This is a genomic window from Hydrogenophilus thiooxidans, from assembly GCF_019049855.1.
Classification (GTDB): Bacteria; Pseudomonadota; Gammaproteobacteria; order Burkholderiales; family Rhodocyclaceae; genus Hydrogenophilus; species Hydrogenophilus thiooxidans.
Genome location: NZ_JAHLSY010000007.1, coordinates 56351 through 106267 on the forward strand (window position 1 = coordinate 56351; position 49917 = coordinate 106267).

The following is a 49917-nucleotide window of genomic DNA, read 5'->3' on the forward strand; positions in this document are numbered from 1 at the left end:
CACCACGGCCCTTTCGGGGCCGCTCCTTGCGATCGAACAGCAATTCCTCGCCCACCAGCCGGCGATCGAACGCTGGTTTCGCCACTGGTTCACCGAGCACACCCCTCCGTTTTACGCTTCGACCGACCTCAGAAATGCCGGGTACAAACTCGCGCCGGTGGACTTGAACCTCTTTCCGGGTGGATTCAACAACCTGGCAGAACCCTTCACCCCGCTTGCCGTGCAGGCGCTGCAAGTCGCGATCGAACGAATCTGCCCCACGGCGCGGCAATTCCTTCTGATTCCGGAAAACCACACCCGCAACCGCTTCTACCTCAGCAACGTCTACCATCTGCAGCGGCTTTTGCGCCTCGCGGGGGTCGAGGTGCGCGTCGGGTCGCTCCTGCCTGAGATCGCGGAACCGACGCCGTTCGAAACGCCGGCGGGCACGCTCGTCCTGGAACCGATCGTCCGGCGTGGCAACCGCATCGGGCTCGCCGATTTCGACCCGTGCGCGATCCTCCTCAACAACGACCTCTCCGCTGGGATTCCGGTGATCCTCGCCGAACCGCTCGAGCAGATCGTGATCCCGCCGCCGCAAGCGGGCTGGCATCGTCGCCGCAAATCGCACCACGCGGCGTGTTACGCGCAGGTTGCGAACGAATTCGCCCAAGCTTTCGCGCTCGACCCCTGGTATTTCACCCCGGCGTACCGCACCGTGGGGGGCGTAGACTTCCGCCACAAACAGGGGGTGGAGGCGCTTGCCGACGCTGCAAGCGACCTTTTCGACGAAATCCGACGGGAATACGCCGCGCGCGGCATCACCGAAACACCGTTTTTGGTGATGAAAGCGGATGCGGGCACCTACGGCATGGGGGTGATGATCGTCAAAGACCCCGCGGAACTGCGGGAACTCTCGCGCCGCGACCGCAACAAAATGGCACGGGTCAAAGAGGGGCTCGAGGTCACCCAGGTGATTCTCCAAGAGGGGGTTCCCACCTTCGAACGGGTAGCGGGCGCCGCCGCCGAACCGGTCGTCTATTTCATCGACCACTACGTCGTGGGCGGGTTTTATCGCGTCCATACCGAACGGGGACCCGACGACAACCTCAACGCCCCTGGGATGCACTTCACGCCGCTTACCTTCGCGCGTCCCTGCTCGGTACCCGACTTTTCCGCTCAGCCCGACGCCGAACCGAACCGCTTCTACGCCTATGGCGTGGTGGCGCGGCTGGCGCTTGCAGCCGCCACCCTGGAGATCGAGGCGCTCATCACCCAAAGCGGAGAAACGCCGCCTGCGCCCCCCTGCTGAGGGAAGCCGACGATGGAACTCCTCTTTCTGATCGATCCACTCCCCGCGCTCAACCCGAAAAAAGACTCCTCGCTTTTTCTGATGCGGGAAGCGGCAGCGCGCGGCCACACCCTCTGGGTCGCTTATCCCGGCGCGATTGCCTGGCGTCACGACCGCGTCTGTGCCGAAGCGCTGCCGCTTGCCGTCGACCCCAACACCCCGCATACCGCGTGGGCAGAAGGTGTGACCCCACGCTGGCGGGCGCTCCGTGAATTTTCCGCGGTGCTGCTGCGCTTCGACCCGCCGTTCGATTTCGAATACCTGGCGCTCACCTGGCTGCTCGAGCGGGCGGAGCAGGAAGGCGCGCGCATCTTCAACGCCCCGCGCGCAGTGCGTGACCACTCCGAAAAACTGAGCATTCTCGAATTCGCCGAATTCATCCCGCCCACTCGAGTGGTGCGGCGCATGCCCGACGTCCAGGAGGCGATCGATGCGCTCGGCGGCGACGTCATCGTGAAACCGCTCGACGCGATGGGGGGAGCGGGTATTTTTCGCATCCGCCGCGACGACCCCAACCGCAACGCGATCGTCGAGACCGCCACCGCACAGGGCCAGCGCACGATCATGGTCCAGCAGTACCTCCCCGCGATCGCCGACGGCGACAAACGGGTCTTACTGATCGCCGGTACGGTGGTACCGTGGGCGCTCGCGCGGATCCCGAAAGCGGGCGAAACGCGCGGCAACCTCGCCGCTGGAGGCAAGGGGGTAGCGATGCCGCTCACCCCTGAGGAGCGGCGGGTCGCCGAAACGCTGGCGCCGATCCTGTGGCGGCGCGGCCTCTTTCTCGTCGGGCTCGATCTCATCGGGGGCAAACTCACCGAGATCAACGTCACGAGCCCCACCTGCTTCGTCGAGATCGCCGCGCAAAGTGGCGAGAACCCCGCGGCGACCGCGATCGAACGGCTCGAAGCGGTGATCGCGAACCACTGATCCATGCCTGTGCCTGCGCGCTCTGCCGCTCTTCGCCGTGTCGTCACGCCACTCGTCTGGCTGTCGCTGCTTTTTGCGCTTGCCGCGTGCTCGCGCGAACCCACCTTGGTCCGCGAAGAGCAGTTCGTCTTCGGCACCCGCGTCGAACTCACCGTGGTCGACGCCGACGCGGAACACGCCCACGGTGTCTTAGCGGAAATCAGCCGCGAACTCGCGCGCCTGCACCGCACCTACCACGCCTGGGAACCGTCGCCGCTCACCCGCTTGAACGCCGCGATCGCTGCCGGACACCCCGCTCGCGTGAGCGCTGAGCTCGCGGCGATCCTTAGCGACGCCCAACAGTTCGTCCGCGCCAGCGACGGGCTTTTCGACCCCGGAATTGGCGCACTCGTTGCCCTCTGGGGCTTTCACCGCAGCGACTTCAGCGCCAACCAACCGCCCGACCCCGCGGCGATCGCCGCACTGCGCAACCGCAAACCGACGCTTGCAGCGCTCACCATCACGCCGCTCACACCCGATCCGGCGTCGCCGTGCGCACAACCGGACGCGGTCGACGCCATCGCCGCCAACGAAACCCCAGCGGCGTGCGTTACCAGTTCTAACCCTGCGGTGGCGATCGACCTTGGCGGCTACCTCAAAGGGTACGCGCTCGACCGTGCCGCCGAAATCGTTCGCCGCCACGCGATTACGGCGGCGCTCATCAATATCGGCGGCAACATCCTCGCGTTGGGACAGCCCAACGCCACGCGCCCATGGCGCATCGCGCTGCAACACCCGCGCCGCGCCGAACCGCTTGCGGTGCTTCCGCTCTACGATGGGGAAGCGATCGGCACCTCTGGGGACTATCAGCGCTATTTCCTCGCGGACGGACAGCGCTACCACCACCTGATCGACCCGCGCACCGGGTGGCCCGCCCCGGTGAATCAGGCGTTTACGGTCGTGATCCCGTCACGCCCCGATCACCGAACGGGGCTTCTCTCCGACGTCGTCAGCAAGCCGCTCTTCCTGGCTGGTGACGATTGGCCGCGCTACGCCGCGCGTTTCGGGGTGAGGCTTGCGCTTCGCGTCGCCGCGGACGGCGCCCTCACGGTGACTGCACCGCTCAACCAACGCCTGCGCTGGATCGACCCGCCCGATGCGCTCATCGTGGTCGATCCGCCAGAACCGCTATATGAACTCAGCGATTGAGCAGATTGGCCAGCCGCATCCGGTACTCCCGCAGTAACGGATCCCCGGGTCGCATGAGATCGAAAATCTGCAGGAGCAATTTGCGCGCCGCGCCATCGTTCCAGTCACGGGCGTGCGCAACGATCGCCAGCAGCTCTTCCAACGCGGGTTGCCATTGCCCCTGCGCCGCGTACCGTTTCGCCAACCGGTAGCGGCTCTCCCAATCCTCAGGAAACGCTGCGACCCGCGCCGCGAGTGCTTCCAGCGATTCGGCGGTTCCCTCCACGAGCAACGCCAGCCGCGCCTCGAGCCGTTTCGCGTCGTCCGAGTCTGGCTCACGCAGCGCCTGAAAGAGTTCGCTCGCTTCCGCAACGCGTTGTTGATCCAAAAGGAGCGCGATCAGATCGAGCCGCGCTCGGTCAAACGCATGGTCTTCGGCAAGCGCCTCGCGCAGAAGCTGCTCGGCAGTTGCGGCGTCGCCCGCCTCGCGGGCGGCAACCGCTTGTCGCCACTTCGGTTCGGCAGCAGAAGGCAGCAACCGTTCGAGCCAGCGCCGCACCTCCCGCTCAGGCAGTGCACCGGTGAACTCATCGACCACCTGGCCGTCGCGCAGCGCCTTGACATTGGGAATGCCGCGAACCCCATAACGCGCGGCCAACGTCGGGTTCTCATCGGAGTTCACCTTCGCGAGCAGAAAACGGCCACTGAACTCGGCGGCAAGCCGCTCCAACACCGGCTTCAATACCCGGCACGGACCACACCAAGGCGCCCAAAAATCGACGACCACCAACCGACGATGCGATTCGGAAAGGACCGTCGACTCGAAATTCGCTTCATGGGCGTCGATCATCACGGATTGCGTCATCGTCGCCTCCTCTCACGTCGCCTTCTGTAACAGTATTTTCTGATATGGTTATCTTACCACGGTTGCGTATGGACAAGAACGGCTGAATCTGCAGCCACACGAGACCCAACGCCGGAAGCGCCGCAACGGGCGTGGTGGGGTCGACGGTCAACCACAGCGCGAGCGTCTCTGCGGCAATCCCCCAACGCCACTGTAGCCGCCGTTGCCAGCGCGCCATACGCCGCAACTCGCTGCGCACTTGCGCGCGCACCGCAGCAAACCGCGCCAAACCCCCCGCTATCCGCACATCTGGCAACGGGCCAAAGCCGAAGCGATCCGCATCGAGAAGTACCAAGATACTCGGAGCCGTTTCGTCTGGGTCCGCATTCCGTGGAACCCGAGGCGTCGTCGCAGGGCACAAAGCCCATGGTGCCCCCGGCGGCAAGCGCTGGACACGGGGATCCCAGGTCTTGGATTCGGCGGAACCCGGCCACCAGCCCCGTTCCCTCCACGCCGCGAGGGTGGTTGCTGGTACGTCGTCAGCAAACACCCGCCACGACCCCTCGGGTTCACTGGGTTTCGTCGACGCCACCGCAGCAAGCGACCCGGCAGGATCGGGCACCACCGCACACGCGCCTAGCCAGGCGAGCGGCTCCGTGTTCGCATCCGCGCGCTCGGGTGCGCCAACCCCATGCGCAACACCGATCACCCACGCCCCTTCACGCCGCGCCGCTTCGATGCGCGCAAACCATTGGTCGGAATCGAACGCCCCGCGCCACGCCGCGCGCGTCACCCCGGCTGCCCGCAGCGCTTCCGGTTCGCCGGTCGCCACGACCCAAACCCGCCCCCGCCGGTCCGCGCAGCGTGTCAGCCACCCGAATGGCCCCCATTCCGGTTTGCGTTCCCGCGCCACCACGCGCCACTGCGTCAAGGGATCTCGCGCCGAGTCGCCGACCAAAGCACACGTGCTCTGCAACAGGCTAGCGGCAACCGCATCGTTCCCGGTCGGCAGGAGCGTGACGCATCCTGGGCCTGGCGCCAACGTCACCCGCACCGCTTGGGCGAATGGCACCATACCCGTGACCGCCAACGGATTGAGTACCCGCCGCGCCCCGCGCCAGAATTGGAGTTCTGGGGTATGCGGTCCCACTGGCGCGTCGTGTTCGGGTGACGGTGCCGCTTTGTCACAGCGCACGGTATCGAACGGCAACAGTAATGCGGCGACGCGCCACTGCTCGAACCAAGCGGTGCGCGCCACCGTAATGTGCACCGCGCGACCGAGCGCCGTGACGGCGTGCGGCGTCCGAAACCAGACACCGCGCGTCGCAAAGCGCAACCGCGAAGCGATCGCCCAACCGGAGCGCACCTCGGAATCGAACCACGGGAAGAGAACGAGCGCCAGCACCGCCAGTTGGTGGAGCCAGATCGCAAGTGGCGCTTCACCCACCACCAACACCGCCGACCAACCGGCCACCGCAAGGGCTGGCCAAACCCAACCAGCGCTTTTGTCGGCTTCATCTTCCAGAGCGACCACACCACGGGGATCGATACGGCTGGGACGCACCACGACCGCCCATGCCTGTCCGGAAACCACCTGCGTACTGCGTTGCCACGGCTCGGTCTGCCAGTCAGGCGAGGTCGTCAAAAGGTGTAACTGTGCCGGATAAAGGGTTCCCGGTGTCAGCCAAAGGATATCACCGGGGACCAAATCCGGGGCAGGAACCCGGTGCCAAGCCCCTTCGCGTAACACCCAGAGATCCCAGGGAACGCGCGTCAGTCGGCGCGCCGCCTGTTGCCCCCAGCGTACCGCGCCCCATCCGGCAGCCAACAGGGTTCCCCCCACCAGCAACCAGGACCAGGCAACCGAAGTGGCTTCTTGTTCGATCGCTGTCGCCACCGCCAACACGACACACGCAACCGCCAGCGCGCACCGGAGCAGCGCGGTGCGATCCGCACGGGGCGTCACAGGAAGCCCTGCCGAAAGGTTGCGCCCATGGATGCGCTGACGGCGCCGAACCTCTTCCCAACTCAACCCGACCGTCGGGTCGGTGGCCAACCGTGCCAACAGCGCTTGGACTTCTGGCGACAACCGATCCGGATCGGGCACATGTTCCGAATCGGAACCGGGACCAAAATCAGAGAATGCCACGAACGTCCTGAGACAAATGGATCACGCTTTCTGGTTCGCTTGCCACGCAGCCAACAACTGATCGCGGTAGGGCGCGAGCTTTTCGATCGGGATTTCGACGACCGGGCCACCAAGGGTCGATCCCCGATAGACGCCAACCAATGGCGTTTCCACGTCGGGAAGGTAGATCTGAACTGGCGCATTGGCTTTGAAACGCAGGCTGCGCAACTCCTCGGGAAAGAAGAGCGCACCGTGGGTGATATTGAGCGCCGCTGCCCCTTCGAACCGCTCGCCGTTACTTTTTTCGGCAACCACTTTGACCGGCACCAACCGCACCTCGTTCACGCGCTTCAACGCGCGCGCCCGAATCCGCTTGTGCAGCTCCTCCTCGGCGAGGAACGGGAGATTGCCGATGCTTGCTTCGACGTCGGCCAGCTCCGCGTCGGTGAGATGGGGCGCCGCGGCGACGAGCCGCTCCTTAGGGACAACAGTACCCACAGCACGGCGCGGTAGCTCGAGCGCCACCTGGTGCTTCATCTGGGTGACGCGAACACCCGCACCGGCCAACCGCTTTCCCACTACCGCCCGTAACCCTTGATGAACGGCGTTCCCCAGAAGACCGTCGAGCGTTTTCGCCAGATCCGCCTCTGGGACCGTTTCGAGCGCCGCCGGAAGTTCCAGCGTCAAGGTATAGGTCAGTTGCAACGTCGCTTTGCTCATCGCGACCACCTTCTATTTTTCGTCATCTTACCACGGGGATGGTTGCCGCGGCCAAAAGCCGAAATAAAACGCTAAAGCAATCGGCAATTTTGCCGTTAGACAGAGCATGCCTTCGACTATACTGTGTTCACCTGTCCGCGCGGTTGGAGCGTCATCATGCGTCATTTGTCGATTTCCGCCAAACTCCTTTCGATCCTCATCGTCGGCGGGCTGCTGGTTGCGACCACCAATGGATTGACCTTGTGGAAAGATTGGCAAAGCGTGCAAACGGCGCAGCGGCAATTTGCCGGACTCGAGTTGCTCACGCGCCTGGGGGACGTCTACCGTCAGGTGCCCATCCTACGCACCTGGTCCGGGGTTACGCTCGCTGCGGACCCCAAGAGTGAACTCCACCAGCACGCAACCCAAAACGCGCAGACGCTCGTGACTGAAATCGACAGCCAATGGAACGCGTTTCGCACCCTTGCCACGCAAGCCCCGCTTTCGCCAACCTTGACCGAACAGATCGCAATGCTCGATCGTTCCTGGCAGGAGATCAAGACCCGCGATGCGGCCGATCGCTTCCAGATGCTGGCGCCGCTCGTCGACGGATTATTGGAAACGATGCGCCTCATCGCGGTCGAATCGCAACTCGCGTTCATTCCCGACCCGACGATCAGCAGTCTGACTCAGGCGTGGTTGAACGATATCCTTCCGCTCACCGACGCAAGCAACCGCTTGCGCGGGTTGCTCACGCTCGCGTTCGTCGAGCAACGCTTCGGCGAACCGGCACTGTTGGAATTCACCCGCCATCGCCATACCTTGGCAAAAAGCATCAAAGATCTGGCGTTCATCCACAACCGCTTGCGCAGTTTCGGCGTCACCGAACTGGTCGACCTCTTCGACGCGCAACTGAGCTATCTGCAAGAGCAAGGGGAGATGCTCGACACCACCCTCGACGCGATCAAATTCGGCTTCTTCGCGCGCGATCCGCTCGAAGTCTATGACGAAGCCAGTCAGTTGGTCGATGGGGTCTGGGGCTACGGCGCGTCGGTGCATGCGCTCTTTGCCGAACATGTCGAAAGCTACCGCGCGGCGAAATGGCGCAGCCTTGCGATGTTGTCCGCTGCGATCGCCGCGGCATCGCTCGTCGTCCTGCTCATGACCTTGGCCATTCGCCGCTCGTTGCTCGTGACCATCACGCGCATCGCCAACGGCGTGCAGCACCTCGCGCAAGGCGACCTGACCGTCCAGATCGCGGTTCGCGAGCACGACGAAACGCGCCGCATCGTCACCGCGCTGCACGAGATGATCGGCAAATGGCGCGAAAGCCTCTCCACCGTCCATGCCGCACTCGAAGCGCTGGCGCGCGCCGCGCAAGTGAGCGAAGCCAACGCACAGGCCATTGCCGACCGCGCTCGGCAGAGTGAAACCCACGTCACCGCGATCGTCGACGCCGCCGACGCGCTCGATGCCACCGCCCGCAATGTCCGCACCGAAGCACAAGCGGTCGTTGCCGACGCGCAAAAGACCCTCGACGAAGCGCGACAGATGGCCGGCGCGCTTGCTCAGGCGCTGGCTACGCTGGAAGCGATGAACACGCAACTTGACGGGGTCAATGACGCCAGCCGTCGCTTCATCGCCGAATCGGCGGCGATCCGGCGCATTACCGACAAAGTGCGGGAAATCGCCGAGCAGACCAACCTCTTGGCTTTGAACGCCGCGATCGAAGCCGCGCGCGCGGGCGAAGCAGGCAGAGGCTTTGCGGTGGTTGCCGACGAAGTGCGCAAGCTCTCTGAGCAGTCCGCAGTCGCTGCGGGAGAGATCGACACGATCACCACGAATCTGGCGCAGCAGGGCAAAACGATCGAAGCCCAGCTCGACGCGACCCTGGCCGAAACGCAGTCGAGCCGCGAACGGATCGGCGCGTTGCAAGCGTTCATGGCGCAGGTGGAGCACGCGACGCACGGCACGCTCGAGCGGGCGCGCTCCATTTTGCAGGTCGCGAGCGACGTCGAACGGTTGAGCGAAACGATCGACCAAGCGGCGCACAATGCCAAAACCGCCGCGCAGCAAACTTCGAATGCAGCGAACGAAATCACGACCGCAAGCAGCGAAGTCAATGGTTGGGTGACGAAACTCAAAGCGGCGTTTGCGCGCTTTCGGCTCTGAGCTACGTATCGAGCGGATCCACCTCCAAGCGCCACCGCAACCCTTGGCGTTGTGGCCACTGCAGCAACCGTTCCCGCCACGCCCGCAAAAAGGTGTGGAGCGCAGCGCGGTTTGACGATTCGACCACCAGCTGCGCCCGTTCGCGCCCGGCTAAACGGACGATCCTGAGCGGCACCACGTCCAGAAGGCGAACCGCGCGCCATTGCGCCTGCTGTCCAAGCATCGCCTCGCCAGTCGCTTTCGCTGCAGCGAGGAATTCGACCGCGACGTCGAGCCGTGACGCGTCGGCGCGCAACAACGCTTGATGCACGAAAGGCGGCAACGCTAGCCGTTTGCGTTCAGTCAGTAACGTATTGGCGAACGCCGCGTAGTCGTGCGCGACCAGTTGCTGGAAAAACGGGTGGTCCGGATAGCGGGTTTGCACCAAGACCCGACCCGGTTGCCCACGCCGCCCTGCCCGTCCTGCAACCTGCAACAACTGCTGCATCAACCGCTCCGTTGCCCGCGTCTCGGCCGCAAGCAGCCCCGCATCGGCGCCGACGACGATCACCAGCGAAAGCGCCGGGAAGTCGTGCCCTTTCGCGATCATCTGCGTGCCGATCAAGAGCTTCGCGTCGGCGCGCGCTACCGTCTTGCGCAGCGCAGCAAACGCCGCAGCGGTTTGGCACGCGTCGCGGTCGATCCGCACCACACCATGATCGGCGAACGCGGCGTGCAACTCCGCTTCGAGCCGTTGCGTTCCCTGCCCGGCAACCGACAACCCGCCGTTGCCGCACGTGGGGCAGACCTCGGGCACCGCGATACTCCAGCCGCAATGGTGGCAGCGCATCCGGCTGTCGACGCGGTGATAGACCATCCGCACCGAGCAGCGGCGGCACTCCTGGACCCAGCCACAATGGGCGCAATAGAGGGTCGGCGCAAAGCCGCGCCGGTTGAGGAAGAGCAGCGCCTGTTCCCCGCGCGCCAGGGTCTCCTTGAGCGCCTCCCATGCCTTGGGCACCAATCCCGCGGTGCGCGGTGCTTCCCGCGTCACGGGCAACAGTTCGATCGTCGGCAGCGGCACGCCAGTGGCGCGCTCCGCAAGCGTCACCCGGCGGATCCGCCCCCGTTCGCTGTCCCACCAGCGTTCGAGCGACGGCGTCGCCGACCCCAAGACGACGCGCACCTGCGCCGCTTTGCCGCGCCACAGTGCAAGATCGCGCGCCGAATAGGGCGCCCCTTCGAACTGTCGGTAACTGGCGTCGTGCTCTTCGTCGACCAAGATGAGCCCCAAGCGCGGCATCGGCGCAAAGATCGCCGAACGGGTGCCGATCAAACAGTCCACCGCGCCTTGCACCAACGCCGCGAAGAGGCGCTGCCGTTCGCGCGCGTTGAGGTCCGAATGCCAGACGCCGATCCTCGCTCCCGGAAAACGGGCGACCACCCGCGTTGTGGTCTGGGGAACGAGCCCGATTTCTGGCACCAATACGAGCGCTTGGCGCCCAGCCGCCAGCGTCTCCGCGATCAGACGGAGGTAGCACTCCGTTTTTCCGCTACCGGTGACACCGAAAAGCAGCACGGGGTCGAAACCCGTGGGACCGGCGGTGAGCTGTGCATACGCGCGCGCTTGCGCCGCGGTCAAACGTGGCCCCGGCGTCGTCACGACCGGCTCCGAACGGCGCTGGGAAGCGGTGTTTTCGCCGGTCGCGTGTTCGCCCACCGCTCCATCCGTTACCGCGGCGAGCGCCACTTGGCGTTTGCGCCGTCTGAGTGCGGGCGGCAGTACAAACGCCAGATATTCGCCCAGCGGGTTCAAATAGTAATCGCTCGCGAACGCGATCTGGTCCAACAAGACCGGATCGAGCGGCGGCCAATCGTCCCACCATTCGGCGATCGGCTTGAGCCGCTCTGGCGGCACCTCGGGTTCCGGGTCACACGCCCAAACCACACCCAAGACGCGCCGCCGCCCGAGCGGAACCCGGACGAGCTGCCCGCGGTACATCGGGTGCATGTCCGGTACGCGGTAATCGAAGAGGCATTTCCCCGCTTGCGGCACCAACACGCGGGCAACGCGTTCGCTCATCGTGCTGCCGCGCACCCGATCACGGTGATGCGGTTGGGTGGTACTGCGCACTCTCCTGTTGCACCGTCTCGACGAGCACCGCGACATGCTCCGGCGGCGTGTGTTGCGAGATCCCGTGGCCCAGATTGAAGACGTGCCCGGTGCCTTCGCCATACGCGGCGAGGATCGCGCGCGCCTCGCGACGCACCGCCTCGGGTGTAGCGAGCAACACCGCGGGATCCATGTTCCCTTGCAGCGCGACGCGGTCACCGACCAACTGCCGCGCTCGACCGATCTCGATCGTCCAATCGAGCCCAACCGCGTCGGCGCCGCAGGCGGCGATTCGTTCGAGCCACAACCCACCCCCTTTGACGAAGACGATCACCGGCACGCGCCGACCGCGCGCGGTGCGCGTAAGTCCCGCGCAGATCCGTTCCAGGTAGGCAAGCGAAAACTCGGCAAACGCGCGTTCGGAAAGCACGCCTCCCCACGAGTCGAAGAGCATCACCGCGTCCGCACCGGCGGCGATCTGCGCGTTGAGGTACTGCGTCACCGCTTCGGCGTTGACCACCAAAATCCGATGAAGCAGCTCCGGGCGCGCATAGAGCATTTTTTTGATGGTGTGGTAGTCGCTGCTTGCGCCCCCTTCGACCATGTAGCACGCGAGCGTCCACGGGCTTCCGGAAAAGCCGATCAGCGGAATCTCGTTGGCGAGCGCCGCTTTGATCTCCCGCACCGCGTCGAGCACGTACCGCAGCTCCACCTCGGGGTCGGGTACCGCCAGGTTGCGGATCTCCCACTCTTCCCGCAACGGTCGCTCGAATTTCGGTCCTTCCCCTTCGGCGAAATAGAGTCCCAACCCCATCGCGTCGGGGACCGTGAGGATATCGGAAAAGAGGATCGCGGCGTCGAGTCCGAACCGCGCGATCGGCTGTAACGTCACCTCGACGCACAACGCCGGATTGCGGCACAAATCGAGAAAACTCCCGGCACGTGCCCGAGTTTGTCGGTATTCCGGCAGATAGCGCCCCGCTTGGCGCATGAGCCAGATCGGGGTGCGGTCGACGGGTTCGCGCAGCAACGCGCGCAGCAAACGGTCGTTTTTCACGTCGTCTCTCGGCAATACGGTTCCGTGCGCGAGGATAACACAGCCAGCACCCCGTTACCGTCGCCAGAACGCTGGGGTGAGAACAACCAGAAAGGTGAAGATTTCAAGGCGCCCCAACACCATGGTAAAGGTCAAAAGCAACGTCTGCCCTTCGTTCAACCAGCCGTAATTCGCAGCCGGCCCCACAGCGCCCAAACCCGGCCCTGTGTTGTTGATGCACGCCACCACCGCCGAAAACGCCGTGACGATATCGAGGCCACTGGCACTGAGCACCAGCGTGAGCGAGACGATAGAGACCATGTAGAGAAAGGAAAAACCCAAAACCGCGAAAACGACACGGTTTTCGATGATCGTGTTGCGTAAGCGCACGGGAACGACGGCGTTGGGGTGGAGCGCGCGCACGATCTCGCGGTAGATCTGCTTGTAGAGGATGATCGCACGCATCATTTTGATCCCGCCGCCCGTCGACCCGGCACAGGCGGTGAAACTGCTCAGGAAAAGCAGCCACAATTGGGCGAAGAACGGCCAGAGGGTGTAGTCGGTCGTCGCCAAACCCAGCGACGTGGCGATCGAGACGACGTGAAACGCGGTGTCGCGCAGCGCCCGCCAGAAATCGGCGTACGCGCCGTTCACGGTCAAATAGGCGGCGAGCATGAGGCTACTGAACGCGAGCACACCCAAATAGTAGGGCAATTCAGGGTCGCGCCAATAGGGTTTCGTGGACCTTCGCACCAGCGCCAAATAGTGGGTCGCCCAGTTGAATCCGGCAAGCGTAGCGAACGCGATCGCGATCAGTTCGAGCGCAAGGCTATGGAAATAGCCAAACGACGCATCGTGACTGGAAAAGCCACCGAGCCCCATCACCGAAAAGGCGTGGATCACCGCATCCTCGATCGACATCCCACCGTACCAGAACGCACCCATGCACAGGAGCGTCATCCCCGCGTAGGTGAGCCACAGGCCCTTTGCAGTATCGGCAACGCGCGGCGTGAGCGACTCCTCTTTCAACGGCGTGGGGGATTCGGCCTGAAAAACCTGCCGCCCCCCGATCCCCAGCAAAGGGAGAATCGCTACCGCCAAAACGACCACCCCCATTCCGCCCACCCAATGGAGGAACGCGCGCCAGAGGTTGAGGGAAAAGGGGAAATCGTCGAGCCCGACATAGACGGTCGCGCCGGTTGTCGTCAGCCCCGAGACCGCTTCGAAATAGGCGCGCACGTAGCCGAGTTCGGGTCGGTACAGGTAGAGCGGGATCGCCGCGAAGAGCGGCGAAACCACCCAGGTGAGCGCGACGATCAGAAAGCCATCGGCGGGACGGAGCGCGCGCCGATACCGCCGCGTTGCAGCCCAGAGAAGTACTCCAGCAGCGAACGCCGCTGCCATCGCTTCTTCGTAGAGCGTGTGGCTGCCGTCGGCGCGCCACAGCGACGCCGCGGTGGGAACCAAAAAGAGCAGGGAAAAGAGCATCAGAATGTACGCGTACGCATGAAGCGCCGGAACCCAAGGTCGCATCGTCGCCGCTCCCCGGGTCAGAAAAAGCCGAATCCGACGGCGAACAGCTTTTCGACCTCGCGCACGCGCCGCCGTTGCGTACAAAAGAGGATCACGTGATCCTCCTCTTCGATCACCGTGTCGTGGTGGGCCATCACCACCCGTTTCTGTTTGCGCGCTGGGCTTGCCGCATCCTCGTCCGCTACCGTCTCTTCGCGAACGATCGCTGCGACCGTCACCCCTGGTGGCCAGCGAATTTGGTCGATCCGCCGCCCCACCACTTTCGACGTCTGCGCGTTGCCATGCACGACGATTTCGATCGCCTCCGCGGCACCGCGCCGTAAGCGGTGGACTGCGGCCACGTCACCGCGCCGCACGTGTTTCAAGAGGGCCCCGATCGTCACCAACGCCGGTGAAATCGCGATGTCGATCGTTTCCCCCTGCACCAAGTCGACGTACGCGGAGCGGTTGATGATCGCGAGCGTCTTTTTCGCCCCCAGCCGTTTGGCAAGCGCAGCCCCCATGATGTTGTTCTCGTCGTCGTTGGTCACCGCAAGGAAGTGATCGACCTCTTCGATCCCTTCGCGGTCGAGCAGATGTTCGTCGGTGGCGTCACCTGCGAGCACCAGGGTATCGGTGAGTTCGACAGCGAGCTGCTGCGCGCGCTGCTTGTTGTACTCGATCAACTTCACGCGATAGTCGCGCTCGAGCAGTTTCGCGAGCCGCATTCCGATATTGCCGCCCCCTGCGATCATCACGCGGGAACCGCGCCGCTCCGCAGGCCGTAATTCACGAAGCAGTGCCGGGATTTGTCCGGCGCTAGCCAGGAAAAAGAGTTCGTCGCCGGGGTAGATCACCGTATCCCCTTCCGGGATGATCGGCACCCCTTGGCGGTAGATCGCGGCGACCCGCATCTCGACGTTGGGGAGGTGGTAGCGCAACGCTTTGATCGGGTGGCCAACGAGCTTGCCGCCCCGTTCGGCTCGCACCGCGGCAAGCTGTACCGCGCCGTTCGCGAAATCCAGAAGTTGCAGCACGCCGGGGTGGTTCACCAAGCGGACGATCGATTCGCAGACGATCTGTTCTGGGCAGATCGCGAAATCGACCGCAAAGGCCTCTTCTCCCAGGAGTTCCTGGAATGCGGTGTAGTCCGCGGCGCGCACGCGCACGATACTGCGCGGGACGTTGAAGAGCCGTTTTGCGATCAGCGACGCACAGAGGTTGGTCTGATCCGATTGCGTCACCGCGACGAGCAGATCGCAATCGCGCGCGCCCGCCTGTTCCAGCAGACGGGGGGACGCGGCGTTCCCGACCAAAGTGCGCATCTCGATGCGGTTTGCGACCTCCGCCAAGCGGCTGGCGTCGACGTCGATCATCGTGATGTCGTTCTCTTCGCCCGCCAGATGCTCCGCCACCGAGCTGCCGACCTGACCGGCCCCCAAGATGATCACGTTCACGCGTCGTCCTCCTCTTTCCGGCGCAGCGAGAGGCCCAACTGGCGGAGCTTGCGGTAGAAGTGGGTGCGCTCCAATCCCGCCAGATCCGCGAGCCGCTGCACGGGGAGATCGGTGCGCGCCAACAACCGTTCCAGGTAGAGCCGCTCGAACGCTTCGCGGGCCTCCTTGAGCGGCAGTGCAAAGAGCGCACTCACGTTCTCCGGTTGGTTTCGCTGAAGCGCCCTTTCGATCGCTGCAGGATCGAGTCGATCTTCGGTGGCCAACGGCAAGAGCGCCTGGGTCCATGCGTCGAGTGTCCATTCGGCATCGAGCGCGATCCGTTCGATCGTCCGTTTCGCCTCCTCTGGCCATGCCAACGGTTGCCCCAGTTCGGCTTCCAAGGCCTCCTGGACGAGCGTACCGAGCGCGATCGACTCGTCCCGTTTGGGTACGACGATGGGGTCTTCCCATACCCGCGCCAATTTTTCACCGACCAAGGGACGCCACTGAGCGAAAGCGTCCCACGCGCGAATCGCCGCGATCAGCCGCACCTGATGGACCGCTGCGTACTGATAGAGGAACGACAGGTTTTTCGCGAGCATCCGGTTTGCGCGTTCACCCAAATTCGCGAAAACCAGATGGCTGCGCCACTGCTTCACCTGGTCCACCGAGAGCGGTGGGGTTTCCGTCGTCAACCATACGGTGTGCTGCCCTTCTCCGAGGTGGCGCAACAGCCACTGCTCGTAAAACGGTTCGGGAAAATAAAGGAGTCCTGCGTGGTCGTGCTGTAATTTCGCGTTGAGTGCGTCGATCACCGGAGCGAGCGGGCGCGGCACCCGCGTTACCGTGAGTGGGGTTTCTGCTTTCGGTTGCGCCCGAAAGCGGTCGATCGCTTTTTTCAGCACGTCGAGCAGCTTTTGCATCGAAATCGGTTTTTCCAGAAAGCCGAACGCACCGTGGTGTGTTGCCTCGACCGCGGTCTCGATCGTGGCATGTCCGGAGATCATGATCACGGGGGGCAGCGCGCTTCCCATTTCGCTCTGCCATTGTTTCAACAGGGTAATCCCGTCACAATCGGGCATCCAGATATCGAGCAATATCGCCTCAGGAGCGAATTCCGCCAGTTTCTGCCGCCCTTCCGAACCATTAGCGGCCGTTGCGACGCGATAGCCTTCGTCTTCCAGGATCTCGCTCAGCCATTCGCGGATCCCCACTTCGTCATCGACGATCAGAACTTTTGCCATCGTCTCCTTCCTCACGGTCGGCTGCGGCAAATGTCAGACGTACTTCTGCACCCTTGCCATCCGCCGGTGTCGTCAGCACGATCGCCGCATGGTGATCGTCGACGATCTTCTTGACTACTGCCAAGCCCAACCCAGTCCCTTTGCGCTTCGTGGTGTAGTAGGGTTCGAACGCTTTTTGCTGATACCCTTCGGGAAAACCGATCCCGTTGTCCTGAACGCTCAGTTCGATGCGATCATTCTGACGCACCAAGCGGACAACGATTCTCGGGTCGGCGATCCCCTCCAGAGCGTCTTGCGCGTTTTGCAGAAGGTTGTGCAGCACCTGCCGCAGCTGCCCGGGATCTCCTTCGATCGCCCACGGTCCTTCGCCTTCTACGACGCATTCGACGGGGATCCCGCCCTCTTCGTAGAACACCAAAAGCGACCGGATGAGTTCGGCAAGATCGACACGCGTTTTTTTTGCGTTCGGCATTTTCGCATAATCGCGAAACGCATTGACCATTTCGGTCATCGCTTCCACTTGGTCGATCACCGTTGTCGTGGCGCGCTCAAGGAGCTGTCGCTCTTTTTCCGGCAATTTCTCGGCCAATTTGTACTGCAGCCGTTCTGCCGCAAGACGAATCGGTGTCAGGGGATTTTTGATCTCGTGCGCAAGGCGCCGTGCGATCTCACCCCACGCCGCGAGGCGTTGCGCCAGGATCACATCACTCACATCATCGATCACCACGACCCATCCGCTCGTAGCCTCTCTGAGCGGCGCCACATGAACGACGAAGGTTTTTCCCTTCTCGTTGTCGACCCATTCGAAGGTAACGGGGCCACCCGCAACAGCCATCACCGCCTGTAAGCGATCGCGCAATTCCGGATTTCCCTGCCAAACGTTGCTGGCAACGAACGGGGTTGTGCTTTCGTCCCCAAGTAGCGCTTTCGCGGCTTCGTTTGCGAGCACCAACTGGTGGGCTTTGTCGAAGACCAGAACTGCGGTGGTCAAATGGGCAAGCACCGTCTCCAGATAGGCACGGGCGGCCTCCACCTCGGCGTGGGCCCGTGCTTGTTCGGCTTGCGCTTTTGCCAATTGCTCGCTCATGCGATCGAACGATCGGACGACCCAACCCAACTCGTCTTGGCTGGAGATGCGGTCCGCGAGCGGAAGATATCGCCCCTCTGCCAATGCCCGTGTACCCTCTTCCAGCGCGAGCAAGGGTGTGATGAAGCGGCGCGAGATCTGTAGCGCAATCATCGCGGCGGCAATCCACGCCGTGACCACCGCAACGGAGAGGATCACCAAATAGAGCCGTTGTAACGCTTCGCGCCCGTGCGCAATCTGCGCGTATTCGCTACGTGCCTCCGTGACTTCATCGATCGCAGCGCGGATCGACGTGGGTACCCGGCGCAGCAACACCATAAAGGCGCTCTCTTGGTCGATCGTTTGCGGGATCCACACCACCACCCGCACCCATGCACCTTCTTCGGTTTCGACGACGCGATGGCTGATTTTCTGCAGTTTCGCCAGTTGCCATTCGGCTGGCGTGCCCGCTTCTCGCTGCACCCATTGCGGCTCTTCGCCGGCAAAACCTTGGACGATCCCTTTACCCGTCAAAATCAGTAAACCATCGAGCCCCATCTTTTGCCGCCACTGCTCCAAAGTGGCGCCTGGGATACTGCGTGCGCTCGCAAGCCATTCGCTCTGAAGCCATTGCGCTTCTGCCAACAGACGCGCCACTTGGGTATCGATCGCGTGCCGGCCAAGCTGACCCGCGGCATCGAGCGCGCGCTCCACCCGGACGTCGAACCACGCGTCGATTGCACGCACGACGAAAAAGACTGTGACGCCGTACAAGACCATGGTTGGAAAAAGCGCCATCATGAGGAGGATGCCGGTCAGTTTCGCCCGCAGTCGTGAGCCAAAGCGACCTGCGCGCACCTGGCGCCACAAATGGACGCCCTGGCGGAGTGCGATCGTCAATAACGCAGCGACCGCAATCGCCGCTAGCCCGAGCAAATAGGGAAACGCTTGGGCAAACAGAACCGTTTCCAAGCTCGCCGAAGCGGCCAGCAGGATGACGAAGATTGCTGCGGCGAATCCAACCGCAACGCGCACACTATTTACGCCCACGGTCGCCATCGGTACGGTGTTCCCGCCCAATCGATGCGATCACGATCTTCCGCGCTGGGAAGGCGTAGCACTGGTCCAAGCCCCCGTTCGTCAACCGAAACGTTGATTTCGGCTTCGAGTTCCCGATTCGGTGTCAAGCGATTTTGTTCCAACAGGCGCCATCCGCGCACGGTTGTGACCGGCGCGATCGCATCATACCAACTCCCCTGCGCCACGACGCTGCCGTTGTGCTGTAGCCACCAGACGCGCGTTCCGGGTCGGTATTGCAGTTGAAACGACCACCGTTTCCCCCAAATGACCTGATCTGCCCACCACCATCGTACCTGAAGGAGGCGAAAGGTGATCGCAAAGGGAAGCTTTACCCCTTTCTCCAACAAAGAAAGCCAAATCGCGGGTAATTCGGCCCAGGTGAGTTTGGCGTCGAGCACCCACCAACCTTCGGCTGCGCGAAGCGCGGCATGGGTGATCGTCACGAATTTTTGCTCGTTTCCGGGTTGGGCAGCGTGCGTGCGCCTGCCGTTTTGCTGACACAAACTGCCGGCGCTCCCGATGAGCGCCGCAACGACTCGTCGTCGCTTACGATCGGGCGACCCTCTCGATCCGTGCATAGTAGAAGCCATCGTGCTGCTCGGTGGGCAAATAGTACCCGACAACCCCTTCGGTGGGTACCCGCTTGGCATCGTTCCGTTCTTGCAAGAATTGCGCAATGACCTTTTCGTTCTCTTCGGCAAAGACCGAACAGGTGACGTAGAGCAGTCGGCCTCCGGGCCGCAGCAAAGGCCAGAGCGCGGAGAGGAGTTCGCGCTGCACGCTACGGAACGTCTCGAGATCGCTTTCCCGCCGCAACCATTTGATATCTGGATGGCGGCGCACGACACCCGAGCCCGAACACGGCGCGTCGAGCAAAATCGCGTCGAACGGTCGCCCGTCCCACCATGCTTGCGGTGCGCGGGCATCGCCGACGATCGCTTGTGCACGCTGGGCTAATTCCGGAAAGCGCGCGATCATCGCGCGGTACCGGTTTTTCTCTTTTTCGACTAGGGTCAAATCGATCGCCGCGCTGTCGAGCAGGTGGAGCGCTTTACCGCCTGGCGCCGCGCACGCGTCCAACACCCGTTCCCCTGGGCGTACCGCCAATAACGGTGCCGCCCATTGCGCTCCGATATCCTGGATCACCACCTCGTTCCGCACCGGTTCGGGCAGTTTCGTTTCCGCAACGGGTTCTGGCAACCAAATCGCGCCGGGTAACGGATCAAACGGTTCCGCTGCGATCCCCGCTTCCCGCAGTCGTGCGACAACCTCCCCCCGTTTTTCGCTGCTACGGACGCGCAATCCCATCGGCGGATGGGTATTTCCCTGATGCAACACCGTCTGCCAGACACTTGGGTGGGCAAATTGGATTTTTTCGACCCACCATCGAGGGTGCCGCCAATGGGCCGCGATCGCCTGGTCACTTCGTGCGCGCCACGCCTCCGGCGCCCATTGCGCGCGCTCGCGATCATAGTGCCTGAGTAGTGCATTCACGAAGCCTGCGGCGGCGGTGCGTCGTTTTTTTGCAACCGCAACCGCTTCATGGATCAGCGCATGAACCGGCACACGACCTTTGCGCAATTCGGTGAGCGCAACCAAGAGAAGTGGCCGCACAGTGCGATCGATAGGTCTGCGACTCAATGCCGCCAGTACGGCATCGCCCCAGCCGTAATCACGCAAGGTACTCCATGCAAAATCCTGTACCCTCGCCCATCCTGGGGCCTGAGGGTTGTGCGCGACCATCTGTTGCCACGCCGCGGTGGCACTTTCCCCTCGGATCACGGCGGCGACGATCGCGCTTGCACAATCGAGCGCACCCGCGAGCGTTTCTGGTGCAGCATAATGGCCCGCTGAGTGCGCCTTGTGTTTCACGTGAAACCTTTCTAGGCGATCAAGTCACGAACATATCGGGGCAAAATTCCCCGCGCACGATAATTTTCCCCATCGAGATAGCGCAGGTCCGTAATCCCCCGTGTTGTGATCCGCTCATCGATCCGTTCCGGCGTCATCACCGCACAATCGGTTCCGTTCGATGCCGCGGCAATTCCCCAGAGCGCGCCGTAGAGCGGAATGTAGTGGAAATGGGGATAGACATAACGAAAGACCCGCCGCAAACGGGCCACCAAAGTTTTAATACGCTCTGGAAAATGATCGGGCGAACCGATGTGCAACGACAATAAGCCGTTCTCTCCCAAAAGTAGGGCGCACTGCTGGAAAAAGGGTTCCTGGTAAAGTGCTTCGGCCGGTCCCACCGGATCGGTGAGATCGAGCACGATCAGATCGTAATCGCGTCGGCCGGATTGGGCCGCTTCCGCAACAAACTGCAACCCATCTTCGATCCGAACCGATACTTTGGGATGATCGAGCGCGCCGCGATGGATTGCTTGGAAATATTTTTTCGCTAATTCGATGACTGTTTCATCGAGCTCGACCAGATCGATCGCTTCTATCGAGGGGTATTTCAAAAGCTCCTCGGCAGACCCGCCATCCCCACCACCGATGATCAATGCGCGACGCGGTTCCGGATGCGCCAATGCCGGTATGTGGATGAGGTTTTCGTGGTAGATGAACTCATCGGCTTCAGAGGTCATCGCACATCCGTCCAAGCGGAACATGCGGCCATAGAGCGGAGAGATGCCGACTTCAAAGGATTGGTAGCGACTTTGGCCCGATTCGATCAATTCCAGATCGTAATAGTAGCCGGTGACATCGGATAACTTTTCCCAAAACCGTTGCAATGCCATCTACACACCCTCCGTCGGCGGCATTTCGATGTGTCCCCGAACCACACGATGCCCAACGGTCTCAACCGGCGCAAAGAGTTCGATCAAGCGGTCATAAACCGCCTTCGCGAGCGCCGAATTGTCACGCGAGTAATTGCACACATAAACATCCAGGGTGACATTGCGATCTTCCGGCCAGGTATGAATCGCCAAATGGGATTCCGCAAGCACCACGGTTCCCGTCACGCCTGCTGGTTCACCATTGTCATAGGTAAACTGAAAGAAATAGTCGCCGAGCACTGTGAGGCCCGCTTCTTTGCAGGCGTTTACGCACAACGTTTGCAACTGCGACCGTTCTTTGAGCAACGTGCGATCACAACGGCAACCATAAAGATCGGCGATCAGATGAAGTCCATTCATCGCAAGTCCCCCATCCGGATAAAATGAAACTGGTTATTGTATCACCCAGTCGTACGATAAGCGCAGGATGGTCAAAGAAACAACCCCCAAAAAGAGCCGCCGCAACCACACGGAACCGAAACGAAACGCCCACCACGTTCCGAAGAGTGACCCAGCCACGTTACACACAGCCATCCAGAGGCCAAGAAGCCAAATCGGTTGCGCCTGCCAAGAGAAGAGCGCGATCGCGGCCAGGTTGGTCGAAACGTTCGCGACCTTGGCCAGTGCCGACGCTTGCAAGAAATCGAAACGCAGGAAGCGAATAAACGCAAAGATCAAAAAACTTCCCGTTCCTGGGCCAAGAAAACCATCGTACGCGCCAATTACCGCCGACCAGCCCAGCGCATGCCGAAGCTCTCGCCTCGTCAATGGATGGGCTCGCGCAACCAAGCCCATCTCTTTGCGCCGAAAGGTGTAGACGGCTACCGCGCACAGCAATAGGAGAACGATCGGCTTCACCCATGCCTGAGGGAGCAGCGTCACCGCGGAAGCCCCCATCGCAGACCCCACCGCCGCCGCGATCACGACACCGACAAGGAGCGTCAGAGAGAGCGAAACCCGTCGCACATAACGAAAAGCAGCTACCGAGGTCCCGAAAACCGACGCGATTTTGTTGGTACCGAAGAGATTGGGAAGGGGTTGATTGGGATACCCCAAAAGGAGCGCCGGAATCTGGATCAGGCCACCGCCGCCGACTGCGGCATCGACACTGCCGGCAGCAAACGCCGCGACGCCCATCGCAAGCCACGTGAGCCACTCCCACGCATCCAATTCGATCCCTCACTTCCCAATGCAGAATTGGGAAAAGATCACCCCAAGCAGCGCATCGGCATCGATCCGTCCGGTAATTTCCCCCAACGCATCGTGTGCCAAGCGAAGCTCTTCCGCCAATAACTCCCATTGGGCAAGGGCAGAAAGCGCCTGTTGCAAATGGTGATCGGCTCGACGCAACGCCTCCAAATGCCGTTCCCGGGCTAGCCAAACCGATTCGTCGACACCGCGAAATCCCACCCGCTCACGGATCGCCCCACGCAAGCGGTCTAGCCCCGATCCCGTTTTGGCCGAAATCGCCAGCGCCGACTCCGGTATCTCTTGCAGAAAGCGATCCGCTTTGTTCCACACCTCGAGGATCGCTTGCGGCGCAATGCCGCGTTCCTGCAACGCCTCGGCCAACGCGCGGTCGTCGATATCGGGTGCGCGAATCCATAAGATCAGATCGGCGCCTGCGATTGCCTGCCAACTGCGCTCGACCCCGATCCGTTCTACCGGATCGTCGGTTTCTCGGACGCCCGCGGTATCCAGGAGATGGACCAGAAGGCCGTCGAGATCGATCGATTCCCGGATCACATCCCGCGTCGTTCCCGGTATCTCCGTGACGATCGCCCGCTCCTCACCCACGAGCGCGTTGAGCAACGACGACTTGCCGACGTTCGGCGCTCCGACGACCGCCACCCGGACACCGTGACGCAGCAGCAAACCTTGGCGGCCTACTTCGAGCCAATGGGCGAGCGCTTGCCGTACCGCTGTGATCCGCGCCGCGACATCCCCTTCGGCGATGAAATCGATCGCTTCGTCGACGAAATCGATCGCCGCTTCCACCCAGACTCGGAGTTCGGTCAGTTGACGATCGAGCGCCGCGACCGCGTGCGAAAAAGCCCCCTGCAACCCTTGCGCAGCAGCACGCGCCGCTGCGCGATGCGTCGCGTCGATCAAATCGGCGATCGCTTCGGCTTGCGCCAGATCGATTTTGCCATTGAGAAAAGCGCGTTCGCTGAATTCGCCAGGCCGCGCCAACCGCGCACCCAACGACAAAACACGGGAAAGCACCGCATCGACGACGACCGGCCCCCCGTGACCGTGGATCTCCACCACCGATTCGCCGGTAAACGAATTCGGTTCGGGAAAAAAGAGCAGCAGCCCATCGTCGAGCAGCGACCCGTCCTGATCGGTGAGCCATGCGCGAACCGGGCGGCGCGCGGGCAATTCGGTCTTTCCTGCCAGCACACACCCGATGCGATGCGCGTCGGGCCCCGAGATGCGGATGATCGCCACCGCACCGCGGCCCGGTGGCGTCGCAACTGCTGCGATCGTATCGGAAACGGGTTTCACGTGAAACCTAATCGTTGGCCGCTTTGATCGCTTTGTGGCCTAACCCCATCCGCTCCAGCTGGCGGTTGATCCACCACTGTTGCGCAATCGAAAGCAGGTTGTTGGTCAACCAGTAGAGCACCAACCCGGACGGGAACCAGAGGAACATGAAAGTAAAGACGATCGGCATCCCCATCATCAATTTCGCCTGTAACGGATCTGCCGGTTGCGGGTTGAGCCGCATTTGGATGAACATCGTCGCTCCCATCAAGAGCGGCAGAATAAAGTAGGGGTCGCGCGAAGAGAGGTCGGTCACCCACCCGAGCCACGGCGCGTGACGCATCTCGACACTGGCGAGCAGCACCCAATAGAGCGCGATGAACACCGGAATCTGGACCAAGATCGGCAAGCAGCCACCCAATGGGTTGATTTTCTCCTCTTGATAGAGGCGCATCATCTCCTGCTGCAGCCGAACCTTGTCGTCCCCATACGCCTCCTTGATCTTCTGCAACCGCGGCATCACCAACCGCATCTTGGCCATCGACCGATAACTCGCTGCGGACAGGGGATAGAAGAGGGCTTTGATCAGTACCGTCACCAGGATGATCGCCCACCCCCAGTTGCCCGTAAGACCGTGTAGCCACGACAATACCCAGAAAAGGGGCGCAGCAATGAACGTCAACCAGCCGTAATCGACCACCAGATCGAAACCGGGCGCGATGCTGCCCAACACCTTCTGATCCTGCGGCCCGGCATAGAGCCGGGTCGAAGTGGTACCGTCCCCGGTCAAGAGCACACCGGCTTGATAGAGTCCATTCGATAGGCGGCGGAGATAGTATTCCCGTGCGACACCCTCGGGCGGTAACCAAGCGGCGACGAAATAGTGCTGGATCATCGCGAGCCACCCATCCTGCGCTTGGCTCGGATATTCCGCTTTGCCTTCCGCGATCGCTTTGAAATCGATCTTCCGGTACTTCGTCGCTTCGGTATAGATCGCGGGACCCGTATACGTATGTACGCCGAAAACTTGCTGCTCTTCGGCGGGTTTATCGTCACGCAAGAAGTGATAGTAGGTGGTCAGAGGGCCGCCACCGTCGATCTCGTGACGGACGTCGATCAAATAGGAGCCACGCGCAAAGCGCAAAATCTTCCGAACCGTGCGCCCGTCGGCAGTCGAAGCGGTCAATGTCACGGTCAAAGCCGATTGCCCCTCCTGCAAATGCATCGCTTCAGCGGGCAATTGCCAACGGCTGTGGTGGTTAGGCATCCCATCCCCCACCACGCCGGACTGCACCCGATAAGTATGCTTCAGACGGCCATCCTCGAAGAGGATGAACGGTTGATCTTGGCGTTCACGATCGCGGTGGTCTTTCAGCGCCAGAAAAACGATATCTCCACCTTGCTCCGAAATCTCGACCAGATAGCGATCGGTCTCCACCCGCAAGGTTTTGGCAGGGAGTGCATCAGAAGAACGTAGCGCTTTGGCATCGCTTGCGATCTGCTGCGACTCGGTAACCGGCACCTCGTCACGGGTCGCGGAAGGCGACGCTGCCGGTGACGCAGCAGGAGCAGGCGGGGGCACTGGGGTGTTTTGACGCACCCACCCTTCCCACAGCATGAACAGAGAAAAAAGAAACACCACCAACAAAATCAAACGCCGTTGTTCCATCGTGCAGCTTTCCTATCGTTACGGGACCGGATCCTCACCGCCGGGATGCCACGGGTGGCAGCGGCCCACACGTTTCACACCCAACCACAAACCGCGCACCACACCATGACGCTCGACCGCTTCGATGAGATATTGCGAACAGGTGGGTGTAAAGCGGCAATTTTGCCCCAACCAGGGGCTGATGAGGTACTGGTAACCACGCACCAACACGACCAACACCCGCGCAAGCGGATTCATCGACGCAAACCCTTATCCACGGGAATCGACCGTACAGGGGCGTGCCGCGGGTTCCGAGTGCAGCAACCGCATCAGCAAGCGCGCGAACAACACCTCGAGTTCCGCACGCAACATCCGCCGCGTCGCGTCATGGGTAGGCCGCGTCACACGAACCACCAGATCGACCCCGACCGATCGACCCGGCCACACACGGAAAATTTCCCGAATTTGCCGCTTCAACCAATTACGACGCACCGCTCGCTTCGCCACGCGCTTTGCCACCACCAAGCCCAGACGGGCATGTGGCAAACCGTTTTCCCGCCAATGCACACAAAAAAACCGTCCGCACAATTTCTGCCGCGCAGCGAAGACCGCGGCAAAGTGGGACGGTTTCGTCAGACGCGCGGCACGCGGAAAACGCGCGCCTGGCGCACTCATACGGCGAGGCGCTTACGCCCTTTGGCGCGGCGGGCGCGGATCACGGAACGACCGCCGCGGCTTCGCATCCGGACCAGAAAACCATGGGTCCGCTTACGGCGAACTTTGGAAGGTTGATAGGTGCGCTTCATTTTCTATCCCCGAGACCTGATCAAAATCGCGAATTATACCAGGAAAACAAAAACCAAGGAGCGCTACCGCACGCGAACCACGCTACACTACGCCAAGATCAACGATACGCGTGATAGACCTCTGCTTCGCCATTGCGCTGGATCAAAAGGACGTCGTAAGGGTCCTTGCGTCCCTCATACGCCGGACCATCCATCCCCGGAGAACCGATCACCATCCCCGGAACCGCCAAACCCAGCGCGTTCGGCTTCTCCGCAAGCAGCCGTTTGACGTCGGCAGCAGGAACATGGCCCTCGATCACATAACCCTGAACGACGGCGGTGTGACACGAACCATAACGCATGGGCATACCGAGACGACTCCGAACCTCACTATTGCCCACTTCGAACGTTTGAACCTGGAACCCGTTGGCCTGCATATGGGCAATCCACTCTTTGCAGCAACCGCAATACGGGCTTTTCCACACCTTGACGAGCGGCGACTCCTCAGCAAACTCTTTCCCAGAAGCGAAAGAAGAAGTAGCAAGAAAGGAAAGCGCCAAACCCATAAAGACACGCCGTATCATCATCGGTCTCCTTGACGACTGGTCAAAATTCGATATTGATTCTCATTGAGATCTGGCAACCGTTTGAGGAAAGCCACCATGTTCCAAATCCGTTCGTCATCGTGCGTTTTTCCCCACGCTGGCATACCAGATGCCTTGATTCCGTGTTTGATGATCCAAAAATCCCGTCGCGCTGCTGCTTCCTCGCTCAGACCCTGCAAGGTTGCTCGGGGTTCCGTCAATTTGGGAGGGGTTGGATAGAGTCCCAACGTGAAGTCGCTTTCCGCGATACCAGGCGCAAGGTGACAACCGACACACATCGCATCGTAATCGGCTCCCCCCGCCAGCAACCGCTGGGGTGCATCGAGATCCTTGGGTACCTCGATCGTACGTGAAGCCTGTGCGATCGAGCGTTCCCGCACCCACTCCAGCAGGTGGTAGAGCCACTGAGCATGGGGCTCATCGGCCGCCACCGATACCCTGCCAGAGTAGAGCACCCACACTACCACCGCGACCAAAACGACCAGAGCGGAACCAAACCCAAGCAAGCAACGCTTCATCGCCCTTTCCTTACTGATGGTGATTGGATTTCATTTCGCCGCTACCGTGGCCCATCATCCCATTTTGCGGCATCGCTCCTTGCATCCCATGCGGCATCATCATCTCCCTATGCTCCTCTTTCATCATCTCCGCACAACGTGCGATCATCGCCTGCACCACTGGGTCGTCACGGTCACTCCCGGAGTGCATTTGCTGCATCATCGAACAATCCGGCTTTTCCCGGTCGGTGACTGCGTGATGCTGGCTCGGATCATGCGCGTAAACAAGCGCAGCACTGAGGGACAAAACCGCAACGGTGACAAACTTTTTCATTACAAACATCATCGACTCCTTTTACCCACACTCAAAACCAAACACGAAGACCGGCAACGAAACGCGTCTGCCGCGTATCCAACCCTTCCCGACGTGCAAAACTGGCCGTCTTGCCATATTTCCCCGCCCATTCGATCCCAATATAGGGCGCGAATTGGCGATTGAACTCGTAACGGAGGCGAATCCCGACCACGAGATCGGACAATCCGCTCCCTATTCCCCGGTTTTCCTCCGTTTCGCCATAAAAGTTGGCTTCCAGCCGAGGTTGCACAATCCAACGTTGCGTCACAAGCAGTTCGTACTCACTCGAAAGCCGAAGTGAGGTCTGTCCCGAAGTACCTAGGTACGCAGTTGCGTCAACCTTGAACCAATAGGGCGCTAACCCTTGAAAACCGAAAGCGAGCCAAGTCCGGTCAGGCCCCGTGCCGCTGTCCTGCCGCACCCCGAGTTGGCTGTCCCAGTATGCTGAGATCGCATGACCCCAAAGGAGCTCTGTACGTGCCTCCTCCAATTTGCCTTTGGCGACGCCACCTTCGGCCTTGAGGACCAAGCGGTCGTAGGTGCCGCCGAACCAGGCTTGCGCGTCATAGGTGGTCGCGTTCCCCTCCTTCGTGTGAACGCGTTCCAGGCGATCGACGAGCACGGCGCCGAAGCGGTGTTCATCGGACAGCCGAAGTTGCCGTGGACCGGGGCGTGCGTAAGGGCCCGACTCTAAAGTCAAGCCATCGGAATAGGCGTGCGGATCACGGGCATCGGCGGGGGCGGGGCCCCCCTGCATGTTCATGCTGCCGTGGTCCATGGTGGCGCTCGCGGGCGATTCGGCTCGCGTTGGGGCTGGAGCCGTGCCCGGGTGCCCGGCATGGCCGCCGCCTTCCATCGGTGTTTGCGCCCAGACGGGTGCCGCACCGAGCAACACCAGCGCCGCAGTGAAGAGAGAACAGGGTTTCATGGCGAATCTTCCTTTGATCAGTTTCATGACACGACCACCACGCGGAACATGCCCATGTCCATGTGCAACATCAGGTGGCAGTGCCAGGCCCAGCGACCCAGGGCGTCGGCGGTCACGAGGAAGCTGACGCGCTGCGCAGGCTGGACGGGCACGGTGTGACGACGCACCAGGAACTGCCCGTCGGGCGTTTCCACCTCGCTCCACATCCCGTGCAAATGCATCGGGTGCGTCATCATCGTGTCGTTGTGCAGGATGACGCGCACCCGCTCGCCGTACTTCAGATGAACCGGGGTACTCTTCCCGAATTCGAGGCCGTCGAGCGACCAGGTATAGCGCTCCATGTTGCCGGTAAGATGCAGCTCGATCTCGCGCTCGGCCCCGCGAGGATCGAGCGGACCACCGATCGTTTTGAGGTCGGCCAGCGTCAGCACGCGCCGGCCGTTGTTGCGCAGGCCAATGCCCGGATCGTCGAGATTCGTCCGGGGCATGTCCACACGCATGTCCGTGCTTGGGCCGTATTCCGTGCGCGCGTGACGGACCGTGGCGCTGGGCTTGGCCAATGCGCCATCGGCCATGCCATGCATCGCGTGGTGACCGTGATCCATAGCCATCGCGCCATGGTTCATGCCGGACATGTTGTGTTTCATGCCAGACATGTCGTGGCCCATCGCCGCATGGTCCATCACGCCCATGGTCGAACCGCCATGCTTCATCGCGCTGTGATCCATCGCGCCCATCATGTCGGCCATGGTGAGCCATTCGACAGGGTCGAGTGCAGGAACCGGGGCTTCGAGTCCTTCGCGAACTGCGAGCGTGCCACGGGCAAATCCAGAACGATCCATCGCTTGCGCGAAGATCGTGTAGGCCTCTTCCTTTGGTGTAACCACCACGTCGTAGGTTTCGCCCGGCCCGAAGCGGAACTCATCGACGGTGACAGGTTCGACGTTCTGCCCGTCGCTTTGCACCACCGTCATCTTGAGCCCCGGGATGCGCACGTCGTAGAAGGTGTTGGCCGCACCGTTGATGAAGCGAAGACGGACGCGTTCGCCAGGACGGAACAGTCCAGTCCAATTGCCGGCAGGAGTGACGCCATTCATCAAGTAGGTCAATGTCGCCCCCGAGAGATCGGCGAGATCGGTCGGGTTCATCCGCATCTGGTTCCACATCGCACGCTTGTCGAGTGCACGAGAAAGCCCCATCTTGGCGACGTCGCGGAAGAAATCAATGACCGTCGGCTGATGGTAGTTGTAGAGATCACTCTGAATCCGCAGTTTGGTCAGCACCCGCATCGGGTCTTCGTCGGTCCAATCGGAGAGCACAACTACGTAGTCGCGGTCGGCCCGGATGGGATCGCCTGCGCGCGGCTCGACGATCAGTGCCCCATACATACCGGTTTGCTCCTGCATACCGGAATGCGAGTGGTACCAGTAGGTACCCGATTGTTTCAGTTGAAATTGGTAAACAAATGTCTCACCCGGTGCGATACCAGGAAAACTGATTCCCGGTACGCCATCCATCTCATACGGTAGGATCATTCCGTGCCAATGGATCGAAGTCACTTCGCGCAGGCGGTTGGTGACACGGATGGTGACCGTGTCGCCTTCTCGAAGTTTGAGCGTCGGTGCTGGAATAGAGCCGTTGATCGTGGTCGCCATCCTGGGTGTTCCGGTGAAATTGACTGGTGATTCGCCAACCACCAGGTCGATGTTCGTGCCGCTGAGCACGGGCGCCAAACCCGTGCGCGTCTCGGTCACTCCTTGCACCGCGGCTCGCCCCCACGGTGACAGGCTTGCGATCACGCCCCCTGCGACCAAACCTCGGACGAAACGGCGCCGCCCCGCGTTCGGCAATGCGATCGCGACTTGCGGGAACCGATCTCGATCGTTTCTCATCCAATCCTCCACTTTATGGCAAAAGGGAAAAGGCAACGCGATCGTAATCGTTCGCTCCTTGCGCGCACGTGACAGGAAGATGACAAAATGGTCAGAAAACTCCTTTTGATCGAAGACGAACCCAAAACCGGCGCCTATCTCAAAAAAGGGCTGCACGAAGCTGGCTACAATGTGGAATGGGTACAAGACGGCATCGATGGCCTTCATTTGGCTCGCGAAATCCCTTTCGATCTCATCATCCTCGACGTGATGCTCCCTGGCCTCGACGGTTGGCAAGTGCTGGCCAGACTTCGGTCAGAAGGGATCACCACCCCAACGCTCTACCTCACGGCACGAGACCGGGTCGAAGATCGGGTCAAAGGGTTGGAAATGGGCGCTGACGACTACCTCGTCAAACCTTTTTCGTTCGCCGAATTGCTCGCCCGTGTCCGAACGATCCTCAGACGGGGCGGTCAGAGCCTTTCCTCCACGATTTTGCGCGCTGCGGACCTGGAACTCGATCTGTTGCGCCGTCGCGTGTGCCGCGGAGGGGAGACCATCGCGCTCACCGCAAAGGAGTTCGCTTTGCTCGAACTGCTCCTGCGTCGGCAGGGAGAGGTTCTACCGCGCTCACTGATCGCGTCGCAAGTTTGGGAAATCGACTTTGAATGCGACAGCAACGTGATCGAAGTTGCGATCCGACGGCTGCGTCAAAAGATCGACGAGGGGCGCACGCCGAAATTGATTCACACCGTTCGCGGGATGGGTTACGTCTTGGAAGCGCGATAGGCGAGACAGATCGTGAAAATTCGCCGATCGCTCACCGCCAAACTCGTCTTGCTCTTTGCACTCATCACGATCAGCGCGATTTTCGGACTGGCGGGTTTGGTCACGCTTCTGAGCGACGAACATTTCGTCCGTCTCGATCAACAAACCCTCAACGACAAACGGGCGTTGATCTTGGAGCTCTTGCAGCGCGCCAACTCGACCGACGACGCGCTGTGGTTACTCCAAGAGGCACTGAATCACCACCCTGGACTGGTGGTCGCAGTCAGAACCGAAAACGGCAGACTCCTCTTCGCCAACAACCGCCAGTTCTCATGGGATCAAACCGTGACCAAAGACAGGAAAGGGTGGGAAGAGTGGCACAGCGCGGGAAAAATTTATCGCGCTTTCTCATTCACCGTTTCGCCCCACTTTGCACCGAACACCGCATGGACCATCCAGATCGCGGTCGATACCGAGACCCACACCCGGTTTTTGCAGACGTTTCATCAGCAAATCCTCTTCTATGCGTTGCTCGCCAGCGCCCTTTCCGTCGGAATCGGTTGGTGGGTCGTCTATCGCGGTTTGGCTTCGTTACGGACGATTCGCCAGCACGCCACGATGATCTCCCAAAACCATCTCGATCGGCGGCTCGATGATTCTGCGATGCCTGATGAGATCGCAACGGTTGCCCAAGAGCTCAATCGCATGCTCGATCGGCTGCAAACTGCGTTCGTTCGCCTCGAAACGTTCTCTGCCCATTTGGCGCACGAAATGCGCACCCCGCTCAGCAACCTCCTCACCCAAACACAGGTTGCGCTGCACAGTGAGCGCGATCCCGAAACCTACCGCGAGATCTTGGCCTCGAATGTCGAAGAGATCGACCGATTGAGCCGAATGGTCAGCCAGATGCTCTATTTGGCCAAACTGGGTTATTCCGAAACGACCCTCGCCAAGGAGCGCTTGCTGCTCGAAATCGAACTGGGCAATTTGGTCGAATTTTTCGAACCCCTTGCCGAAGAGAAAGGAATCAGCTTGATCGTAGCGGGAAAGGGAGCGATCGTGGCCGACCGAATGCAGCTTCGCCGCGCTGTCAGCAACCTGCTCTCCAACGCGATTCGCCACGCCGATCCGGGAACATCGGTTACGCTGGAAATCGGCGAAACGAATGGGCAACGAACCTTGTCCGTCACCAATGTCGGGGAACCGATCGCGCCTGAGCACCTTCCTTATCTTTTCGATCCCTTCTACCGCGTCGCCTCAGAAACCCCGTCCGAATCGATCACCGGATTGGGTTTGGGGTTGGCGATCGTCCGAGCGATCGTCGTCGCACATGGTGGGTCGATTTCGGTTACGTCGCGAGAGGGCCTGACCCGTTTTCTCCTCACCTTCCCACACTCCGACCCGGACAGGCCGTCACTGCACAACCGCTGTGGATAACTTCTCGCTCATCCCCTTTCACGCTACAATTCGCAACGATGAGCGAAACGAACCCTTCCCCATCCGACGACCTCTGGCACACCTGCTGCGCGCGCTTGCAGAGCAAGATCCCGGTACAACAATACAAAACCTGGATTCGACCGCTTGCAGGCGTCGCAGTGGACGGTGCGGGTGCCGAACTGCGCGTCTTTGCGCCCAACCGCTTCATTTTGCAGTGGGTACGCGAACGCTACTGGGGCATCATCACCGACGAACTCGCGGCACTCGGCATCGAACGCGCGGAATTGACATTGGGAGAACCGCCGCGTCGTGACAATGCAGCTGCTGCCCCCCAAACCGGCGCAACCGAACCGCAAACGGCGCCAACCGCGCATGCGGTTGCTTCGTCGCGCCCGCACGCCGAACCAGAAGCCCTTTCAGTGGAACCCGCACCGGTTTCGGCTGGAGAAGATTCCGCTGGAGAAGAAGAGAAGACCACCAGCCCTGCGGCGCCTGCCGCCGTCCCATCTGCCGACACCGCAGTTGCGAACACCGCCGCTGTTTCCCCACCCCCCACTGCGCGGTTACGGGCTCGGCGCAAGCCGCCTGCGGTAAATGACGCCGACCCGACCCACGCGCCGACGATCGAAGCGCTCTACGAACGAACCCGGCTCAACCCCAACGCCACTTTCGAGACGCTGGTCACTGGTCGCGCGAACGATCTGGCGCGCGCCGCTGCGATGCAAGTCGCGCACCACCCCGGTAACTCCTACAACCCCCTCTTCATCTATGGGGGTGTCGGTCTGGGCAAAACCCACCTCATCCACGCAATCGGCAACGCGATCTTCCAAAACAACCCACGCGCGGTGATTCGGTACGTCCACGCCGAAGACTATTACGCCGACGTGGTACGCGCCTATCAACAGAAGAGCTTCGACGCGTTCAAACGGTTCTACCGCTCGCTCGACGTGCTGTTGATCGACGACATCCAGTTCTTCCAGAACAAAACCCGCACGCAAGAGGAGTTCTTCCACGCGTTCAACGCGCTCACCGAAGCGCGCAAACAGATCGTGATCACCTGTGACACCTACCCCAAAGACATCCAAGGGTTGGAAGACCGCTTGATCTCGCGCTTCGACTGGGGCCTCACCGTCCAGATCGAACCCCCAGAGCTCGAAATGCGGGTGGCGATCCTCAAGAAAAAAGCGGAACTGATGGCGATCGACCTCGCTGACGACGTCGCGTTCCTCATTGCCAAGCACCTCAAATCGAACGTGCGTGAACTCGAAGGGGCGCTCAACAAAGTGGTTGCGTACGCCAATTTCCTGGCCCGCCCGATCACGTTGGAACTGGCGAAAGAGGCGCTCAAGGACCTGCTCAACGCCTTCAACCGGCAACTTACCGTCGAGCAGATCCAAAAAACGGTGGCCGACTACTACAAAATCAAAGTGGCCGAGATGCACTCTAAGAAACGCACCCGCGCGGTCGCGCGCCCCCGGCAGGTCGCGATGTATCTCGCCAAAGAGCTCACGCCATTGTCCTTGCCCGCGATCGGCGAAGCCTTCGGCGGCCGCGACCACACCACGGTGATCCACGCCTGCCGAACGATCACCGAACTGCGCACCCAAGACCCACAGCTCAACCACGACGTTCATGTCCTACTGCAAGTGCTACGCGGATAACAAGGAGACGCCATGCTGATTCGAGCCCCCCGTGATACGCTGCTCACACCGCTCGCTGCCGCGGCCGGTATCGTGGAAAAGCGGCAAACCAAGCCGATCCTCGGCTGTTTCCTGCTGGAGCGCAGCGACGACGGTCTTACCGTCACCGCTACCGACCTCGAAGCGCAAATCGTCGTTCGGCAACCGCTTGGCGAATTGGCTGGGGAAAACGGCGCCTGCGCGGTGCCAGCGAAGAAGCTCCTCGATATTCTGAAGAGCTTGCCCGACGGGGCCGAAGTGCAGCTCCTTGCCGAAGAGAACACCCTCAAGGTAACGAGCGGACGGTCACGCTTCACGTTGCACACGCTGCCGGCGCACGACTTCCCGCGCCTTACCCCCCCCAGCGAAGGCGACCAACTGACGCTCACGCAACACACCTTGCGCCGCTTGGTGGCGCTCACAGCGTTTGCGATGGCCCAACAAGACGTCCGCTACTATCTGAACGGGCTCTTTTTCCACCTCCACGACCAGAATTTGCACGTGGTCGCTACCGACGGGCATCGTCTCGCCCACGTCGAAGAGGCGATGCCGGAATTTCGCGACGAACGGGAAGCGATCCTGCCGCGCAAAACGGTCCTCGAACTGCAGCGTCTGCTCTCCGACAGCGACCAGCCGGTGGCGATCACCATCGCCGAACGGCAAGTGGTCTTCACCACCGGTGCGGTGCAATTCACCAGCAAGATCATCGAAGGGAAGTTCCCCGATTACCGTCGGGTGATCCCCATGAACCACCCCGTGCGGATCGTCTTCGACCGGGTTGAACTCCTGCGCGCACTGCAACGGGTTGCGGTGCTTGCCGAAGACAAATTGCGGCCGATCAAACTCACGTTCGAAACGGGGCTCGTGCGCATCTCCGGGCACAACGTCGAACGCGAAGAAGCGGTCGAAGAGATCGAGATCCACTACGAAGGGGCGCCACTCGAGATCGGCTTCAACGTCAGCTACCTCATCGACGTGCTCACTGCGCTCACCAACGAAGTGATCCACATCCAACTCAAAGACAGCATGGCCGCAGCGCTCATCACCACACCGGACGACGAACACTTCCATTACGTCGTGATGCCGATGCGGCTGTGAAACAACGCACACCACCGAACGAACGCAGCGAATCAAACCGATGGTCCAGGAAAACGCAATGACCCAAACCTACGACGAAAGCGCGATTCAACAACTCGAAGGGCTCGAAGCGGTCCGCAAACGCCCCGGCATGTACATCGGCGATACCTCCGATGGAACGGGGCTCCACCATATGATCTTCGAAGTGGTCGACAACGCGATCGACGAAGCGCTGGCTGGCTACTGCGACGACATCGTCGTGACGGTCCACGCCGACAACTCGGTTTCGGTGCGCGACAACGGCCGCGGGATCCCCACTGGCATCAAATGGGACGACAAAAACGAACCGAAACGCTCCGCCGCAGAGATCGTGATGTGCGTGCTGCACGCCGGTGGCAAATTCAACCAGAACAGTTACAAAGTCTCCGGCGGGCTTCACGGTGTCGGCGTCTCGTGTGTGAACGCACTCTCCAAATGGCTCAAACTCACCATCTGGCGTGACGGGTACAAACACGTCCTCGAATTTTCTCGTGGCGTGCCCACCCTCTTCGACGAAACCTGGGAAACCCCACCCGGCGGCGGGGAACCGGTGCACGTGCGCAAGATGAAGGTGGTGGGTGCGACGCAAAAGCGCGGCACCGAAGTCCATTGGCTTGCGGACGAAGAGATCTTCGGCACGATCGAATACCATGCCGACCAGATCACGAAACGCCTGCGCGAACTTTCGTTTCTCAACAACGGCGTCAAGATCCGCTTCATCGACCAACGCACCGGCAAAGAAGAGGACTTCGCCTTCTCGGGCGGCGTCAAGGGCTTCGTCCAATACCTCAACCGCAACAAGCAGCCGCTCCACCCCACCATCTTCCACGCGAGCGGCGCGGTCACCGTCCCGCAAGACGTCGGGCACGAAGCGGAAATCAGCATCGAAGTGGCGATGCAGTGGAACGACAGCTTCGCCGAACAGGTGCTTTGCTACACCAACAACATTCCGCAACCCGACGGCGGCACCCACCTCACCGGGTTGCGCAGCGCGATGACGCGGGTGATCAATAAATACCTGGAAGCGAACGAAATCGCAAAAAAAGCGAAAGTCGAGATCACCGGCGACGACATGCGTGAAGGGCTCACCTGCGTCCTATCCGTGAAGATGCCCGACCCGAAATTCGCCAGCCAAACCAAAATGAAACTGGTGAGTTCGGAAGCGCGCACCGCGGTGGAAGAGGTAGTGGGCAAAGCGCTCGAAACCTTCCTGCTCGAACATCCCAACGAAGCGAAAGCGATCGTCGGCAAAATCGTCGAAGCAGCACGCGCCCGCGAAGCGGCGCGCAAAGCGCGCGAAATCACGCGCCGCAAAGGGGTACTCGACGGCGTGGGGCTGCCGGGAAAACTTGCCGACTGCCAAGAGAAAGACCCGGCAAAATCGGAACTCTTCATTGTCGAGGGCGACTCCGCCGGTGGCTCCGCGAAGCAAGGGCGCGACCGCCGCTTCCAAGCGATCTTGCCGCTCAAAGGCAAAATCCTCAACGTCGAAAAAGCGCGTTTCGACAAACTCCTGCAAAGCCAGGAGATCGCCACGCTGATCACCGCGCTCGGCACCGGGATCGGCAAAGCGGACTACAAACCGGAGAAGCTGCGCTACCACCGCATCATCCTGATGAGCGACGCCGACGTCGACGGCGCCCATATCCGGACACTGCTGCTCACCTTCTTCTACCGCCAGATGCCGGAGCTGATCGAACGCGGCCACGTCTATATCGCGCAACCCCCGCTCTACAAGGTGAAACTGGGTAAGACCGAGCGCTACCTCAAAGACGACGCGGAATTACAGCAATTTCTCATCGAACTGGCGGCGCAAGAGGCCGAACTCCTCCCGGCGCCAGACGCCGCACCGATTCGCGACGAAACGCTCTTGGGGCTGTTGCGCCAATGGCAACGCGCGCAACGGATCATCGACCGCCATAGCGCCCTCATCGACCCCACCATTCTGCAAACGATTCTGAACCACGCGATTGCGATCGACCTCAGCAACCAAGAAAACGCCGTCGCAAGCGCCCAACGGTTGCAGGCGGTGCTGGGCGACCAACTCCGCGTCCTCGCCGCATTCGACGAAGAGCGCGATCAATGGAGCTTACGCATCGAACGCACCGAACACGGGCTCATCAAGCGCAGCCTGCTCGATGCCGAACTCCTGGAATCTGGGGATTGGCAAACCGTGATGCACGTTGCCGAAGCCACTGCGACGCTCGTACAAGGTGAAGGGGAAGTGCGGCGCGGCGAAAAACGGCAGACGGTCCGCCATTTCGCCGATGCGGTCGCTTGGCTGATGGCCGAAGTAGAACGCCAGATCGTCAAACAACGCTACAAAGGGTTGGGCGAAATGAACCCGGAACAGCTCTGGGAGACGACGATGGATCCGGCAACCCGGCGGCTGCTCAAAGTGCAGATCGAAGACGCGATCGCCGCCGACGAAATCTTCTCGACCCTGATGGGCGATGCGGTCGAACCGCGGCGCGAGTTCATCGAGGCGAACGCGCTCTTCGTGCGTAATTTGGATGTGTGAATGATGCCAGTACTGGCAATGTTTTATGGCATCATTATTCGAATGTACCTGATGGAAGGTAGCCAACACCATCGCCCGCATATCCACGCACGGTATGGCGAATTCGAAGCAGCGATTGATATCGAAGAGGGGGAATTGTTGGCAGGTGAGTTACCGCGCAAACAACTTCGACTCGTCCAAGCGTGGATCGAGTTACGGCGGGACGAACTGCTCGCCAACTGGGAACTCGCCCAACAAGGTATTCCTCCGTATCGGATCGACCCTCTGTAACCACGAGGAACCACAGATGGATTGGGACGTTGTCAAAGTGAAACCGTTGGACGGCTACCGACTTCACTTGAAGCTTGCCGACGGAAAAGAAGGAATCGTGGACCTGACCCCGCTCCTCAGCAAGAAGGGGTTTCAAGAGCTACAAGATCGCGACTATTTCTGCCGAGTCTTTCCTTTTCTGGGCGCTTTGACTTGGCCTAACGGTCAGGACATTTCACCGGAGTGGGTTCTCGAACATCTCACACCGAACACTGAGGAAGTGCCTGTGTAACCGGCGCAGCACGAAAGCCGCTTCACATCCTGGGTAAAAGTCTGCGCGGCAAGCTTCACCCCCCCACGCGAGCGAACGCGTCGCGCAGCAATTTCGTACTGAACACCAGAAAAGCGCTGCCGGTAGCCGCTAGCCCCCACGCCTGGACCCGCGGCCGGGTTTGGCTCCAGCGGTGGAGCCGCGCGCCAACCAGGATCAGAACGGTGAGATAGGTAGCGCTGATCCCCTGCAACGTCGCGCCCAACAAGACGAACGCCCAATAGGGGTGGGGCGCATCCGCATCGACGAAGAGCACGAAAAACGAGAAGAAAAAGAGGATCGCTTTCGGGTTCAACAGGCTGATCACCAACGCCCGCCGAAACGGGTGGATCGCTACCCGGCGCGGTTCCGGTTCGGGGGCGGCTGCCCGATCGTCCTCGTTCGCGGTGGCCGTTTGCTTACCCCACCCGTGCCGCACTGCTTCCCAGACGAGTTTGCCGCCCATCCACGCCAGGTACGCGGCTCCTGCGAATTGCAACAGGGCAAAGAGCGTCGGTAGATAGCGCAGTAGCGACGCCGCGCCCAACACCGCGGCGCTCATCAGGATCGCGTCCCCGGTCAAAATCCCGAGTGCCGCGCGAAACCCCGCAGCGGGGCCCTGGCGCGACGCGGTGACGAACGCATAGAGCGAATTGGGTCCTGGCAACAAAACCACCAAAACCGTTCCCAAAACGAACGCGCCGTAGTCGTGAATCCCCAATGCGTGCCACAAACTCATCGTCTCTCTTGCTCCGCTTGTAACGCTCGCGCAAGCGCAACGACATACGCTTCGTCTGCGCTGCGGTAAGCCGCCGCCAACCAGGCGGAGAGGTCAGATCCGTCCGGCAATGTGGCGTCACCGTCCCGCACGAACCGCCGATAGAAAAAGGTCAAAGACCAGCGCATCGCGTCGCGTTCCACCAAGGTGATGGTCAAAAGACTCCCGGGGTATTCCGGGGTTGCCTGAGTGACGAACCGCAGCCATTCCCCCGTTTGCCACGTCACACGCTCTTCGAACGTCCGGTCACCGAACGCGATCCGCCGCGTCAGCGCTGCTTCTTTGGGCGCGTGCCAAAGCACATCACACGCCGTCACCCCGTCGATCCACCGCTGTGGGAACGTGACGCGCTCCCACAAACGCTGCCACACCGTGTCCCGTGATAGCGGCACCGATACCGCAAGCGGCAGGGTATGACAAACCTCCAACAACATGGTACCTCACCCACGCGTCGCGCACACGTTACCCATCGCCACTGTAGCGAACGAACCCCTTCGCCGTCAAACGGGCGCGAAGCCGCGCGGCATCCCCCTCAGAGGGCAGTTCTGTTTTTATGGTTTGGTTTTTCTATAAATATCTTTAAAATAAGTCTACACTCTGCCCAATCGTGGGGATAACCCTCTGAAAGCCGCCAAGACATGCGCCAAAACCCTGGGGATACTCCTGTACACAACGCCGGTACGGCGGTTGGAACGTTGACGTACCGTTTGCGGTGCATGCTGAGAAAGAGACGATGGTTCGTCAACCGTTCCCGCGCCATCCCCAGCTTGTCCACTGTGGTGTTTCTGCTACACCTGCTACTGGGTATCGCATTCGCACCCACCGCTTGGCCGACGGCCGCGTCAGCGAAATCCACGGGTTGGTCCACGACGTCACCAAAGAGATGCACTTGACCGAAGCGCTCGAACGGATCGCGTACCACGAACCGCTCACCGGATTGGCCAACCGCAACAGGCTTGTCGCTGGGCCGAGCAAGCGATCGCACGCTGCGTCGCAGAAAAAAAACCAAGCTTCGTCGTGTTGGGGGTGCTCGACCTCGACGAATTCGCGGCGGTCAATCTCCACTACGGGATTGTGCGCACGGATACGGGATCGCCAAGCCGATGCCTGCGCAGGAAGCCGCGGCGTGGGCGGCTTCGTGCACGTTCATTCACAAAATTATCCACAAGCCGAAACCTGCATTACAGGTAACCATCCTGCAACCGATCGGAGTGGGTCGCATTGGGGAAAAGTCAACGCACAGATCATGCAATGATTTGTCGATAAAAGAAAAATGGCACAGTGACTGCTTTTTCGCCCCCAAACGATCCCCGCCAAAATCCAAGTCGATCCCCAAGATTACCGACAGCACATTGCTAGACGAAGTCTATTGTTAACAGAGTTATCCACAGAACAACGGCGCGCATTGTTTACAGAATCTCTTACAAGAAAAATCAAAGTCAACAATTCCATCGACCCCGAACCCACTGCAAAGAGTGCGTGGTACGGATCACGAACGCGCCCGTTGCGGTACAATGCGTGTCATCAAATTGTCACATTCGCTCGGTAGACTGCGCCCCGTCATCCTCAGCAACCCAAAGGAGCAGTCCGATGAAACTTCGCAACACCCTTTCCCTGGTCGCCACGCTTGCCGTAGCGGGTGTCGTCACAACCCCGGCGGTGACCTTCGCGGCGGAAGAAATAGTGAAGATCGACGGTTCGAGCACCGTCTATCCCGTCACCGAAGCCGTTGCGGAGGAGTTCCAGACCGCGCAGCGCGGTAAGGTGAAAGTCACCGTCGGCATTTCGGGAACCGGTGGCGGTTTCAAGAAGTTCTGCCGTGGCGAGACCGATATTTCCAACGCGTCGCGCCCGATTCTCGAAAAAGAGATGAAGTTGTGTGCCGAAAACGGCATCCAGTACATCGAACTCCCTGTGGCGTTCGACGCGCTCACCGTGGTGATCCACCCGAAAAACACCTGGGCCGAAGAGATGACGGTTGCCGAACTCAATAAGATGTGGGCGCCCGAAGCGCAAGGGGTGATCACCAACTGGAAGCAGGTCTCTCCCCGTTTTCCGGATCGGCCGCTCAAACTCGCGGGTGCTGGGTCGGATTCGGGAACGTTCGACTATTTCACCGAAGCGATCGTGGGTAAAGCCAAGTCGAGCCGTGGCGACTACCTGGCGTCTGAGGACGACAACGTGGTCGTGCAGTTCGTGAGCTCGGATGAGAACGCGCTCGGTTACTTCGGCCTGGCGTACTATCTTGAGAACCAAGACAAACTGAAAGCGGTGAAGATCAAGAAGGACGAAAATTCGCCAGCGGTCGCGCCCAGCGTCGAAACGGTGAATAACGGTACCTATCAACCGCTTTCGCGCCCGATCTTCATCTACGTCAATGCCAAAGCGGCCAAAGAGAAACCGGAAGTGCGTGAATTCGTTGCGTTCTACCTCAAGCATGCTGGCAAATTGGCCAAAGAGGTGGGGTACGTCAATTTGCCCGACCAGGCGTATGAGTTGGCGATGAAAAACTTCCAAGCGATGAAGACGGGCACCGTTTTTGGCGGCCATGCCGAAGTGGGTGTGCGCGTCGAAGAACTGCTTGCGCGCGAAGCCAAGCAGTAAATGGTTCCAGAAAAACGGCTGTGGGCAAGAGTGGGTACAGCCGTTTTTTTTGTCTACCCTGCATCACCGACAAGGAAACCCTGTCGTGACCGCTGAGCCAAGCCATTGCGCATCGCTTCCTGAAGGGCATGTCACCCATACCCGTGCCCGCAACGTCAAAGAGCGGCTGATCGAAACGGCGCTGTTCCTTGCCGCATTTTCTGCGGTGGCGACAACCGTGGCGATCGTCGCGATCCTCCTCTATGAAGGGTGGAGCTTTTTCCAGCACGTCTCACTCGTGGAATTCCTCACCCATACGCAATGGACACCGCTCTTCGAAAAAGCGGAGTATGGGGTCTTGCCGCTTATTGCCGGCACATTCACCATTTCGGCAATCGCGGTGCTGGTCGCGATTCCGCTTGGGCTGATGGTTGCGATCTACCTCTCTGAGTTTGCGTCGCATCGTGTTCGCGAAACCGTCAAACCCTTTCTTGAGCTTTTGGAAGGGGTACCGACCATCGTCTACGGTTACTTTGCGCTGCTTTTCGTCACGCCGCTCTTGCAGAAGATCATTCCTGGATTGCCCGGTTTCAACATGCTGAGCCCTGGGATCGTGATCGGGATCATGATCACGCCGTATGTGGCGTCGGTATCCGAAGACGCGATGCGCGCGGTGCCGATGGCGATGCGCGAGGCCTCGTACGCGATGGGGGCGACACGCTTCCAAACGGCGATGAAAGTGGTGTTGCCCGCCGCGATCTCCGGTGTGGTCGCCGCGTTCATCCTGGGTATTTCCCGAGCGGTCGGGGAGACGATGGTGGTTGCGATCGCTGCGGGGCAACAGCCCAATTTCACCTTCGATCCGCGTGAGCACGCCGCGACGATCACTGCCTACATCGTGCAGGTGGCGATGGGGGATCTGCCGCACGGGTCGATCGGTTATCAGAGTATCTTCGCAGTCGGGTTGGTGCTCGTGGTGATCACCCTCTTTTTCAACGTGATCGGCCAATACGTGCGCCGGCGCTGGCGGGAGGCCTACTGATCATGCAGCAGAGCGAAAAAAACGAACTTACCGCGCTGCGGCGCGATATTGCGAAGCGCCGCCGCTGGGACGTGATTTTCGGATTGATCGGCTTGGGGGCGACGCTCATCGGAGTGATCGTGCTGTTCGCGCTCTTTACGGACCTGGTGCTCGATGGGTACCGCCACGTGGTGCAGGAAGAGTTCTATTTCAACTTCCCGTCGCGGCGGCCGGAGCGCGCCGGGATCTATTCCGCGTGGGTGGGAACGGCGTTGGTGATGATCGTGACCTTCCTGGCCGCAGCACCGCTGGGGGTTGCCGCTGCAGTCTATCTCGAAGAGTACGCGCCGAAGAACTGGCTCACGGAGCTCATCGAGATCAACGTCACCAATTTGGCCGCGGTGCCGTCGATCGTCTATGGGTTGCTCGCGCTGGGTCTCTTCGTCTATATCCTCGACTTCGGGCAAAGCATTCTCACCGCGGGGCTGACGCTCGCGTTGATGATCCTGCCGGTGGTAATCGTCGCGACGCGTGAAGCGTTGCGCGCGATTCCCCAGCACATCAAAGAGGCGGCGTACGCGTTGGGCGCTACCCGGTGGCAGGTGGTTTCCGACCATCTGGTTCCGTATGCGTCGGGCGGGATCCTGACCGGGGTGATCATCGGAATGGCGCGCGCGATCGGCGAAACGGCGCCGGTGATCACGATCGGGGCACTCACCTTCATCGCGTTCCTGCCGCCGATGCCTTTCGCTGGCGATCCTCCCGCAGGGCCTTTCGACTGGCTCTTTTCCCCATTTACTGTACTGCCCATCCAGATGTTCAACTGGCTTTCCCGACCACAGTCGGAGTTCCATTCGCTTGCGGCTGGGGTGGGGATCGTGATCATCGTCGCCACGCTCCTGATGAATGGTCTGGCGATCTGGCTCCGGTACCGTATTCGTCGCAATCTCACTTGGTAAAGCACCATGGATCAACCACAACGCATCGTTCATGAAGCCACCGGGGTAACACTCGACGCGCCGGTGAAAGCGCAAGCCAAAGGGTTCCACTTCTACTACGGCGCGCACCATGCGCTCAAAGACCTCAACATGCCCGTTGCGGAAAAACGGGTGACGGCGCTGATCGGCCCTTCGGGGTGCGGGAAATCGACTTTCCTGCGCAGCTTCAACCGCATGCACGACCTCTACCCGGGCAACCGCTATGTTGGTGAAATCCGTCTCTATCCGGACGACATCAACCTGGTTTCGCCCGAAGTCGACCCGATCGAGATCCGCATGCGGGTGGCGATGGTGTTTCAGAAGCCCAACCCGTTTCCGAAATCGATCTTCGACAACGTCGCGTATGGTTTGACGGTCCGTGGCATGAAAAACCGCACCGAAATCGCGGACCGGGTGGAAGCGGCGCTCAAAGCGGCGGCGTTGTGGGACGAAGTGAAAGACCGGTTGGATGCGTTGGGCACGTCGCTTTCCGGCGGACAGCAGCAGCGGCTCTGCATCGCGCGGGCGCTTGCGGCGGAACCGGAGATTTTGCTGCTCGACGAGCCCACGTCGGCGCTCGATCCGATTGCGACCGCGTCGATCGAAGAGCTGGTGACCGAACTGCGCGACCGGGTGACGATTCTGATCGTGACCCACAACATGCAACAAGCGGCACGGATCTCCGATTACACCGCGTTCATGTATTTGGGGGAACTGGTCGAGTTCGGCCCGACGGACGAGATCTTCGTCCGCCCGAAAAAGAAACAGACCGAAGACTACCTCACCGGCCGTTTCGGTTGAGCCGTCTCGGGTCGCGTGACAGGGGGTGTGCGGTGTCGCACCCCCTACCGCTGGTTTGTGGCCAGAGCTGGCGCGGCTTATGGTTGGCGGGCGGCCACGACCCGGTTCTTGCCCGCGCGCTTCGCGGCGTAGAGCGCTTCGTCGGCGCGGGCGACCAGCTGTTCGAGCGTTTCGCCGTCACCTAGCCATTCGGCGACGCCAGCGCTGAAGGTGATCACGTGGTGGCGATCGTCGTAGAAGAAGAGCGATTTGGTCAGTTCGCGCTGGAGGCGCTGGATCACCCGCTCAGCCTCCGCAAGCGCGCTGTCGGGCAGGACGATCACGAACTCCTCCCCGCCCCAACGGGCGATGCCGTCCTGCGGGCGCAGATAGCGCTTGGCGATCGCGGCCAGATGCTGTAACGCGCGGTCTCCGGCCGGATGACCGAAGGTATCGTTGAATTTCTTGAAATTGTCGAGGTCGAGCACCGCGAGCGAGAGCGGCGTCTGTAAGCGGAGCGCACGCGCTTTTTCGCGGTGCCAGAAATTTTCCAAACCGCGGCGGTTCATCAGGCCCGTGAGCGGGTCGCTCACCGTCTGCTGGGAGAGCTCCCGGAGCTCTTGTTCGAGTTTCTCCATCCGTTCGCGCGTCGCCAACAGCTCTTGCTGGATGCGCTGTGCCGTTTGCGAAATCTGCGCAGAAGAGTGGTGCATGAACTGAGCGCGTTCAACCGTTTGCACCAATACGTCGCGCAGTTCGGTGAGGGTTTTTGCCTGCTGAACTTTGGCAACCGTTTGCTTGAGTTCGTCGGCGTACTGACCGCTGTCGCTCGAAAACGACGCCAGCCGATCGATCACGACGGAGAGGAGTTCGCGGATCTCTGCTTCGGCTTTGCGCCGTTCGTCGATCACCTGGCGTTGCGCGTCGATCAGCTGTTCGAGCCGTTCGCTCGCCTCTTCCAAAATGCCCGCTTCGTGCATCCGCGTGAGCGCGTCGCGGATGAATTTGACCTGTTGCCGCGCCAATTCCGCTTCGAGCACGAAGTTGTCGAGGTGCCGCAGCATCAGTTCGACCAACCGCGTCAGGTCGCGCGCGTGGTCGCTCACTGCGAGCGCGATCGGTGCGGCGGCTTCGATGAAGAGTCGCAATTCGTGCGCCAGTTCCGCCGTCATGGGTTCCGTATCGAGGCGCTGCAACAGCGAAACCGCGATCTCGTGCAGGTCGGCTTCTGGGTTGAGGAACGGGAGAAAGAGCTCGCGGATCACCGCAGCAAAGAGTTCGTTGAACTCGCGGTCGAACGCGGCAGGCTGTGGCGCTGGAGCCGCGGTCGCGGAAACGGAATGGGGATGTTCCGGCTCGTTGGCCAGAAACCATTCGGCCGCCCGTTCGAGCGCGGGTTGTGCGGCGGTGTAGTTGCGTTTGGCGAGCGCGTCGTGGGCGATTTTCAGGTGGCGCGCGATCTCGGGGGGATCGCCAGGCAGGAGCTTTGCCAGCGCGTGGAGGAGTACCGGGGTTGCCGGCGTTGGCGGTACAGGCAAGCCCCGCGCGTCGTAGTAGGCTTCGCGCAGCGCATCGCCACTCAAACGGGCACCGAAGCGCTCGATCAGCCGGGCGATGATCGGCCGCAACTCCTCCTCAGTCGCCCCGTTTTTGTTATGCTTCGTGCTCAAGCCGTTACCCTCTTTTTTTTTGCAAAAGTATATAACAAAGGTTGAAATCGCGTGCGCGAACGTCGTGATCCGTTACCCGAAGTTTCGCTGGAGCAGTTGCGCCCGGGGGTGCATATCGAGCTCGATCTTCCGTGGCTCGACCATCCCTTCTGGTTCAACGCATTCACGATCAAAGACGAGGCGCAGTTGGCCGAACTCAAAGCGTTGGGGTTGACGAAGGTGCGGTGGAACCCCAAAAAGAGCCGGGTACCGCCGCTGCCGCCCCCAGCAAAGGGAACCGCGCAGCCGGCTGCCGAATCGCAGCAAGCGGTAGCCAATGTCGAGAAGGTTCGAGCGCAGATCGCGGCGCAACGGGCCGCCAAACGCAAACAGCACGAAGCGGTGGTGGCGATGCGCCGAACGTTGGCCCGCTGCCAAGAGGCCTACCAGGCAACCACGGAACGCACCCGAGCGGCGCTTGCCGCGATCGACCGCGGACAACCCGACGGCGCGCGGTTGGCGCGCGATGTCGCTGCAGAGGCGGCGAGCCGTTTCACCCCGCAGGCGGAGGTGGTATTGCAGCTCATCGCCGAGCATGCGCACGACGAGGGGGCAACAGGCCATGCGCTCAACACGATGGTGGTGGCGCAGATGCTCGCGCATCGCATGGGGTTCGATCAGGCACAGATCGAGGCGGTGGGCACCGCAGCGCTGCTGCACGATATCGGCAAAGCGCGCATTCCCACGAGCGTCCTCTACAATACCCAGCGCAGCCGCGCCGAAGAGCAGCTCTATCGCCTCCATCCGGTCTATGGGGCGGAATGGTTGGCCGAAATCCTGGGAATAGCCGACGAGATCCGTCTTTGGGTTCGCGCGCACCACGAGCGCATCGACGGGAAAGGGTTTCCCGATGGCTTGGCGGGCGATGCGGTGCCGCTTGCGGCGCAGATCGTCGGGTTGGCGAACCGCTTCGACAATCTCTGTAACCCGATTCCTGGAATTCGCCCATTGCCGCCCGCGAAAGCGGTGGCGTGGCTCTTCCGCCACGAAAAGGGGGCATGGGACGAGGCGCTCTTCGCCGTCTTCGTGAAGATGATCGGCGTCTATCCACCCGGTACCTTCGTTCGTCTCTCCAACGACGCGGTGGGGTTGGTGTTGCGCAATAGCCCCCGGGATCCGTTGCGCCCGTGGGTGCTGCTCTATGAGCCCGAAACGCCGCGCAGCGAACTGGTTGCGATCGACCTCACCACGGTTCCCGACGTGACCATCGCCGAAGCGGTGCCACCGGAACGCTTGCCGCCGGAGGTGGTCGAAACGCTCGACCCTCGGTGCAAAGTGCGCTATTTTCATGACGTGGCGCGCTGATCCTGGCGTACGGTTCGAGAGGGGTTGGGTCCATTGGTCGAAAGCAGTTGAGGGCAAAGGGAAGAAATGCGTTTTTTCATTACCGGAACAGCCGGTTTCATCGGTTTTCACTTGGCGCAGCAGTTGCTCGAAGCGGGCCATACGGTCACCGGCTTCGACGGGCTGACCGACTATTACGACGTAACCCTCAAACGCCGCCGCCACGCACGCCTTACCGCATACCCGGCGTTCACCGCGGTGGAAGCGCTGCTTGAGGATCAGACGGCGTTGGATCGCGCAGTGGATGCGGCGCAGCCGGAGGTGATCGTCCATTTGGCCGCGCAGGCCGGGGTGCGTTACAGCTTGGAAAATCCGCGTGCGTATATCGACGCGAACCTGGTGGGCACGTTTCACCTTTTGGAAGCGGCGAAACGGGTGCAGCCCAAGCACCTGTTGCTGGCGTCTACAAGCAGCGTCTATGGCGCGAACCGCGAGATGCCGTTCGTCGAAACCCAGCCGACCGAAACGCCGCTCACCCTCTACGCCGCGACCAAAAAGGCGAACGAAGCGATGGCGCACGCCTACGCCCACCTGTGGCAGCTTCCCACCACCCTTTTTCGCTTCTTCACCGTCTATGGTCCGTGGGGTCGGCCCGATATGGCGCTCTTCAAATTCACCCGCGGCATTCTCGACGGCACGCCGATCGAGATCTACAACCACGGTGAGATGTACCGCGATTTTACCTATATCGACGACCTGGTGCGCGCGATCCGCTTGCTGGTCGACGTGCCGCCACCCCCTCCTTCGGCGCGTACCGAAGAACACGGCTGGCAGCCGATTCCTGGCGACACGCTGAGCCCGGTCGCGCCGTGGCGCGTCGTCAATATTGGCAATTCCCAGCCGGTGCAGCTGTTGGATTTCGTCGATGCCCTCGAAAAAGCGCTCGGGAAAAAGGCGGTTCGCCGCTACCTCCCCATGCAAAAGGGCGATGTCCCGGCAACGTGGGCCGACTGTTCGCTGCTCGAGCGGCTCACGGGGTACACGCCGCAAACGCCGGTTGCCGAAGGGGTGGCGCGGTTCGTGGCGTGGTATCGCGACTATACCGGGAGATGAGGATGGATAAGAAACTGCCGATCGGCATCCAGAGTTTCACGCAGATCCGCCGGGAAGGGTACTACTACGTCGATAAGACCCCATTTTTGGCACGCATGGTGGAAAGCGGCGGCAAGTACTATTTTCTTTCCCGTCCGCGGCGCTTTGGCAAGTCGTTGCTGCTCGACACGATCGCATGCGCCTTTTCCGGGCAGCGCGAACTCTTCGCGGCGCATGATGGGCGAGACGGCAGCGCGCCGCGCGAAGCGCTCTACCTTGCGGATCATTGGGAGTGGAGCCAACGCTACCCGGTGGTTCGGCTCTCGTTCGTTGAGGGCCCTTTGAACGACGAAGCGGAGCTGGTCGAAGCGATCACCCTGCAACTGAGCGAAAACGCGCGGCGATTGCAGGTGCCGTTCGAGCCCACTTCCAATCACTTCCGCAGCCAATTCGATCAGCTCCTGTGCCGCATTGCGGAGCACTACGGGCAACCGGTGGTAGTGCTGGTGGATGAATACGACAAACCGATCCTTGACCACCTCACCAACCCCGAAGTGGCCACCGTGATGCGCAACGCGCTGCGCAACCTCTACAGTGTCCTCAAAGCGCGCAGCGACTGTCTGCGCTTTGTTTTTCTCACCGGCGTTTCCAAATTCAGCCAAGTGTCGCTCTTTTCCGGGCTCAACAACCTCAACGACATCACGCTCGATGACGACTATGCAGCGATCTGTGGCTATACCGACGCCGACCTCGACACGGTCTTTGCGCCGGAGTTTGCCGCGGCGGCGGCAGAAGGCAGGCCGCTTGATCGCGAGCGGGTGCGCTTTTGGTACAACGGCTACTGGTGGGGCGGCGCGGATCGGGTCTATAACCCGTTTGACGTGCTCCTTTGTTTGGCCAAACGCGAATACCGCCCGT

The 49917-nt window shown here is 61.1% G+C and carries 46 protein-coding genes (1 of these 46 running past the window's edge); 19 read left to right on the forward strand and 27 right to left on the reverse strand.

The genetic code is table 11. The annotated features are described in order from the left end of the window. The 3 genes in view from gshA to KUL93_RS05065 are tightly spaced (at most 12 nt apart) and all read left to right on the forward strand, a layout consistent with a single transcriptional unit that may run on beyond the window. A protein-coding gene (gshA, locus tag KUL93_RS05055) for a glutamate--cysteine ligase (RefSeq protein ID WP_217126005.1) crosses the window boundary here: on the forward strand, window positions 1-1291 show its 3' portion. 14 nt of this gene lie to the left of the window's left edge; the window shows 1291 of its 1305 coding nt (coding positions 15-1305); its start codon lies beyond the left edge, outside the window; its stop codon occupies window positions 1289-1291. Between the two features lie 12 nt (window positions 1292-1303). After that, a complete protein-coding gene (gshB, locus tag KUL93_RS05060) occupies window positions 1304-2260 on the forward strand; it encodes a glutathione synthase (RefSeq protein ID WP_217126006.1) in 957 nt (318 codons plus the stop codon). A 3-nt stretch (window positions 2261-2263) separates the two neighbouring features. Then, on the forward strand, window positions 2264-3448 hold the full coding sequence (locus tag KUL93_RS05065) for an FAD:protein FMN transferase (RefSeq protein ID WP_217126007.1): 1185 nt from the start codon (window positions 2264-2266) through the stop codon (window positions 3446-3448). Here the strand turns inward: KUL93_RS05065 and KUL93_RS05070 are convergent. From KUL93_RS05070 to KUL93_RS05080, 3 genes are read right to left on the reverse strand one after another with little or no spacing between them, the layout of a single operon-like run. Beyond that, window positions 3438-4292, reverse strand: coding sequence for a tetratricopeptide repeat protein (locus KUL93_RS05070; protein ID WP_217126008.1), 855 nt, complete (start codon window positions 4290-4292; stop codon window positions 3438-3440). The genes KUL93_RS05065 and KUL93_RS05070 overlap by 11 nt on opposite strands. After that, complete coding sequence (locus tag KUL93_RS05075) at window positions 4261-6420, reverse strand: cation-transporting P-type ATPase (protein ID WP_217126009.1); 2160 nt, start codon at window positions 6418-6420, stop codon at window positions 4261-4263. Before KUL93_RS05075 ends, KUL93_RS05070 begins: the two co-directional genes overlap by 32 nt. 21 nt (window positions 6421-6441) lie before the next feature. Beyond that, complete coding sequence (locus tag KUL93_RS05080) at window positions 6442-7119, reverse strand: hypothetical protein (protein WP_217126010.1); 678 nt, start codon at window positions 7117-7119, stop codon at window positions 6442-6444. A 156-nt stretch (window positions 7120-7275) separates the two neighbouring features. On the opposite strand from KUL93_RS05080, the gene KUL93_RS05085 reads away from it, so the two are divergent. Then, window positions 7276-9270 carry a methyl-accepting chemotaxis protein gene (locus KUL93_RS05085; protein ID WP_217126011.1) on the forward strand — a complete coding sequence of 665 codons (1995 nt, stop codon included), beginning with the start codon at window positions 7276-7278 and terminating at the stop codon, window positions 9268-9270. Window position 9271: 1 nt separating this feature from the next. On the opposite strand, the gene priA is transcribed toward KUL93_RS05085, so the two are convergent. From priA to KUL93_RS05190, 21 genes are all read right to left on the reverse strand, one after another. Beyond that, entirely contained in the window at window positions 9272-11383 is a 2112-nt protein-coding gene (gene priA, locus KUL93_RS05090; RefSeq protein WP_217126012.1) for a replication restart helicase PriA, read from the reverse strand. Continuing rightward, entirely contained in the window at window positions 11352-12419 is a 1068-nt protein-coding gene (gene hemE / locus KUL93_RS05095) for a uroporphyrinogen decarboxylase (protein WP_217126013.1), read from the reverse strand. The genes priA and hemE overlap by 32 nt, the downstream gene beginning before the upstream one ends. A gap of 54 nt (window positions 12420-12473) precedes the next feature. Then, window positions 12474-13931, reverse strand: coding sequence for a TrkH family potassium uptake protein (locus KUL93_RS05100; RefSeq protein ID WP_217126014.1), 1458 nt, complete (start codon window positions 13929-13931; stop codon window positions 12474-12476). A 17-nt stretch (window positions 13932-13948) separates the two neighbouring features. Next, the gene (trkA, locus tag KUL93_RS05105; RefSeq protein ID WP_217126015.1) at window positions 13949-15367 is read right to left on the reverse strand and encodes a Trk system potassium transporter TrkA; all 1419 of its coding nucleotides are present in this window, start codon (window positions 15365-15367) and stop codon (window positions 13949-13951) included. Next, window positions 15364-16590: a sigma-54-dependent Fis family transcriptional regulator gene (locus tag KUL93_RS11590; protein ID WP_217126016.1), complete on the reverse strand. Its 1227-nt coding sequence runs from the start codon at window positions 16588-16590 to the stop codon at window positions 15364-15366. The genes trkA and KUL93_RS11590 overlap by 4 nt, the downstream gene beginning before the upstream one ends. Then, the gene (locus KUL93_RS05115; RefSeq protein WP_217126017.1) at window positions 16565-18715 is read right to left on the reverse strand and encodes a sensor histidine kinase; all 2151 of its coding nucleotides are present in this window, start codon (window positions 18713-18715) and stop codon (window positions 16565-16567) included. Before KUL93_RS05115 ends, KUL93_RS11590 begins: the two co-directional genes overlap by 26 nt. Continuing rightward, window positions 18697-19179: a DUF4390 domain-containing protein gene (locus tag KUL93_RS05120; protein ID WP_217126018.1), complete on the reverse strand. Its 483-nt coding sequence runs from the start codon at window positions 19177-19179 to the stop codon at window positions 18697-18699. Before KUL93_RS05120 ends, KUL93_RS05115 begins: the two co-directional genes overlap by 19 nt. A 103-nt stretch (window positions 19180-19282) precedes the next feature. After that, window positions 19283-20608 (reverse strand): 16S rRNA (cytosine(967)-C(5))-methyltransferase RsmB, encoded by a 1326-nt coding sequence (gene rsmB, locus KUL93_RS05125; RefSeq protein WP_217126019.1) that lies wholly within the window; start codon window positions 20606-20608, stop codon window positions 19283-19285. A gap of 11 nt (window positions 20609-20619) precedes the next feature. Further along, a complete protein-coding gene (gene speE / locus KUL93_RS05130) occupies window positions 20620-21480 on the reverse strand; it encodes a polyamine aminopropyltransferase (RefSeq protein ID WP_217126020.1) in 861 nt (286 codons plus the stop codon). After that, entirely contained in the window at window positions 21481-21879 is a 399-nt protein-coding gene (gene speD / locus KUL93_RS05135; protein WP_217126021.1) for an adenosylmethionine decarboxylase, read from the reverse strand. A gap of 33 nt (window positions 21880-21912) precedes the next feature. After that, entirely contained in the window at window positions 21913-22656 is a 744-nt protein-coding gene (locus KUL93_RS05140; RefSeq protein ID WP_346731652.1) for a sulfite exporter TauE/SafE family protein, read from the reverse strand. Between the two features lie 42 nt (window positions 22657-22698). Then, a complete protein-coding gene (mnmE, locus tag KUL93_RS05145; protein ID WP_217126023.1) occupies window positions 22699-24027 on the reverse strand; it encodes a tRNA uridine-5-carboxymethylaminomethyl(34) synthesis GTPase MnmE in 1329 nt (442 codons plus the stop codon). A 7-nt stretch (window positions 24028-24034) separates the two neighbouring features. Continuing rightward, the gene (gene yidC / locus KUL93_RS05150; protein ID WP_217126024.1) at window positions 24035-25675 is read right to left on the reverse strand and encodes a membrane protein insertase YidC; all 1641 of its coding nucleotides are present in this window, start codon (window positions 25673-25675) and stop codon (window positions 24035-24037) included. Between the two features lie 18 nt (window positions 25676-25693). Beyond that, the gene (gene yidD / locus KUL93_RS05155) at window positions 25694-25912 is read right to left on the reverse strand and encodes a membrane protein insertion efficiency factor YidD (RefSeq protein WP_119335977.1); all 219 of its coding nucleotides are present in this window, start codon (window positions 25910-25912) and stop codon (window positions 25694-25696) included. 12 nt (window positions 25913-25924) lie between these two features. Continuing rightward, window positions 25925-26329, reverse strand: coding sequence for a ribonuclease P protein component (rnpA, locus tag KUL93_RS05160; protein ID WP_119335978.1), 405 nt, complete (start codon window positions 26327-26329; stop codon window positions 25925-25927). Next, complete coding sequence (gene rpmH, locus KUL93_RS05165) at window positions 26326-26460, reverse strand: 50S ribosomal protein L34 (protein WP_119335979.1); 135 nt, start codon at window positions 26458-26460, stop codon at window positions 26326-26328. The genes rnpA and rpmH overlap by 4 nt, the downstream gene beginning before the upstream one ends. Window positions 26461-26558: 98 nt before the next feature. Beyond that, window positions 26559-27005 (reverse strand): DUF411 domain-containing protein, encoded by a 447-nt coding sequence (locus KUL93_RS05170; protein WP_346731653.1) that lies wholly within the window; start codon window positions 27003-27005, stop codon window positions 26559-26561. A 17-nt stretch (window positions 27006-27022) separates the two neighbouring features. Beyond that, window positions 27023-27562 carry a c-type cytochrome gene (locus KUL93_RS05175; protein WP_119335981.1) on the reverse strand — a complete coding sequence of 180 codons (540 nt, stop codon included), beginning with the start codon at window positions 27560-27562 and terminating at the stop codon, window positions 27023-27025. Between the two features lie 10 nt (window positions 27563-27572). Next, window positions 27573-27887 (reverse strand): hypothetical protein, encoded by a 315-nt coding sequence (locus KUL93_RS05180; protein WP_145981817.1) that lies wholly within the window; start codon window positions 27885-27887, stop codon window positions 27573-27575. A 19-nt stretch (window positions 27888-27906) separates the two neighbouring features. Continuing rightward, a complete protein-coding gene (locus KUL93_RS05185; RefSeq protein WP_249419270.1) occupies window positions 27907-28824 on the reverse strand; it encodes a copper resistance protein B in 918 nt (305 codons plus the stop codon). A 23-nt stretch (window positions 28825-28847) separates the two neighbouring features. Further along, complete coding sequence (locus tag KUL93_RS05190) at window positions 28848-30716, reverse strand: copper resistance system multicopper oxidase (protein WP_217126025.1); 1869 nt, start codon at window positions 30714-30716, stop codon at window positions 28848-28850. Between the two features lie 87 nt (window positions 30717-30803). Between KUL93_RS05190 and KUL93_RS05195 the strand changes: the two genes are divergently transcribed. Genes KUL93_RS05195 through KUL93_RS05225 form a run of 7 tightly spaced genes read left to right on the forward strand, consistent with a single transcriptional unit; the run spans window position 30804 to window position 38757 of the window. Beyond that, window positions 30804-31484, forward strand: a complete 681-nt coding sequence (locus KUL93_RS05195) for a heavy metal response regulator transcription factor (protein WP_119335985.1) — start codon at window positions 30804-30806, stop codon at window positions 31482-31484. 12 nt (window positions 31485-31496) lie between these two features. Further along, on the forward strand, window positions 31497-32900 hold the full coding sequence (locus KUL93_RS05200; RefSeq protein ID WP_217126026.1) for a heavy metal sensor histidine kinase: 1404 nt from the start codon (window positions 31497-31499) through the stop codon (window positions 32898-32900). 38 nt (window positions 32901-32938) lie between these two features. Further along, window positions 32939-34561 carry a chromosomal replication initiator protein DnaA gene (dnaA, locus tag KUL93_RS05205; protein ID WP_217126027.1) on the forward strand — a complete coding sequence of 541 codons (1623 nt, stop codon included), beginning with the start codon at window positions 32939-32941 and terminating at the stop codon, window positions 34559-34561. 12 nt (window positions 34562-34573) lie between these two features. Next, entirely contained in the window at window positions 34574-35677 is a 1104-nt protein-coding gene (gene dnaN / locus KUL93_RS05210) for a DNA polymerase III subunit beta (RefSeq protein ID WP_217126028.1), read from the forward strand. Window positions 35678-35717: 40 nt separating this feature from the next. Further along, window positions 35718-38216: a DNA topoisomerase (ATP-hydrolyzing) subunit B gene (gene gyrB / locus KUL93_RS05215; RefSeq protein WP_430408201.1), complete on the forward strand. Its 2499-nt coding sequence runs from the start codon at window positions 35718-35720 to the stop codon at window positions 38214-38216. Beyond that, window positions 38217-38486 carry a DUF4160 domain-containing protein gene (locus tag KUL93_RS05220; RefSeq protein ID WP_197713700.1) on the forward strand — a complete coding sequence of 90 codons (270 nt, stop codon included), beginning with the start codon at window positions 38217-38219 and terminating at the stop codon, window positions 38484-38486. Between the two features lie 16 nt (window positions 38487-38502). After that, window positions 38503-38757, forward strand: coding sequence for a DUF2442 domain-containing protein (locus tag KUL93_RS05225; protein ID WP_119334138.1), 255 nt, complete (start codon window positions 38503-38505; stop codon window positions 38755-38757). A gap of 55 nt (window positions 38758-38812) precedes the next feature. On the opposite strand, the gene leuE is transcribed toward KUL93_RS05225, so the two are convergent. Together leuE and KUL93_RS05235 are read right to left on the reverse strand one after the other, a co-directional pair. Further along, window positions 38813-39514, reverse strand: a complete 702-nt coding sequence (leuE, locus tag KUL93_RS05230) for a leucine efflux protein LeuE (RefSeq protein ID WP_217126030.1) — start codon at window positions 39512-39514, stop codon at window positions 38813-38815. After that, window positions 39511-39987: an AtaL-like protein gene (locus KUL93_RS05235; RefSeq protein WP_217126031.1), complete on the reverse strand. Its 477-nt coding sequence runs from the start codon at window positions 39985-39987 to the stop codon at window positions 39511-39513. Before KUL93_RS05235 ends, leuE begins: the two co-directional genes overlap by 4 nt. A gap of 299 nt (window positions 39988-40286) precedes the next feature. On the opposite strand from KUL93_RS05235, the gene KUL93_RS05240 reads away from it, so the two are divergent. The 5 genes from KUL93_RS05240 to pstB all read left to right on the forward strand — a co-directional run bounded on the left by KUL93_RS05240 (window position 40287) and on the right by pstB (window position 44935). Beyond that, on the forward strand, window positions 40287-40808 hold the full coding sequence (locus KUL93_RS05240; protein ID WP_217126032.1) for a hypothetical protein: 522 nt from the start codon (window positions 40287-40289) through the stop codon (window positions 40806-40808). 335 nt (window positions 40809-41143) lie between these two features. Next, window positions 41144-42157 carry a PstS family phosphate ABC transporter substrate-binding protein gene (locus KUL93_RS05245; protein ID WP_217126033.1) on the forward strand — a complete coding sequence of 338 codons (1014 nt, stop codon included), beginning with the start codon at window positions 41144-41146 and terminating at the stop codon, window positions 42155-42157. Between the two features lie 85 nt (window positions 42158-42242). Then, a complete protein-coding gene (gene pstC / locus KUL93_RS05250) occupies window positions 42243-43178 on the forward strand; it encodes a phosphate ABC transporter permease subunit PstC (RefSeq protein ID WP_217126034.1) in 936 nt (311 codons plus the stop codon). Between the two features lie 2 nt (window positions 43179-43180). Further along, entirely contained in the window at window positions 43181-44116 is a 936-nt protein-coding gene (gene pstA, locus KUL93_RS05255) for a phosphate ABC transporter permease PstA (protein ID WP_119334144.1), read from the forward strand. A gap of 6 nt (window positions 44117-44122) precedes the next feature. Continuing rightward, window positions 44123-44935, forward strand: coding sequence for a phosphate ABC transporter ATP-binding protein PstB (gene pstB / locus KUL93_RS05260; protein WP_119334145.1), 813 nt, complete (start codon window positions 44123-44125; stop codon window positions 44933-44935). A gap of 77 nt (window positions 44936-45012) precedes the next feature. On the opposite strand, the gene KUL93_RS05265 is transcribed toward pstB, so the two are convergent. Then, complete coding sequence (locus KUL93_RS05265; protein WP_217126035.1) at window positions 45013-46584, reverse strand: GGDEF domain-containing protein; 1572 nt, start codon at window positions 46582-46584, stop codon at window positions 45013-45015. Between the two features lie 51 nt (window positions 46585-46635). Between KUL93_RS05265 and KUL93_RS05270 the strand changes: the two genes are divergently transcribed. The 3 genes from KUL93_RS05270 to KUL93_RS05280 form a co-directional block, all read left to right on the forward strand. Next, window positions 46636-47928: an HD-GYP domain-containing protein gene (locus KUL93_RS05270; protein WP_217126036.1), complete on the forward strand. Its 1293-nt coding sequence runs from the start codon at window positions 46636-46638 to the stop codon at window positions 47926-47928. 66 nt (window positions 47929-47994) lie between these two features. Next, entirely contained in the window at window positions 47995-49020 is a 1026-nt protein-coding gene (locus KUL93_RS05275) for an NAD-dependent epimerase (protein ID WP_217126037.1), read from the forward strand. A gap of 2 nt (window positions 49021-49022) precedes the next feature. Further along, window positions 49023-49917 (forward strand): ATP-binding protein (locus KUL93_RS05280; RefSeq protein ID WP_217126038.1); only part of this gene is annotated, 895 nt, incomplete at its 3' end.

Excerpts from the sequence above, each read along its gene's own strand:
- KUL93_RS05240 (WP_217126032.1), top strand. The coding sequence starts at position 40,287 with ATGGTTCGTCAACCGTTCCCGCGCCATCCCCAGCTTGTCCACTGTGGT.
- KUL93_RS05185 (WP_249419270.1), bottom strand. The coding sequence starts at position 28,824 with ATGAAACCCTGTTCTCTCTTCACTGCGGCGCTGGTGTTGCTCGGTGCG.
- rnpA (WP_119335978.1), bottom strand. The coding sequence starts at position 26,329 with ATGAGTGCGCCAGGCGCGCGTTTTCCGCGTGCCGCGCGTCTGACGAAA.
- KUL93_RS05235 (WP_217126031.1), bottom strand. The coding sequence starts at position 39,987 with ATGTTGTTGGAGGTTTGTCATACCCTGCCGCTTGCGGTATCGGTGCCG.
- yidD (WP_119335977.1), bottom strand. The coding sequence starts at position 25,912 with ATGAATCCGCTTGCGCGGGTGTTGGTCGTGTTGGTGCGTGGTTACCAG.
- yidC (WP_217126024.1), bottom strand. The coding sequence starts at position 25,675 with ATGGAACAACGGCGTTTGATTTTGTTGGTGGTGTTTCTTTTTTCTCTG.
- KUL93_RS11590 (WP_217126016.1), bottom strand. The coding sequence starts at position 16,590 with ATGGCAAAAGTTCTGATCGTCGATGACGAAGTGGGGATCCGCGAATGG.
- KUL93_RS05195 (WP_119335985.1), top strand. The coding sequence starts at position 30,804 with ATGGTCAGAAAACTCCTTTTGATCGAAGACGAACCCAAAACCGGCGCC.
- KUL93_RS05220 (WP_197713700.1), top strand. The coding sequence starts at position 38,217 with ATGATGCCAGTACTGGCAATGTTTTATGGCATCATTATTCGAATGTAC.
- speE (WP_217126020.1), bottom strand. The coding sequence starts at position 21,480 with ATGGCATTGCAACGGTTTTGGGAAAAGTTATCCGATGTCACCGGCTAC.
- KUL93_RS05080 (WP_217126010.1), bottom strand. The coding sequence starts at position 7,119 with ATGAGCAAAGCGACGTTGCAACTGACCTATACCTTGACGCTGGAACTT.
- gyrB (WP_430408201.1), top strand. The coding sequence starts at position 35,718 with ATGGTCCAGGAAAACGCAATGACCCAAACCTACGACGAAAGCGCGATT.
- leuE (WP_217126030.1), bottom strand. The coding sequence starts at position 39,514 with ATGAGTTTGTGGCACGCATTGGGGATTCACGACTACGGCGCGTTCGTT.
- speD (WP_217126021.1), bottom strand. The coding sequence starts at position 21,879 with ATGAATGGACTTCATCTGATCGCCGATCTTTATGGTTGCCGTTGTGAT.
- pstA (WP_119334144.1), top strand. The coding sequence starts at position 43,181 with ATGCAGCAGAGCGAAAAAAACGAACTTACCGCGCTGCGGCGCGATATT.
- KUL93_RS05275 (WP_217126037.1), top strand. The coding sequence starts at position 47,995 with ATGCGTTTTTTCATTACCGGAACAGCCGGTTTCATCGGTTTTCACTTG.
- gshB (WP_217126006.1), top strand. The coding sequence starts at position 1,304 with ATGGAACTCCTCTTTCTGATCGATCCACTCCCCGCGCTCAACCCGAAA.
- KUL93_RS05070 (WP_217126008.1), bottom strand. The coding sequence starts at position 4,292 with ATGACGCAATCCGTGATGATCGACGCCCATGAAGCGAATTTCGAGTCG.
- KUL93_RS05245 (WP_217126033.1), top strand. The coding sequence starts at position 41,144 with ATGAAACTTCGCAACACCCTTTCCCTGGTCGCCACGCTTGCCGTAGCG.
- dnaN (WP_217126028.1), top strand. The coding sequence starts at position 34,574 with ATGCTGATTCGAGCCCCCCGTGATACGCTGCTCACACCGCTCGCTGCC.
- KUL93_RS05085 (WP_217126011.1), top strand. The coding sequence starts at position 7,276 with ATGCGTCATTTGTCGATTTCCGCCAAACTCCTTTCGATCCTCATCGTC.
- KUL93_RS05140 (WP_346731652.1), bottom strand. The coding sequence starts at position 22,656 with ATGGGCGTCGCGGCGTTTGCTGCCGGCAGTGTCGATGCCGCAGTCGGC.
- KUL93_RS05225 (WP_119334138.1), top strand. The coding sequence starts at position 38,503 with ATGGATTGGGACGTTGTCAAAGTGAAACCGTTGGACGGCTACCGACTT.
- rpmH (WP_119335979.1), bottom strand. The coding sequence starts at position 26,460 with ATGAAGCGCACCTATCAACCTTCCAAAGTTCGCCGTAAGCGGACCCAT.
- pstB (WP_119334145.1), top strand. The coding sequence starts at position 44,123 with ATGGATCAACCACAACGCATCGTTCATGAAGCCACCGGGGTAACACTC.
- KUL93_RS05170 (WP_346731653.1), bottom strand. The coding sequence starts at position 27,005 with ATGGGTTTGGCGCTTTCCTTTCTTGCTACTTCTTCTTTCGCTTCTGGG.
- KUL93_RS05100 (WP_217126014.1), bottom strand. The coding sequence starts at position 13,931 with ATGCGACCTTGGGTTCCGGCGCTTCATGCGTACGCGTACATTCTGATG.
- dnaA (WP_217126027.1), top strand. The coding sequence starts at position 32,939 with ATGAGCGAAACGAACCCTTCCCCATCCGACGACCTCTGGCACACCTGC.
- KUL93_RS05115 (WP_217126017.1), bottom strand. The coding sequence starts at position 18,715 with ATGGCGACCGTGGGCGTAAATAGTGTGCGCGTTGCGGTTGGATTCGCC.
- KUL93_RS05180 (WP_145981817.1), bottom strand. The coding sequence starts at position 27,887 with ATGATGTTTGTAATGAAAAAGTTTGTCACCGTTGCGGTTTTGTCCCTC.
- KUL93_RS05175 (WP_119335981.1), bottom strand. The coding sequence starts at position 27,562 with ATGAAGCGTTGCTTGCTTGGGTTTGGTTCCGCTCTGGTCGTTTTGGTC.
- KUL93_RS05065 (WP_217126007.1), top strand. The coding sequence starts at position 2,264 with ATGCCTGTGCCTGCGCGCTCTGCCGCTCTTCGCCGTGTCGTCACGCCA.
- KUL93_RS05190 (WP_217126025.1), bottom strand. The coding sequence starts at position 30,716 with ATGAGAAACGATCGAGATCGGTTCCCGCAAGTCGCGATCGCATTGCCG.